At 62.9% G+C, this 57,671-nt stretch carries 53 protein-coding genes (1 of these 53 running past the window's edge); 12 read left to right on the top strand and 41 right to left on the bottom strand.

Annotation, left to right across the window (positions count from 1 at the left end):
- Positions 1-103, bottom strand: the 5' portion of a protein-coding gene (locus ACFVSI_RS06570) for a glycerol-3-phosphate dehydrogenase/oxidase (RefSeq protein WP_387821039.1). The gene continues 1,682 nt to the left of window position 1, outside the view; 103 of the gene's 1,785 nt are visible here — the first part of the coding sequence; the start codon lies at positions 101-103; the stop codon falls past the left edge of the window.
- A gap of 122 nt (positions 104-225) precedes the next feature.
- Here ACFVSI_RS06570 and ACFVSI_RS06565 point away from each other — a divergent pair, with 122 nt between their 5' ends.
- The 4 genes from ACFVSI_RS06565 to ACFVSI_RS06550 are packed head-to-tail and all read left to right on the top strand — an operon-like array spanning position 226 to position 4,137.
- Entirely contained in the window at positions 226-1,188 is a 963-nt protein-coding gene (locus ACFVSI_RS06565) for a sugar-binding transcriptional regulator (protein WP_387821036.1), read from the top strand.
- Positions 1,189-1,222: 34 nt separating this feature from the next.
- Positions 1,223-2,104 (top strand): aldo/keto reductase, encoded by an 882-nt coding sequence (locus tag ACFVSI_RS06560; RefSeq protein ID WP_387821033.1) that lies wholly within the window; start codon positions 1,223-1,225, stop codon positions 2,102-2,104.
- Between the two features lie 9 nt (positions 2,105-2,113).
- On the top strand, positions 2,114-3,058 hold the full coding sequence (locus ACFVSI_RS06555; protein WP_387821030.1) for an alpha/beta fold hydrolase: 945 nt from the start codon (positions 2,114-2,116) through the stop codon (positions 3,056-3,058).
- Positions 3,055-4,137 carry a glycosyltransferase family 4 protein gene (locus ACFVSI_RS06550; RefSeq protein WP_387821027.1) on the top strand — a complete coding sequence of 361 codons (1,083 nt, stop codon included), beginning with the start codon at positions 3,055-3,057 and terminating at the stop codon, positions 4,135-4,137. The genes ACFVSI_RS06555 and ACFVSI_RS06550 overlap by 4 nt, the downstream gene beginning before the upstream one ends.
- A gap of 11 nt (positions 4,138-4,148) precedes the next feature.
- Here ACFVSI_RS06550 and ACFVSI_RS06545 read toward each other — a convergent pair whose 3' ends face one another.
- The 13 genes from ACFVSI_RS06545 to pyrR all read right to left on the bottom strand — a co-directional run bounded on the left by ACFVSI_RS06545 (position 4,149) and on the right by pyrR (position 19,244).
- Positions 4,149-6,257: a primosomal protein N' gene (locus ACFVSI_RS06545; RefSeq protein WP_387821024.1), complete on the bottom strand. Its 2,109-nt coding sequence runs from the start codon at positions 6,255-6,257 to the stop codon at positions 4,149-4,151.
- 165 nt (positions 6,258-6,422) lie between these two features.
- The gene (metK, locus tag ACFVSI_RS06540; protein WP_172323244.1) at positions 6,423-7,652 is read right to left on the bottom strand and encodes a methionine adenosyltransferase; all 1,230 of its coding nucleotides are present in this window, start codon (positions 7,650-7,652) and stop codon (positions 6,423-6,425) included.
- Positions 7,653-7,728: 76 nt separating this feature from the next.
- The gene (coaBC, locus tag ACFVSI_RS06535) at positions 7,729-8,988 is read right to left on the bottom strand and encodes a bifunctional phosphopantothenoylcysteine decarboxylase/phosphopantothenate--cysteine ligase CoaBC (protein ID WP_387821020.1); all 1,260 of its coding nucleotides are present in this window, start codon (positions 8,986-8,988) and stop codon (positions 7,729-7,731) included.
- Positions 8,989-9,015: 27 nt separating this feature from the next.
- Positions 9,016-9,276, bottom strand: coding sequence for a DNA-directed RNA polymerase subunit omega (rpoZ, locus tag ACFVSI_RS06530; protein WP_017197559.1), 261 nt, complete (start codon positions 9,274-9,276; stop codon positions 9,016-9,018).
- Between the two features lie 38 nt (positions 9,277-9,314).
- Positions 9,315-9,887, bottom strand: a complete 573-nt coding sequence (gmk, locus tag ACFVSI_RS06525; protein WP_387821017.1) for a guanylate kinase — start codon at positions 9,885-9,887, stop codon at positions 9,315-9,317.
- 22 nt (positions 9,888-9,909) lie between these two features.
- Complete coding sequence (gene mihF / locus ACFVSI_RS06520) at positions 9,910-10,236, bottom strand: integration host factor, actinobacterial type (protein WP_387821014.1); 327 nt, start codon at positions 10,234-10,236, stop codon at positions 9,910-9,912.
- 157 nt (positions 10,237-10,393) lie between these two features.
- Complete coding sequence (pyrF, locus tag ACFVSI_RS06515; protein ID WP_387821011.1) at positions 10,394-11,263, bottom strand: orotidine-5'-phosphate decarboxylase; 870 nt, start codon at positions 11,261-11,263, stop codon at positions 10,394-10,396.
- Positions 11,256-14,564 (bottom strand): carbamoyl-phosphate synthase large subunit, encoded by a 3,309-nt coding sequence (gene carB / locus ACFVSI_RS06510; protein WP_387821008.1) that lies wholly within the window; start codon positions 14,562-14,564, stop codon positions 11,256-11,258. Before carB ends, pyrF begins: the two co-directional genes overlap by 8 nt.
- A complete protein-coding gene (carA, locus tag ACFVSI_RS06505) occupies positions 14,564-15,808 on the bottom strand; it encodes a glutamine-hydrolyzing carbamoyl-phosphate synthase small subunit (protein WP_387821004.1) in 1,245 nt (414 codons plus the stop codon). The genes carB and carA overlap by 1 nt, the downstream gene beginning before the upstream one ends.
- Positions 15,789-16,310 carry a hypothetical protein gene (locus ACFVSI_RS06500; RefSeq protein WP_387821001.1) on the bottom strand — a complete coding sequence of 174 codons (522 nt, stop codon included), beginning with the start codon at positions 16,308-16,310 and terminating at the stop codon, positions 15,789-15,791. The genes carA and ACFVSI_RS06500 overlap by 20 nt, the downstream gene beginning before the upstream one ends.
- The gene (locus ACFVSI_RS06495; RefSeq protein WP_387820998.1) at positions 16,310-17,635 is read right to left on the bottom strand and encodes a dihydroorotase; all 1,326 of its coding nucleotides are present in this window, start codon (positions 17,633-17,635) and stop codon (positions 16,310-16,312) included. Before ACFVSI_RS06495 ends, ACFVSI_RS06500 begins: the two co-directional genes overlap by 1 nt.
- A complete protein-coding gene (locus ACFVSI_RS06490) occupies positions 17,635-18,663 on the bottom strand; it encodes an aspartate carbamoyltransferase catalytic subunit (protein ID WP_387820995.1) in 1,029 nt (342 codons plus the stop codon). Before ACFVSI_RS06490 ends, ACFVSI_RS06495 begins: the two co-directional genes overlap by 1 nt.
- Positions 18,660-19,244, bottom strand: coding sequence for a bifunctional pyr operon transcriptional regulator/uracil phosphoribosyltransferase PyrR (gene pyrR / locus ACFVSI_RS06485; protein WP_144658931.1), 585 nt, complete (start codon positions 19,242-19,244; stop codon positions 18,660-18,662). The genes ACFVSI_RS06490 and pyrR overlap by 4 nt, the downstream gene beginning before the upstream one ends.
- Before the next feature lie 155 nt (positions 19,245-19,399).
- Between pyrR and ACFVSI_RS06480 the strand changes: the two genes are divergently transcribed.
- Positions 19,400-20,641 (top strand): PrsW family intramembrane metalloprotease, encoded by a 1,242-nt coding sequence (locus ACFVSI_RS06480; RefSeq protein WP_387820992.1) that lies wholly within the window; start codon positions 19,400-19,402, stop codon positions 20,639-20,641.
- Between the two features lie 70 nt (positions 20,642-20,711).
- Here ACFVSI_RS06480 and nusB read toward each other — a convergent pair whose 3' ends face one another.
- The 14 genes from nusB to ACFVSI_RS06410 all read right to left on the bottom strand — a co-directional run bounded on the left by nusB (position 20,712) and on the right by ACFVSI_RS06410 (position 34,207).
- The gene (nusB, locus tag ACFVSI_RS06475; protein ID WP_144658933.1) at positions 20,712-21,122 is read right to left on the bottom strand and encodes a transcription antitermination factor NusB; all 411 of its coding nucleotides are present in this window, start codon (positions 21,120-21,122) and stop codon (positions 20,712-20,714) included.
- Entirely contained in the window at positions 21,122-21,685 is a 564-nt protein-coding gene (gene efp / locus ACFVSI_RS06470) for an elongation factor P (protein ID WP_011774957.1), read from the bottom strand. The genes nusB and efp overlap by 1 nt, the downstream gene beginning before the upstream one ends.
- A 154-nt stretch (positions 21,686-21,839) precedes the next feature.
- Positions 21,840-22,361 carry a tetratricopeptide repeat protein gene (locus ACFVSI_RS06465; RefSeq protein ID WP_387820987.1) on the bottom strand — a complete coding sequence of 174 codons (522 nt, stop codon included), beginning with the start codon at positions 22,359-22,361 and terminating at the stop codon, positions 21,840-21,842.
- Positions 22,358-23,449: a 3-dehydroquinate synthase gene (gene aroB, locus ACFVSI_RS06460; protein ID WP_387820985.1), complete on the bottom strand. Its 1,092-nt coding sequence runs from the start codon at positions 23,447-23,449 to the stop codon at positions 22,358-22,360. Before aroB ends, ACFVSI_RS06465 begins: the two co-directional genes overlap by 4 nt.
- Entirely contained in the window at positions 23,446-24,012 is a 567-nt protein-coding gene (locus tag ACFVSI_RS06455) for a shikimate kinase (protein ID WP_387820982.1), read from the bottom strand. Before ACFVSI_RS06455 ends, aroB begins: the two co-directional genes overlap by 4 nt.
- Positions 24,012-25,211: a chorismate synthase gene (gene aroC / locus ACFVSI_RS06450; RefSeq protein ID WP_387820979.1), complete on the bottom strand. Its 1,200-nt coding sequence runs from the start codon at positions 25,209-25,211 to the stop codon at positions 24,012-24,014. Before aroC ends, ACFVSI_RS06455 begins: the two co-directional genes overlap by 1 nt.
- Before the next feature lie 26 nt (positions 25,212-25,237).
- On the bottom strand, positions 25,238-26,092 hold the full coding sequence (locus ACFVSI_RS06445; protein ID WP_387821374.1) for a shikimate dehydrogenase: 855 nt from the start codon (positions 26,090-26,092) through the stop codon (positions 25,238-25,240).
- Positions 26,089-27,801 (bottom strand): endolytic transglycosylase MltG, encoded by a 1,713-nt coding sequence (mltG, locus tag ACFVSI_RS06440; RefSeq protein WP_387820976.1) that lies wholly within the window; start codon positions 27,799-27,801, stop codon positions 26,089-26,091. The genes ACFVSI_RS06445 and mltG overlap by 4 nt, the downstream gene beginning before the upstream one ends.
- Entirely contained in the window at positions 27,798-28,388 is a 591-nt protein-coding gene (ruvX, locus tag ACFVSI_RS06435) for a Holliday junction resolvase RuvX (RefSeq protein ID WP_387820973.1), read from the bottom strand. The genes mltG and ruvX overlap by 4 nt, the downstream gene beginning before the upstream one ends.
- A 2-nt stretch (positions 28,389-28,390) precedes the next feature.
- Positions 28,391-31,069: an alanine--tRNA ligase gene (gene alaS / locus ACFVSI_RS06430; protein WP_387820970.1), complete on the bottom strand. Its 2,679-nt coding sequence runs from the start codon at positions 31,067-31,069 to the stop codon at positions 28,391-28,393.
- Positions 31,070-31,184: 115 nt separating this feature from the next.
- Complete coding sequence (locus ACFVSI_RS06425) at positions 31,185-31,415, bottom strand: hypothetical protein (protein WP_387820967.1); 231 nt, start codon at positions 31,413-31,415, stop codon at positions 31,185-31,187.
- Between the two features lie 22 nt (positions 31,416-31,437).
- On the bottom strand, positions 31,438-31,812 hold the full coding sequence (locus tag ACFVSI_RS06420) for a DUF948 domain-containing protein (RefSeq protein ID WP_017197541.1): 375 nt from the start codon (positions 31,810-31,812) through the stop codon (positions 31,438-31,440).
- Positions 31,813-31,969: 157 nt separating this feature from the next.
- The gene (rpsD, locus tag ACFVSI_RS06415; RefSeq protein ID WP_144658942.1) at positions 31,970-32,590 is read right to left on the bottom strand and encodes a 30S ribosomal protein S4; all 621 of its coding nucleotides are present in this window, start codon (positions 32,588-32,590) and stop codon (positions 31,970-31,972) included.
- A gap of 192 nt (positions 32,591-32,782) precedes the next feature.
- Positions 32,783-34,207 carry a replication-associated recombination protein A gene (locus ACFVSI_RS06410; RefSeq protein ID WP_387820963.1) on the bottom strand — a complete coding sequence of 475 codons (1,425 nt, stop codon included), beginning with the start codon at positions 34,205-34,207 and terminating at the stop codon, positions 32,783-32,785.
- 41 nt (positions 34,208-34,248) lie between these two features.
- Here ACFVSI_RS06410 and ACFVSI_RS06405 point away from each other — a divergent pair, with 41 nt between their 5' ends.
- Positions 34,249-34,848 carry a Vms1/Ankzf1 family peptidyl-tRNA hydrolase gene (locus ACFVSI_RS06405; protein WP_387820960.1) on the top strand — a complete coding sequence of 200 codons (600 nt, stop codon included), beginning with the start codon at positions 34,249-34,251 and terminating at the stop codon, positions 34,846-34,848.
- On the opposite strand, the gene ACFVSI_RS06400 is transcribed toward ACFVSI_RS06405, so the two are convergent.
- The 3 genes from ACFVSI_RS06400 to hisS form a co-directional block, all read right to left on the bottom strand.
- On the bottom strand, positions 34,845-35,636 hold the full coding sequence (locus ACFVSI_RS06400) for a GNAT family N-acetyltransferase (RefSeq protein WP_387820957.1): 792 nt from the start codon (positions 35,634-35,636) through the stop codon (positions 34,845-34,847). The two genes, ACFVSI_RS06405 and ACFVSI_RS06400, sit on opposite strands and share 4 nt — an antisense overlap.
- A gap of 66 nt (positions 35,637-35,702) precedes the next feature.
- Positions 35,703-37,496 carry an aspartate--tRNA ligase gene (aspS, locus tag ACFVSI_RS06395; RefSeq protein ID WP_387820954.1) on the bottom strand — a complete coding sequence of 598 codons (1,794 nt, stop codon included), beginning with the start codon at positions 37,494-37,496 and terminating at the stop codon, positions 35,703-35,705.
- A 110-nt stretch (positions 37,497-37,606) separates the two neighbouring features.
- Positions 37,607-38,962 (bottom strand): histidine--tRNA ligase, encoded by a 1,356-nt coding sequence (gene hisS / locus ACFVSI_RS06390; RefSeq protein ID WP_387820951.1) that lies wholly within the window; start codon positions 38,960-38,962, stop codon positions 37,607-37,609.
- A 208-nt stretch (positions 38,963-39,170) separates the two neighbouring features.
- Here hisS and ACFVSI_RS06385 point away from each other — a divergent pair, with 208 nt between their 5' ends.
- The 3 genes from ACFVSI_RS06385 (at position 39,171) to ACFVSI_RS06375 (ending at position 42,252) form a co-directional block, all read left to right on the top strand.
- Entirely contained in the window at positions 39,171-39,974 is an 804-nt protein-coding gene (locus ACFVSI_RS06385; protein WP_387820948.1) for a peptidylprolyl isomerase, read from the top strand.
- Positions 39,975-40,040: 66 nt separating this feature from the next.
- Positions 40,041-41,528 carry a DUF349 domain-containing protein gene (locus ACFVSI_RS06380; RefSeq protein WP_387820945.1) on the top strand — a complete coding sequence of 496 codons (1,488 nt, stop codon included), beginning with the start codon at positions 40,041-40,043 and terminating at the stop codon, positions 41,526-41,528.
- Between the two features lie 94 nt (positions 41,529-41,622).
- Positions 41,623-42,252, top strand: a complete 630-nt coding sequence (locus ACFVSI_RS06375) for a hypothetical protein (RefSeq protein WP_387820942.1) — start codon at positions 41,623-41,625, stop codon at positions 42,250-42,252.
- Here the strand turns inward: ACFVSI_RS06375 and ACFVSI_RS06370 are convergent.
- The 9 genes from ACFVSI_RS06370 to pdxT form a co-directional block, all read right to left on the bottom strand.
- A complete protein-coding gene (locus ACFVSI_RS06370) occupies positions 42,249-44,645 on the bottom strand; it encodes a RelA/SpoT family protein (RefSeq protein WP_387820939.1) in 2,397 nt (798 codons plus the stop codon). The two genes, ACFVSI_RS06375 and ACFVSI_RS06370, sit on opposite strands and share 4 nt — an antisense overlap.
- A 161-nt stretch (positions 44,646-44,806) precedes the next feature.
- A complete protein-coding gene (gene secF, locus ACFVSI_RS06365) occupies positions 44,807-45,796 on the bottom strand; it encodes a protein translocase subunit SecF (RefSeq protein ID WP_387820937.1) in 990 nt (329 codons plus the stop codon).
- Complete coding sequence (gene secD / locus ACFVSI_RS06360; RefSeq protein WP_387820934.1) at positions 45,796-47,547, bottom strand: protein translocase subunit SecD; 1,752 nt, start codon at positions 47,545-47,547, stop codon at positions 45,796-45,798. Before secD ends, secF begins: the two co-directional genes overlap by 1 nt.
- Before the next feature lie 114 nt (positions 47,548-47,661).
- Positions 47,662-48,045, bottom strand: coding sequence for a preprotein translocase subunit YajC (gene yajC, locus ACFVSI_RS06355; protein ID WP_262275135.1), 384 nt, complete (start codon positions 48,043-48,045; stop codon positions 47,662-47,664).
- Positions 48,046-48,190: 145 nt separating this feature from the next.
- On the bottom strand, positions 48,191-49,267 hold the full coding sequence (gene ruvB, locus ACFVSI_RS06350) for a Holliday junction branch migration DNA helicase RuvB (RefSeq protein ID WP_387820931.1): 1,077 nt from the start codon (positions 49,265-49,267) through the stop codon (positions 48,191-48,193).
- On the bottom strand, positions 49,260-49,904 hold the full coding sequence (gene ruvA, locus ACFVSI_RS06345; RefSeq protein WP_387820928.1) for a Holliday junction branch migration protein RuvA: 645 nt from the start codon (positions 49,902-49,904) through the stop codon (positions 49,260-49,262). Before ruvA ends, ruvB begins: the two co-directional genes overlap by 8 nt.
- 101 nt (positions 49,905-50,005) lie before the next feature.
- On the bottom strand, positions 50,006-50,584 hold the full coding sequence (gene ruvC, locus ACFVSI_RS06340) for a crossover junction endodeoxyribonuclease RuvC (protein WP_387820925.1): 579 nt from the start codon (positions 50,582-50,584) through the stop codon (positions 50,006-50,008).
- A 44-nt stretch (positions 50,585-50,628) separates the two neighbouring features.
- Entirely contained in the window at positions 50,629-51,384 is a 756-nt protein-coding gene (locus ACFVSI_RS06335) for a YebC/PmpR family DNA-binding transcriptional regulator (protein ID WP_144658957.1), read from the bottom strand.
- Between the two features lie 3 nt (positions 51,385-51,387).
- Entirely contained in the window at positions 51,388-52,089 is a 702-nt protein-coding gene (pdxT, locus tag ACFVSI_RS06330) for a pyridoxal 5'-phosphate synthase glutaminase subunit PdxT (RefSeq protein ID WP_387820922.1), read from the bottom strand.
- Between the two features lie 103 nt (positions 52,090-52,192).
- Between pdxT and ACFVSI_RS06325 the strand changes: the two genes are divergently transcribed.
- Together ACFVSI_RS06325 and ACFVSI_RS06320 are read left to right on the top strand one after the other, a co-directional pair.
- Positions 52,193-53,521 (top strand): MurT ligase domain-containing protein, encoded by a 1,329-nt coding sequence (locus ACFVSI_RS06325; RefSeq protein WP_387820919.1) that lies wholly within the window; start codon positions 52,193-52,195, stop codon positions 53,519-53,521.
- Positions 53,518-54,288, top strand: coding sequence for a type 1 glutamine amidotransferase (locus ACFVSI_RS06320; protein WP_387820916.1), 771 nt, complete (start codon positions 53,518-53,520; stop codon positions 54,286-54,288). Before ACFVSI_RS06325 ends, ACFVSI_RS06320 begins: the two co-directional genes overlap by 4 nt.
- Before the next feature lie 3 nt (positions 54,289-54,291).
- Here the strand turns inward: ACFVSI_RS06320 and ACFVSI_RS06315 are convergent, their stop codons facing one another.
- Positions 54,292-55,557, bottom strand: a complete 1,266-nt coding sequence (locus ACFVSI_RS06315; protein WP_387820913.1) for a CapA family protein — start codon at positions 55,555-55,557, stop codon at positions 54,292-54,294.
- Positions 55,558-55,629: 72 nt separating this feature from the next.
- Here ACFVSI_RS06315 and ACFVSI_RS06310 point away from each other — a divergent pair, with 72 nt between their 5' ends.
- On the top strand, positions 55,630-57,642 hold the full coding sequence (locus ACFVSI_RS06310) for a M3 family metallopeptidase (RefSeq protein ID WP_387820910.1): 2,013 nt from the start codon (positions 55,630-55,632) through the stop codon (positions 57,640-57,642).
- The last annotated feature ends 29 nt before the right edge of the window (positions 57,643-57,671 follow it).

The raw sequence follows: 57,671 nt of genomic DNA, 5'->3' as shown, positions 1-57,671 counted from the left end.
CGCCGATGATGAGTACCTTCGCCGTCGGCCGCTCCTGAAGTGCGACGACGGAGTCACGCTGCTGTGAGTGCTGTGAGGTACCGGAAATCCTGTTGTGTCCCAAAACTGCTCCCTTGGGCTTGGTTCGTGCGCTGCGCCACTCGCTGCTGCACCGTTCACCACTAATCTTGCGAAGGTGGAAAATGGAGTCAAGCTATTTGCACAAACGTGCAGGAAGGAAATGAGATGGCACGATCACGTCACTCGGACGCACTCCGGGCTGCACAAATGTATTACTTGCAGGACCTGACCATGGATGCGATTGCCCGGGAGCTGCGGACGTCCCGGTCCACGGTCTCCAGGCTCCTCTCCTCCGCCCGCGAAACGGGTCTTGTCCAGGTCCAGATCCGCAGCCCCTTCGATACCGGACCCGAGCTCGAAAGTCAGATCCGGAGCCAGTACGGGGTGGATGTCCACGTGGTACCGGTACTGGACACGCTCAACGAAGCCGAGACCCTGGACCGCGTCGCCATGCAAGCTGCGCGGACCATTGGGCCGCTGGTGGACTCGAACGCCATTATTGGAGTTGCCTGGGGCGCCACCCTCAGCGCCGTCAGCCGACACCTCACCCGGAAGGTGACGCACGACAGCATCGTGGTCCAGCTCAATGGCGCTGGAAACATGCAAACCACCGGCATCACGTATGCCAGCGACATCATGCGCCGTTTCGGGAGCGCCTACGGTGCACGGGTCGAACAGTTCCCCGTACCCGCATTCTTCGATCACGCCGCTACAAAGACCGCCATGTGGAATGAACGCAGCGTTCAACGGATCCTGGATCTACAAGCCCGTATGAGCATTGCCATTTTCGGTGTGGGGTCAGTCGACTCCGACTACCCGAGCCACGTGTATGCCGGCGGTTACCTTGATGAACAAGACCTCACTGTGCTGGCCGCGGACGACGTCGTGGGCGATGTCGCAACAGTCTTCTTCCGCAGCGATGGATCATCGGACGGCATCACCTTGAACGAACGCTCAACCGGACCAAGCCACGAGCAACTCCGGCAAGTCCGTCGGCGGATCTGCGTGGTTTCCGGGGCATCGAAAATCAACGGGCTTCAAGGAGCTCTGGCCGCGGGCCTGGCCACGGACCTGATTTTGGATGAGGCCTCAGCACGACGCCTCGTCAGTTTCAACGGGCACTCCTGAAGTATTCGTGCAAGGAATGGGTAGAGTCATTGCTATGAGATCCCCCAGCCCGCTTGCCTTGAACAACGGCGTCACCATGGAACGTCTGGGATTCGGCCTCTATAAAGTCCCGCCCAATAATGCCGATGGCCTGGTCTCCAACGCATTGGGCGAGGGTTACAGGCGCTTCGACACTGCGGCCATGTACGGAAACGAAGTAGGTGTGGGGCGCGCCCTGGGGGGCGCCATCGGAGACGCAGCACGCTACAACAGCGACACGGGCGGATCGGGCGAGTCCCTCCACACCCTTGCACGCGAGGACGTGTTCGTCACCACCAAGGTCTGGAACGAGGACCACGGCTACGATTCCACGCTCCGCGCTTTCGATACCTCCATCTCCAATCTTGGGCTCGACTACGTGGACCTCTACCTCATCCACTGGCCTTGCGCCGAACGGGGACTCTTTGTCGAAACGTACAAGGCAATGGAGACCCTTTACAGGGAGGGCAAGGTCCGGGCGATCGGGGTGTCCAACTTCCAGCCAGGGCATCTGGATGAACTCATGCAGAAGGCCGAAGTTGTCCCCGCAGTTAACCAGATCGAGTTGCACCCCTGGCTGCAGCAGGGCCGTTTGCGGCTCCTGCACCAGCAGCTGGGCATCGCCACGGAGGCGTGGAGTCCCCTCGGCAGGGGCCAGGTGCTGGCGGACCCGGCCATAGTCGCCCTGGCCGAAAAATACAACCGCACTCCCGCGCAAATCATCCTGCGCTGGCACCTGCAGCTGGGCAACCTGGTCATTCCCAAGGCCAGCTCGGCAGCCAGGATCAAGGAAAACCACGAAGTCTTCGACTTCGAACTCGACGCGGCTGACATGGACGGAATGGCCGGACTGGAACGCCATCATCGAACCGGGTCGCACCCGGACAACGTGAAGTAGGACAACCGTATGGACTCAGTGGACACCGGGCGCTCCCCCAAGGGCGCACAGGCCCCCGCCCAATATTTCAGCAAAGAGTTGCGTTCCCGGACGCGGGCCTCCGAAGTGGAAGTCGACGGAAGCACCGTGGCCTACTGGATCTACGAGCCTGTATCCGCAACACCGGGCACCCGCACCATCCTTGTCATCCATGGCTTCAGGGGTGACCATCACGGCTTGTTGCGGGTAGCGGACCAGCTCCCCGAGATGCGGATCATCATGCCGGACCTGCCAGCCTTCGGAAGTTCGGAGCCGTTCATTGGCGATGAACATACAGTGGAACGGTACGGGAACTTCATCACCGGTTTCATGGCCGCACTTGACCTTGGACCCAAGACCGTGTTGCTGGGCCATTCCTTCGGCTCGATCATCGCAAGCCACTTCGCCGCGGCGCATCCTGGTGCGGTGTACCCGCTGATCCTGATCAACCCCATTGCAGCACCTGCACTGGAGGGACCCAAGGGCATCATGACCAAGCTTGCTGTCTTGTACTACCAGGCATCGGCAAAGCTCCCGCGCCGCGTCGGCTTGGCGGTTCTCCGAAACCGCGCAATAGTCCGGATCATGAGTGTCACCATGGCCAAGACCAAGGACAAGGAACTTCGTCGTTTCATCCACGGTCAGCATGACGCCTATTTCAGCGCGTTTGCGGACCGTAAGAGCCTGCTCGAATCATTCAAGGCCTCCGTCTCGGGGAACGTAGCGGACGTCGCGGAGCAACTGCACCTGCCCGTGCTGCTGGTTGCCGGCGAAAAAGACGAGATAGCCACCCTCCCCAGCCAGCACAAACTTATGGAGCGCCTGCCGGATGCAACGCTGGAAGTCATTCCCGGCGTCGGGCATTTGATCCACTACGAAACTCCGGTCCCCGCAGCAGCGGCGATCCGCGCCTTCCTGGAGGAACACCCCGCGTGAAAATTGTCATCGACGCCCGCTTTACCCGAACGGACCACCACGATGGCATCAGCCGGTACGGTTCCAGCCTCATCGCCGCGGTGTCGAAAATCGCCGACGTCACGATGCTCATCAGCGACAAGCGGCAGCTCGCCCTGTTGCCGGACGTCCCTTACGTCCTGATCAACAGCCCTCTTTCTCCCTTGGAGCTGTTCGTTTCCCGAAAGGTCAATCCCCTGGGCGCCGACGTCGTGGTGTGCCCCATGCAGACCATGGGCACGTGGGGGCGCAAGTATGGACTGGTCCTCACTCTCCACGACCTCATTTACTATGAGCACCCGGCTCCCCCGGGCTTCCTGCCTGCGCCGGTACGTGTTCTCTGGCGGCTGTACCACAAGGCCTACTGGCCGCAGCGGCTGCTGTTGAACCGGGCCGACATCGTGGCCACCATCAGCCACACCACCGAAGCCCTGATGGCCAAATACAGGCTCACCAATCGGCCTGTGCGGATTGTGGGGAACGCTCCCCAACCAGGACAAACACCACGCGATGCCACGGCCGGTGCTGACAAGACGCTGCTGTACATGGGCTCGTTCATGCCCTACAAGAACGTGGAAACCATGATCCGGGGCATGGCCGGATTGCAGGATTACAGCCTGCACCTTTTGAGCCGCATCACTGCCGAGCGCAAGACAGAACTGCAGGCTTTGGTTCCGGAAGGGGCCAAGGTCATCTTCCATAACGGCGTCACGGACGCCGAGTACGACTCCCTCCTGCTCCGGGCAACCGCACTCATCAGCCTTTCCCGTGCGGAGGGCTACGGCCTGCCGCTGGTGGAGGCCATGGCGTTGGGAACTCCCGTGATTGCCAGTGACATCCCCATCTTCAGGGAAGTTGGCGGCGACGCCGTCAGTTACGTTGATCCGGGCTCGCCCACGGACTTCGCCGCTGCCGTGAACGCCCTCGGTGACGAGGCCCTGTGGCAGCAGCGCTCACGCAGCTCCGTGGAGCGTGCCGCCGCGTTTAACTGGGACGATTCGGCACGGCAGCTGCTTTCTGCAGCCGAAGAGGTCGTGGCATTGCGGCACCGCAGGGCCTGAATTACACAGCGCTAGAGGACGTCTACTCCGTCAAGGCGGAGCTGGACGGGTCCAGCGGTGCGTTTGGCCGCGCTGGCCGCCTTGACTGCACGCATGACGCGCGTCGCCTCGGCAGCGTTCGTGTAGGGAATGAAGTAGAGCATGCGGACGTCCGCATCATCCTGTCCCGGAACCGCAGACGATGGGCCGCCGAACAGCTGCACGGGCGCTGGCCCGGCCTTCCTGAGCTGCCCGGCCAAGGAGGCAGCGGCTTCGAACGCCCCGGCAAAATGCCCAACGTCGGCCCTGCTTCCCGTTACCGAGGCCACCCGAACCGCCGGAGGCAACTGAAGTTCCTTCCGCAGCACCAACTCGCGCGAGGCGTAACCCGCGGCATCCCACCGCAAGAGGGCACCCGTCGCGGCGGTATCGTCCGCCGTGATGACCACCAAGCCACCCTGGCTGGCAGGCTTCACCAAGGAGGCGGCGTTGAACCACCGACGCACAGTGTCCTCGCCGGCTCGAAGGTTTTCGCGCCGGAGCAACGAATTGCCATCCAACAACAAAGCCGCGGCATAACCCTGGGAAGCCACCGGTTCAGCCCCGACGGTCGCCACCACCAAGGCAGGAGCGTCCGGAACTGTCGCTTTGACGTGTTCGCCGGACGAGGTCACTACAGCCTTGCCTGGAAATGCCCGGCCCAGTTCTTCTGCCGTCCTCATGACGCCGGCAGCACCCCTGCGCAGCCTGGTGCCGCTGCAGTGCGTGCAACGCCACTGCGGAGCAGGCGTGGCACACCAGCGGCAGGCAGGGATCGAAGAGCTGCTGGAAACGGCCAGCGGTCCCTGGCAGCTGTTGCACCGGGCAAGCTCCCGGCACGTCTCACACGCCAACGACGGAGCGTAACCGGCGCGGGCAACCTGCACCAGTACCGGGCCACGTTCAAGCCCTTCCTTCGCGGCTCGCCATGCGGCTCCCGGCAAGCGTGCGATGCGTGCCAAGGGATCGCGTTCCTGTTCGAAACTGTCAGCGGTATTCAGGACGCGCGGCACTGTGGCTCGGACGGTGCTTCGGGGCGCTTCAACCGGCACAGCCCACTGCAGCTCCACCAGGCGCTGGACTTCCGTACTCCGGCTGTGCGAGGCCATCAGGCATGCGGCGTTCTCCTGCTCCGCACGCAAGAGCAAAACTTCGCGGGTATGGGCGTAGGGGGCTCTTTGCTCAATGTGGAGATCGTCGCCGTCATCCCAGCACACCACCAGTCCAAGATCCTTGACCGGCGCGAAAGCAGCGGAACGGGTACCTACGGCCACCCGCGCGGAACCGCTCAAGAGGCGCAGGAAGTTGCGGTACCGGGGCGTCTGGCCGTCATCGGCGGTCAGACGGGCGACGTCGGACGGCGGCAGGACCGCTGCCAGCGCCGCTTCCACGCGGTCAAGATCCCGGTAATCAGGAACCACCACGATCGCGCCGCGTCCCGAGGATCTGACATTGGCCACCGCGGCGGCCACCAAGGCCGGCCACCCATCAGGACCGAATCCTTGCAGTGCGGTCAGAACGGCTTTGGGCGAACCACCACTGGCCAGGTGCTGCAGATACGCTGTGCCATTGGTGTAGCGACCCCAGGCATGGGCATTGAAAGCCGGTATTTCTTCTCCCCCGGTTTCCGAGTCATTGCCGGGCGGCACATCCCCGCTGAGCAATTCCTTCTCCACCTTGGCAACCCGTGGCGGGATGGCCGAGCGCAGGACATCACTGAGGGTTCCGGCGTACCGCGCGGAGACATTGCCTGCCAGCGTGGCAATGGCAGGCGTGAGGACCGTCACCGGCGAAACCACCTTATGCAGGGGTGTCAACGGCGATGCTGCATCTGAAGCATCGAGTCGCTCCAGGATGTAGCCGCCCAGTTCCTGGCCGTTGAACTTCACTTTCACCCGCACGCCGGGAGCCGCTTCCTCGGCCAGTTCAGCAGGGACGCTGTAATCAAAGGGCCTGTCCAGGTGCGGCAGCGGCGACTCCAGGACCACGCGGGCCACAGGAAGGTGTCCGGCCAAGGGCGGACCCTGGACAGAGGGCCGGTCCGGGAACCCTTGCAGCAACGAGGGCTGAAGCAATGACGGCTGGGCCTCAGGGCCTGCCATAACCTTCACCTCCAGCTCGTCGCACGATACTACCGCGCGCAGGAATAACTGCCGTATCCAACAATGCAGATGCCCGCAACGCGATTGATCCGCTGCGGGCATCTCTCTGGCTAAAGCCAATCACGAACCACCGACAAAACAACATCGCGGTGATCGCGGGTGGAATCAGGCGTTGAAGTATTCCTTCAAGTCCGCCACCCGGTCCAGCCGCTCCCAGGTGAAGTCGGGCTCGTCCCGTCCGAAGTGCCCATGTGCAGCCGTCTTGGCGTAGATGGGACGCTTGAGGTCCAAGGCATCAATGATGGCGCGGGGACGGAGGTCGAAGAGCTCGTCGATCGCTTCGCTGATGCGCGCGGGGTCGACCGTCTCCGTGCCGAAGGTCTCCACGTACGTTCCCACGGGGCGTGCCTGGCCGATGGCGTAGGCGATCTGGATCTCCGCACGCTTGGCAAGGCCGGCCGCCACCACGTTCTTCGCGACCCAGCGCATGGCGTAAGCCGCGGAACGGTCAACCTTGGACGGATCCTTCCCGGAGAACGCCCCACCGCCATGGCGGGAAAACCCGCCGTAGGTGTCCACGATGATCTTGCGGCCGGTCAAACCGGCGTCGCCGACGGGCCCACCGATGACGAACGCACCTGCGGGGTTCAGGATGTTCGCCGTGCGCGAGAGGTCAAGGTTTGATGCGGCAAGCACGGGATCGATGACGTAGCTCGCGAGGTCAGCGCGGAGCTGTTCCAGGCTCGCTTCCTCTGCATGCTGGCTGGAGATGACAACCGTTTCCACTGAAACCGGCCGGTCGCCGTCGTACCCTACCGTGACCTGGGTCTTGCCGTCGGGCCGCAGGTAGGCAAGTTCACCGTTCTTGCGGACCTCGGTGAGGCGTTCCGAAAGGCGGTGCGCCAGCCAGATGGGCGTCGGCATGTAGGAAGCTGTTTCATCACTGGCATAGCCAAACATGATGCCTTGGTCGCCGGCACCCTGGAGGTCGTAATCGTCCTCCTGGCGTCCCTCGCGGGCCTCCAGAGAGTTGAAGACGCCCCCTGCGATGTCGTTGGACTGTTGGCCGATGGAGACTGACACGCCGCAGCGGGCACCGTCGAATCCGTTGGCGGACGAGTCATAGCCGATGCCCAGAATGGTCTCACGGACAATCTGCGGAATTTCGACGTAGGCATCGGTGGTGACCTCACCGGCAACGTGCACCAAACCTGTGGTGGCCATCGTTTCGACAGCCACGCGCGATTCAGGGTCCGCGGCGAGCAACGCGTCCAGAATGGAGTCGCTGATCTGGTCGCAGATCTTGTCCGGGTGCCCTTCGGTCACCGACTCTGACGTGAAGAGGCGGAGCTTGGACGGGGTGCCATGGTGTTCATGGTGCAGCGGTAAAGTCACTCGACCACCTTACTGGGTTGCGGGAAAACGGCATCGGCCGTGTGTCCCTTTGCTAAGAATTCAGGGATGGGCTCGGTCACATGGCCGGGAAGACCCGCGCGAGCTCTGCACCCACGCGATCGACCACCGCGGCAGCAACATCCGCCTTGGAACCGGCAGCGGACTGAGGTTCAGCGCCATGGCCGGAGAGGATGACGACGGAGTTCTCGTCCTGCCCGAAAACCTGACCGACTCCCACCTGGTTGACAACAAGAAGATCGCAGCCCTTGCGTTTGAGCTTGGCAGTTGCGTGCTCCAGGACATCGCCCTGGGCGTCTCCGGTTTCTGCCGCGAAACCAACGATCAATTGCTGACCACCTGCTGCGTTCCGCCGTTCCACGAGCTCATGGAGGATGTCCGGATTGCGGACCAGGCGCACGAGCGGCGCGTCCTCGCCGTCGACCTTTTTGATTTTCGTATCCGAAACTTCGGCCGGACGGAAGTCGGCGACGGCGGCAGCCATGATGACGACGTCGGAATCGGCCTGCGCTTTCAGCGCTGCCTCGCGCAGCTCCAAGGCTGACTCAACGCGGATAAGCTCGACGCCGGCGGGCGGCTCGACGTCCATGTGTGCGGCCAGGAAACGCACCGTTGCTCCGGCAGCCAGAGCAGCGGCGGCCAGAGCAACGCCCTGCTTGCCGGATGAACGATTGCCGAGGAACCGGACAGGGTCGAGGGCTTCCCTTGTTCCACCGGCCGAAATCGTGACGGTCCTGCCAGCGAGCGACGTGTGCGGGGCCGAAGGCACCGTGGTGCCTTCCGTGGTCCCGGCGGCGTCCGCCAATGCGATGGCCGCGGCAAAGATGGCTTCGGGCTCGGGCAGGCGGCCCGGACCGGAGTCGGCACCAGTAAGGCGTCCGGATGCAGGTTCGAGGACTGTCACGCCACGACTGCGCAACGTTTCCACGTTGGCTTGCGTTGCTGCATGCTGCCACATCTCAGTGTGCATCGCCGGAGCGAAAAGCACCGGGCCGTGGGCCATCAGCAAGGTGTTGGTCAGGAGGTCGTTGGCCTGACCCGTGGCTGCTCTCGCCAGAAGATCGGCAGTGGCCGGAGCAATGACGATCAGGTCAGCCTGATGCCCGAGGCGGACATGGTTAACCTTGTCGACGTCGTCAAAGACGCTGTTGCTCACCGGGTTGCCCGAGAGTGCTTCCCACGTGGCGACTCCGACAAAACGGGTAGCAGCTTCCGTGGGAATCACCGTGACCTGGTGGCCGGCTTCAGTAAAAAGCCGGAGGAGCGATGCGACCTTATAGGCTGCAATCCCTCCCCCGACTCCGAGGACTATGCGCACGTGACCTCCGTCAACAGGCAGTCTGCTTTATTCTGCGGGCTCGATCGGCGTGGAAACCAGCAGGCCTTCGTTGATCTCGCGGAGGGCGATCGAGAGCGACTTTTCGTTCAGCTTGGTGTCAACCAACGGACCGACGTACTCGAACAGGCCCTCGTGCAGCTGGGCGTAGTAAGCGTTGATCTGACGGGCGCGCTTGGCGCCGAAGATCACCAGGCCGTACTTGGAATCGGCAGCCTCAAGCAGCGAATCGATCGGCGGGTTGATGATGCCTTCAAGGTTCGTGGACACGAATTCTCCAAATTCTAGCGGGCCAACAAACAGGCGCTTTAGCGCCCGTGCGGGGTAAGCCCCATGAGTGAAACAAGCTCGTCCGCTGCCCGGCGAACGTCGTCATTGATGACGGTGTGGTCAAACTCCGGTTCAGCAGCAAGTTCCAGTTTAGCGGTTTCCAGCCGACGCTGCTGTTCTTCGGCTGTTTCCGTGCCGCGGCCAACGAGTCGACGGACCATCTCGTCCCAGCTGGGCGGGGCCAGGAAGACAAAGTTTGCATCGGGGACGGCAGCCTTGACCTGCCGTGCACCCTGAAGGTCGATCTCAAGCAGGACCGACTTTCCCTCAGCGATGGCGGCTTCAACCGTGCTGCGAAGCGTGCCGTAGCGGTTCTGGCCATGGACCACAGCCCACTCCAGCAATTGACCGTCAGCCACCAGGGAATCGAACTCTTCGGCGGACTTGAAGAAATAGTGGACCCCATCCTTCTCACCCGGACGGGCTGCCCTGGTGGTGGCCGACACCGAAAGCCAAACCTCTGGATAGTTGTCCCTGATGTAGGTGGATACGGTTCCCTTGCCAACGGCAGTGGGGCCGGCAAGGACGGTCAGTCCAGGATTCTTGCTCACGGATTCCTTCGGGGAAATGCGTTTAAACGCTTTGTTGGGTATCCATAAAATCTACCAGCGCTTTAGCCTGATGAATTCCCAACCCCCTGATGCGCCGGGATCCGGCGATTCCGATATCCGCCATGATTCCGGCGGCCCTGACTGGGCCTATGCCAGGCAATGCCTCCAGAAGCTCCACCACCCGCATGCGCGCGATCGCCTCGTCGGTGGCTCCCGAAGAGATCAACTCCGCGATGCTCACTTCGCCGCGCTTGAGCTTTTCCTTGGCCGCGGCCCGCACCGCCCGGGCCTTCGCGGCCTTTTCCAACGCATCGGCGCGTTCTTGCGGTGTCAGCTCTTTAAGGCCCACTGCTGAACCCCTGTCAGATCGAGTTAATGATGCAGGTCAGGCGACTGATCCTGAACCTACCTGCAGGGGCGCAGTTGCGCAATGAGTTGGACCAACGCGGGGTCACTTAGGGCCCGTTGAACACCTCAACATGGGCCATAAGTGACCCCGCGTTGCCTTAGGAAAGCAGCCCTGCCAGCGCCTCCTCCGCTGCGGAGCGCAACGCGGCAGCAGTGGGGCCGGCAGCGAGAATTCCCCGGCTGGAAGTGGCAAGGACAGCCGGATACGCGGAGCCAAAGGTCGCACGAAGGTCTGCCGGAGTCGCACCCTGGGCCCCGAGCCCGGGGGCAAGGATTGCACCGCGTACCGGGCCGAGATCGATGTCCAGATCCGTCAACGCGGAGCCGATGGTGGCACCCACAACCAAGCCAACTGATCCCAGGGGCCCTTCGTAGCGCGCATTCTCTGCAGTTGCTTCGGCTACGATCCGGCGCGCTACAGAGTCGGCGCCCCCTACATGCTGGACGCTCTTGCCCTCAGGGTTGGACGTCAGGGCGAGCACAAACACTCCCCTGCCGTACTTGGCCGCAAGGTCCAAAGCCGGACGCAGCGACTCAAAGCCGAGGTACGGGCTCAACGTCACGGAATCCGCAGCAAGGGCTGAACCATCGCGGAGCCAGGCATCGGCGTAGGCCGCCATCGTGGAACCGATGTCGCCACGCTTTGCGTCCGCGATACTGAGCACTCCGGCTTCCGTTGAGGCGGCAAGGGTCCGCTCCAGCACAGCCATACCGGCAGAGCCATGGCGCTCATACAGGGCCACCTGCGGCTTGACCGCGGCAGCGAGGGAAGCCACAGCCTCCACGACGGTGAGCGAAAAGCGCTCCAGCCCGGCGACGTCGTCGTTCAATCCCCAATCCGCCAGCAACTGGGGGTGGGGGTCGATTCCGACGCACAACGGACCACGGTCAACCATGGCCGCAGCCAGCCGGGAGCCGAATGACTCCCGGACCGGCTGCGATTCCTGCGTTACGGCAGACTCAGGCATTGGCCGCTTCCGTCGCCGATGCCAGGTTGGCAGCGTGCTCCTGCAGGCTGGTCACCGACCACTCGTAAGTGCGGAGTGCTTCGATGGCCTGGACCGCAGCGTTGAACTCCGCCACGGTGGTGATGCAGGGAATGCCGATCGACGTTGCCGCCGCACGGAGTTCGTATCCGTCGCTGCGCGCCTCGCCACCGGAAGGGGTGTTGAACACCATGTCGATCTCGCCGGCGACGACGAGGTCGGCGATGGTGCCTTCGCCTTCGGCGCTGCTGCCTTCGGCGACCTTGCGGACAGGGGTGGCCTGGATGCCGTTGCGGCGCAGGACGTCAGCCGTTCCACCTGTGGAGACGATCTCGAAGCCGAGGTCGGACAGACGCTTGACACCCATAATCACCGAACGCTTGTCACGGTTGGCCACGGAAACGAAGATCTTGCCTCCGGTGGGCAGCGCGTTGTTGGCGCCGGACTGGCTCTTGGCGAAGGCGGTGTCGAAGTGCTTATCGATGCCCATGACTTCGCCTGTCGAGCGCATTTCAGGGCCCAGGAGGGAGTCAACGACCTTGCCCTCCGGAGTGCGGAAGCGGCTGAACGGCAGCACGGCTTCCTTCACCGCAACCGGTGCGTCCAGCGGAAGGGTGGAACCGTCGCCGGTCTCGGGCAGCATCTTGTAGGCGCTGCGGAGCTGGTTGATGGTCACGCCCGTACCGATGAGCGCTGCGGCCTTGGCCATCTGCACGCCGGTTGCCTTGGAGACGAACGGAACAGTCCGGGAGGCACGCGGATTGGCTTCCAGCACATACAGGACGTCCGACGCCAGAGCGAACTGGATGTTGATCAAGCCGCGCACTCCAACGCCTTCGGCGATCGCGCGGGTTGCTTCACGAACACGCTCGATCACGTTGTTGCCGAGGGTGATCGGGGGCAGGACACAGGCAGAGTCACCGGAGTGGATACCGGCTTCTTCGATGTGTTCCATGATGCCGCCGAGGTACATGTCCGTGCCGTCGAAGAGGGCGTCGACGTCGATTTCGACGGCGTCCTCCAGGAAGCGGTCAATCAGCACCGGGTGATCCGGGGTGATTTCCGTGGCATTGGCGATGTAGCGCGAGAGGTTGGCTTCGTCGTAGACGATCTCCATACCGCGGCCACCCAGGACGTAGGACGGGCGGACCAGGACCGGGTAGCCGATTTCGTCGGCGATCTTCTTGGCGTCCTCGAAGGAAACGGCGGTGCCGTTCTTCGGGGAGGTCAGCCCGGCTTCATCCAGGACCCGGGCAAAGGCGCCACGGTGCTCGGCAAGGTCGATTGCTTCCGGCGACGTACCCAGGATAGGGACACCGGCGTCGGCGAGCTGCTGTGCCAGCTTGAGCGGAGTCTGGCCACCGAGCTGAACGAAGACGCCCATGACGCCACCGGTGCGCTCTTCAGCGGCGATGACCTCGAGGACGTCCTCAAGTGTCAGCGGCTCGAAGTAGAGGCGGGTGGAGACGTCATAGTCGGTGGAGACAGTTTCCGGGTTGCAGTTGACCATGACGGTCTCGTAACCGGCCTTGCGCAGCGCCATGGAGGCGTGAACGCAGGAGTAGTCGAACTCGATGCCCTGGCCGATGCGGTTGGGGCCTGAGCCAAGGATGATCACGGACGGCTTGGAGTGCAGGCCGACTTCGTCTTCCTCGTCATAAGCCGAGTAGTGGTACGGGGTGTAAGCCGCAAACTCGGCTGCACACGTATCCACCGTCTTGTAGACAGGGCGGATGCCAAGGGCCTGCCGGACACCACGGACAACAGCTTCGGAGTTGTGCGTCAGGGCACCGATCTGCTCATCCGAGAAACCGTGGCGCTTGGCATTGCGCAGCATGTCCTCGGTGAGGACGCCGGCTTTGCGGATCTCCTGCGCAGTCTCATTGAGCAACTGCAGCTGGTCCAGGAACCAAGGATCGATCTTGGTCGCAGCGAAGAGGTCTTCCACGCTTGCGCCGCCGAGGAGCGCGCGCTGCACCTGGTGCAGGCGGTCGGTGGTGGGTCGCTTGGCCTTCTCGATGAGTTCGGCAACTTCGTACTCGGGCACGGAGCTGAAGTCCAGCTGAGAGCCCTTCTGCTCGAGTGAGCGCAAGGCCTTCTGCAGGGCTTCGGTGAAGTTGCGGCCCATGGCCATCGCTTCGCCCACAGACTTCATGGTGGTGGTGAGCGTGTTGTCGGCCGCCGGGAACTTCTCGAACGCAAAGCGCGGAACCTTGACCACGACGTAGTCCAGGGTCGGCTCGAAGGAAGCCGGGGTCTTCTGGGTGATGTCGTTGGGGATCTCGTCCAGGGTGTAGCCCAGGGAGAGCTTGGTGGCGATCTTGGCGATGGCGAAGCCTGTGGCCTTCGATGCCAGCGCCGAAGAGCGCGAAACACGGGGGTTCATCTCGATGACCACCACGCGGCCCGTAGCGGGGTCGATCGCGAACTGGATGTTGCATCCACCGGTGTCCACGCCAACTTCACGGATGACGGCGATGGCGACGTCACGCAGTTTCTGGTACTCGCGGTCCGTGAGGGTCAGCGCAGGCGCAACCGTGATGGAGTCACCGGTGTGGACGCCAACGGGATCGAAGTTCTCGATGGAGCAGACCACAACGACGTTGTCGTTCTTGTCGCGCATCATCTCGAGCTCGTATTCCTTCCAGCCAAGGATGCTCTCTTCGAGCAGAACCTCGGTGGTGGGGCTGTACTGAAGACCCTGGCCCACAATGCGGCGGAGATCGTCCTCGTTGTAAGCGAGGCCGGAACCGAGGCCACCCATGGTGAAGGACGGGCGCACAACCATCGGGTAGCCCAGGTCCTCGGCAGCTTTGAAGGCCTCATCCATGGTGTGGATGATGTGGCTGCGGGCAGACTCGGCGCCGCAGCGCTCCACGACGCCCTTGAACTTCTCACGGTCTTCGCCAAGTTCGATGGCCGCGATGTTGGCACCGATGAGTTCGACGTTGTACTTCTCCAGGACGCCGTTCTTGTCGAGGGCAATCGCTGTGTTCAGTGCAGTCTGGCCGCCAAGTGTGGGCAGCACGGCATCCGGACGCTCCTTGGCGATGATCTTCTCGACCACCTCGGGCGTGATTGGCTCCACGTACGTGGCATCGGCGAACTCGGGGTCCGTCATGATGGTGGCCGGGTTGGAGTTGACCAGGATGACCCGAAGGCCCTCCTCCTTCAGGACCCGGAGTGCCTGGGTACCGGAGTAGTCGAACTCAGCCGCCTGGCCGATAACGATGGGACCGGAACCGATGACAAGGACGCTCTTGAGATCTGTACGCTTGGGCATTACTTCTTGTCCTCAGTCTTGGAGTCGGTGGTGGTGGCGGGGCCGGCGGCTTTGGCATCAGCCATCAGGTCGATGAAGCGGTCGAAGAGATACGCGGCGTCGTGCGGGCCGGCAGCAGCCTCCGGGTGGTACTGGACCGAGAAGGCCGGGATGTCGAGGCAGGCGAGGCCCTCAACGACGTCGTCGTTCAGGGAGACATGGCTGACCTCCACGCGGCCGTAGCGCTCCTCAGGAGCAACGGTGGAGCCGTTCAGCGGTGCGTCCACGGCGAAGCCGTGGTTCTGGGAGGTGATTTCAACTTTGCCGGTCCGGCGGTCCATCACCGGCTGGTTGATGCCGCGGTGGCCGTAGCGGAGCTTGTAGGTGCCAAAGCCCAGGGCACGGCCCAGGATCTGGTTGCCGAAGCAGATACCGAAGTACGGCAGCTTCTCGTCAAGCACCGAACGCAACAGGGAAACCTGGTGGTCGGCGGTGGCGGGGTCGCCAGGTCCGTTGGACATGAAGAAACCGTCGGGGTTGACGGCGTTGACGTCCTCGAGGGTGGACGTGGCGGGCAGGACGTGCACGCGCACGCCCCGCTCGGCGAATCGCACGGGAGTCATGGCCTTGATGCCAAGGTCCACTGCGGCAATGGAGAAGCGCGGCTCACCTTCCCAACCGTGATCCTTGGGATCCACAACGTAGGCCTCGTCGATGGAGACTTCCTCTGCCAGTGCCGAGCCTTCCATGGGGGCACTGGCCAGAACGATGTCGAGCAGTTCCTTATCCGATGCCTGTGCGGCCTCGCCGGAGAAAATGCCTGCGCGCATGGTCTTGTGCTCGCGGAGGTGGCGGGTGATGGCACGGGTGTCCACGCCCTGGATTCCGACGATTCCCTGCTCCACCAATTCCTCGTCCAGGCTGCGCTCGGAGCGCCAGTTGGAGGGGCGGCGGGCGGCGTCCCGCACGATGTACCCTGCCACCCAGATGCGGCGGGATTCAGCGTCTTCGCTGTTGACGCCGGTATTGCCGATGTGCGGCGCGGTCTGGACAACCAGCTGGCGGGCGTAGGAGGGGTCGGTGATGGTCTCCTGGTAGCCGGTCATACCGGTGGCGAAGACGGCCTCACCGAGCGCGGTGCCCTGGGCGCCGTAGCTGCGGCCGCGGAACATGCGGCCGTCTTCGAGCACCAGCACTGCTGCTGTGGGGGTGGTTTTGGTGGCTGAGTTACTTTCCGTCACTTTATTACTTTCCACTATCGGCATCTGCCTGAGGGGCTGCGGAGATCAATTCTTTGAGTGCTTCGAGGAGGAGCGTCTTGTCGGCTGAGTGCCTGGACCGGAAACCGGTGTCGAGTTCCCGGTCGCCAAGTCTCCAGCTGATGACCAGGAGTCCGTCCTTTTCGACGAACTTCCCGGCCATGCCGTTGGCTTCACGGGTTTCCACCAGGGCTCGACGAGGGATGAAGACCGGGGCGGCGCCGTTGCGGTCGAACAATACGCCTTCATCGTGGATGCTCAGTTCCGCGTTGGTCCGGATGCCCAAGCCCTGGACTGCAATCCGGTCCAGCCAGTCCCCCGCCGTCGTGGTGGTCACGTACTGGCCATCGGCGACGACGCTGGCGGGAGTCAGCTCCTCCGGCACCCCGGGGAGGCGTTCGACGTCGGCTTGTCGCCTCAGCCGGTTCCGCCACCCCAGCCAGATCATCGCCAGGACGACGACGATCAGCGGCACCGTGATGAGCACGGTCAGTGTCTGGTTGTTCATCAGCTGCTGCTGACTGCCGGGTGCTGGTACGGCGTGTTGAGGCGGCCTTCGAGGACCGTCGGGTGCCCCTTGTAGAAGGTCGCCACCACGGACCCGGGCAGCTCCTTGCCCTTGAACGGTGAATTGCGGCCCATGGTTGCCATTTTATGGGGGTCGACGGTCCAACGCGCAGCCGGGTCCACCAGGATGACGTTGGCGGGCTCTCCTGCCTCAAGCGGGCGGCCCTGATCGGCGACCCGGCCGATGACGGCGGGAGTGAACGAGGTAACCCTCGCGAAGTCCGCCCACGTCATAAGTCCGGTTTCGATCATGGTTACCTGGACAACAGACAATGCCGTTTCCAGGCCCGTCATGCCCATGGCCGCCTGCGCCCACTCGCATTCCTTGTGCTCGCTGGGGTGCGGCGCGTGGTCGGTGCCGACGACGTCGATGGTGCCGTCTGCCAGTCCTTCGCGCAGGGCCTGGACATCAGCATCGGTTCGCAACGGCGGGTTGACCTTGTACACGGGGTCGTAGCTGCGGACCAGCTCGTCCGTCAGGAGGAGGTGGTGAGGTGTTACCTCGGCGGTGACGTTGATGCTGCGGGCTTTCGCCCAGCGCACGATTTCAACGGAACCGGCCGTGGAGACGTGGCATACGTGCAACCGGGAACCAACGTGCTGGGCAAGCAGGACATCGCGGGCAATGATGCTTTCCTCGGCCACGGCCGGCCAGCCGGTCAGACCCAGGACCGCGGAAACCGTTCCTTCGTTCATCTGGGCCCCGGCGGTAAGGCGCGGTTCCTGCGCGTGCTGGGCCACCACGCCGTCGAACGCTTTGACGTATTCCAGCGCACGGCGCATCAGGACGGGATCATGAACGCAGATGCCGTCGTCGGAGAACATCCGGACCTGGGCGCGGGAGTCGGCCATGGCACCGAGCTCTGCGAGCTGCTCGCCGGCAAGCCCCACGGTGACCGCGCCTACCGGACGTACGTCAACCCAGCCGGACGCACGGCCCAGGCTGTGGACCTGCTCGACGACGCCGGCGGTGTCGGCTACGGGGTTGCTGTTTGCCATGGCGTGGACGGCGGTGAAGCCACCCAAGGCAGCGGCGCGGGTGCCGGTCTCGACCGTCTCGGCATCCTCCCGGCCCGGTTCACGAAGGTGGGTGTGGACATCCACCATGCCCGGCAGGGCGATGAGACCCTTGCCGTCGATGACGGTAGCGCCGTCCTCGGAGAGGTCGGTACCTACTGCGGCGATAACGCCGTCGCGGATAAGCAGGTCCTGGGCGTCGCCGCCGAGGATCGCGGCTCCGCGGATGAGGTAAGTGTTCTCGGCCATCAGTTGCTCTCCTTGCTCGACGGGCTCGCGAAAGCCGGTATGGCGGTGGTTATCGGGGCTGCCTCACGGGAGTCCCCGGAGAGCAGCAAGTACAGGGCAGCCATGCGCACGGAAACACCGTTCCGCACCTGGTCCAGAACCGTGGAACGTGGTGAGTCCGCAGCGGCGGAAGAGATCTCCAGGCCGCGGTTCATCGGACCCGGGTGCATGATGATGGTGTCTTTCATGCCCAGCTCGTCCAAGGTCCGCAAGCGGGCGTCGTCGAAGCCCCAGCGCCGCGAATATTCACGCGTGGACGGGAAGAACGAGGCATTCATCCGCTCGCCTTGGACCCGCAGCATCATCATCGAGTCGATGCCGCCTTCCAGCGTTTCGTCGAGGTTGTAGCTGACCTTGCACGGCCAGTGCTCGACGCCGATGGGCAGCAAGGTTGGCGGCGCCACCAAAGTAACCTCGGCACCAAGGGTCTTCAGGAGCCAAACGTTGGAGCGGGCGACACGCGAGTGCAGCACGTCACCGGCAATGGCCACGCGCATCCCCTTGAGGTCTGCACCCGTGGAATCCCCACCGTTGAGCTTGGACCAGTGCCTGCGCATGGTGAACGCGTCCAGGAGCGCTTGGGTGGGGTGTTCGTGCGTGCCGTCTCCTGCGTTGATGACGGCTGCATCAATCCAATCGGTGGCAGCGAGCCGGTGGGGCGCGCCCGAGGCCCAGTGCCGGATGACGACGGCGTCCGCGCCCATGGCAGCGAGTGTTTGGGCGGTGTCCTTGAGGGATTCGCCCTTGGATACGGAAGATCCCTTGGCCGCGAAGTTGATGACATCGGCGGACAGTCGTTTGGCAGCGGCTTCAAAGGAAATTCGCGTGCGCGTGGAGTCCTCGAAGAACAGGTTCACTACAGTGCGGCCGCGAAGTGCCGGCAACTTTTTGACCTCGCGCTCCCCCACTGCGGACATTTCCTCCGCCGTGTCCAGGATGCGGATCGCATCTGCTGCGACAAGGTTTTCCGTGGAAAGAAGATGCTTCACTTGCCCGCCTCAATTACTACCTCGTTGACGGGAAGGCCATCTACGGAGTCGGTTTCTTCCAGGTGCACACGGACTTTTTCGGCCGAGGACGTAGGAAGGTTCTTGCCCACGTGGTCGGCGCGGATGGGGAGCTCGCGGTGGCCCCTGTCCACCAGGACCGCGAGACGGACAATACGGGGGCGGCCAAGGTCAACCAAGGCGTCCAGAGCGGCGCGGATGGTGCGTCCGGAATACAGGACGTCGTCAATCAGCACGACCACCTTGTTGTCGATACCTGACAAGGGAAGCCGGGTGTGGTGCGGTGGCCGCGTGGGCTGGTGTGAGAGGTCGTCACGGAACATGGTGACATCCAATTGCCCGACGATTGCTGCGGCGTTTACCGTGGGGTCGGCTGCTGCGATCTTGTTGGCGAGCCGAACAGCCAGTGGGTAGCCGCGGCTGGGAATGCCCAAAAGAACCAGGTCCTGCGAACCTTTGTTGGCTTCGAGGATCTCGTGGGCGATACGAGTCAGCGCACGATCTATATCCGCTTGGTTGAGGACAACCCGCGACGGCAGGTGCGCAGAAGTGACTTCAGTCATCGCTCGTCTCCCCTTTCCCCGCCTCACGGGACGGAATTAAAAAAGGAATATTTGCTCCTCAAAGCTATCACAGCGAGCCTGCGCCCACCGATCGAGTCGCAGTCAGGAGAGTGAGTTTAAGCTCACACTTCGCCCCGTGGAATAGGCTCGTTTCCATGAGCATGAATCACTCAGGCCAGTACGGCGGACAGCCCCACCCGGGCCCCTATCTGGAGCCGGGGGCGAACCCTACGTGGATCGGCCACGTGCAGCCCGGGAATTACCAGCCGGCACCGGGCAACCGGGCTCCGCTTCCGCAGCAGACCTGGGCCATGCCGCCGGTACGGCGCAGCTGGGGTACGCTGCCCCTGCTGATCGTTGGCGCGGTCCTGGCCCTGGGGAGTCTTTTGCTGGTGGTTCCGTTCCTGCTGGGCAACACCGGCGTTACTGGATTCGTCATCGGTTTCCTGGTGTCCCTGATTCCGTTGTCCATCGTCCTTTTGACCGTGCGCCTCATTGATCGCTGGGAGCCGGAACCACCCCGCCTTCTCTGGTTCGCCTTTACGTGGGGCGCCGCAGTGTCCATCGCCGGCACCCTGTTAATCCAGCCGATCTTCGCATTGGCTGCCCCCACCTCAAGCGAAGAAGCCTTCGCCTATTTCATGGCCACGGTACAAGCACCGATTGTGGAGGAGTTCACCAAGTCATTGGGTCTTCTGGTCCTGATCCTCGCGGCCCGGAAGTACTTCGACGGCCCCGTCGATGGAGTGGTTTTTGCCTTCACCATCGCCGCCGGCTTTGCCTTCACGGAGAACATCCTCTACTTCGGTCGTGAAATAGCCTCCTCCAACGACCCCGGCACCGACCTGGTACGCATCTTCATCCTGCGGGGGGTCATGTCACCCTTTGCCCATGCTGTCTTCACCGGCACAACCGGGTTGATCATGGGCTTTGCCGCCCGCAAGTGGCACCCCGGATACGCGGTCCTGGCCTTCTTCATCGGCCTGCTGCCTGCGATGTTCCTCCACAACCGCTGGAACAGCATGGGCCAGAACTTCCTGGCGGAGTACTTCGTTGTCCAGGTGCCTATCTTCCTGACGGCAGCCGTGGGCATCATCCTGCTTCGGCTCGCCGAGGGAAAGCTGACCCGGCAGCGACTTCTTGAATACGCCCGCGCGGGCTGGTTCACGCCCGCGGAGGTGGAAATGCTGGCCACAACAAGGGGAAGGCGCCAAGCACTTCGCTGGGCGGCATCACGGGGACGTGGGCCCCAGATGAAAGCCTTCATCAAGGGAGCAACAGCCTTGGCTTTTACCCGCCAACGGATCCTGAGCGGCCGCGACGTCCACACGCACCAACGCGACGAACTCGAACACCTTCATGCCGTCCCGGCATTGCGGGCTGCGGTCCTCCAGTAGACCATATTTAGAAAAATGGACCCTCCCCGGTTTCCCTGGGAGGGTCCATTCATAATTGCCGCCTGGCCGGCTACGCCAGCAGGGACGGCTTGAGCTTCTGGAGACGGCCAAGCAATCCGTTGATGAAGGCCGGCGACTCGTCAGTGGACATCGTCTTGGCCAGGGCCACGGCTTCGCTCACCGCCACTCCGTCGGGAACTTCGTCATTGTAGAGAAGTTCCCACGCTCCGATGCGGAGAATGATGAGGTCCACCGAGGGCATACGCTCAAGGGTCCAGCCTTGGGCATAGGTCTCAAGGAACTCGTCGATGGTTGCCTGCATGGACACCACGCCTTCCACGATCTCCACCGTGTAGGGATTGATGACCAGGTCTGTCTTCTCCCGACGCGCAGTCAAAGCGTCAAAAGCCGAAACTGAGCGCTGCTCCGCTTCGAAAAGTACTTCCAAGGCCCTGCTACGGGCTTTACCGCGGGCGCTCACTAGTCGTTGACCCGACCCAGGTAGCTGCCATCGCGGGTGTCGACCTTGACCTTGGTGCCCTGCTCCACGAACAGCGGAACCTGGATCTCGTAGCCGGTTTCAACTGTGGCCGGCTTGGTCCCGGCCGAAGAGCGGTCGCCCTGCAGGCCCGGCTCAGTGTAGGTGATTTCGAGCACAACGCTCGGGGGCAGCTCGATGTACAGCGGCGTGCCTTCGTGGATGGCAATGTTGACCATCTGGTTTTCGAGCATGAAGTTGGTGGCGTCGCCAACCGTTGCACCGGACACGGTGATCTGGTCGTAGTCCTGGGTGTCCATGAAGACGAAGTCTTCGCCATCCTGGTACAGGTACTGGTAGTCGCGACGGTCGACTGTCGCGGTTTCAATCTTCAGGCCGGCGTTGAAGGTCTTGTCGACCACCTTGCCGGACATGACGTTGCGCATCTTGGTGCGGACAAAGGCGCCACCCTTGCCGGGCTTGACGTGCTGGAACTCGATGATATTCCAGAGCTGGCCCTCGAGCTTCAGTACGGTCCCGTTCTTGATGTCGTTTGTGGTTGCCACTCGTATCCTCTGGTTAATCGCACTGGTTCCAGCTGCCAGCTATCTATGCCAAGCAGGCGTGCCAATCGGCGCGCCAGCGCGTATTTATCAAAAATCCAAAAACCATTCTACCGTCAAATGCGGAGCTGCCTTGCAGACAGTGTTTCAGGCAGCCTCAGGACGCCAGTTCCATGACGTCCCGGGCCCGCTGCAAGGCTACGGCCGAGGAGTAGATCAGCGCGGCATCGGCAGCCATGGCCACCCTCAGGTCCAACGCCTTGGCGAACTCCTCGGATGCTGCCAAGGCGTTGCCGCTCACGAAGTAGGCGCGGCCGAGGTATTGGCGCACTACTGCTTCCTTGGAGCTGCCCTGGACCTCTTGCAACAGATGACGGAACAACTGGACAGCCCGGTCAAGACGGTTGGTTGCACGGTGGACTTCCGCCTCGAAGATCCTCAGCCGGAAGGACTCGGGGTCCTTATACCGCGCCTCAGCCAACAGCTCAGCCGCTTCCTTTGGCTGGTTCTCCAACAGAAGGGCCATGATCCTGTCAGCGGGGTCCTCCGACGCCGCAAGCGCCGTCTCCATGACTTCCTCGTTGACCACCACGGGCAAGAGCGTGTCAGGGTTCATCCGGACACCAGGGAATCCGGCAGTAGGCCAGTCACTGACTCCTTCGCGCAGGGCGATGGTCATGATGCGATCTCCTGGTACGCGGCAAAGAGAAGTGAGGTGTCGGGGACGTCCAGGATCCCGGGCTTGGCCACTCCGTCAAGGACGACAAAGCGGAGCAGGTCTCCACGGGACTTCTTATCCCGGCGCATGCCATCCAGCAGACCCTGCCACCGGTCCCGGCGGTAGGTAATGGGCAGGCCAAGGCTTTCCAAAATGGTGCGGTGCCGGTCAGCGTCGGCATCGGACAAGCGGCCAACGCTGCGGGACAACTCTGCTGCGAACATCATTCCCACGGCCACGGCAGCACCGTGGCGCCACGAGTACCGTTCCACCAGCTCGATGGCGTGACCGAGCGTGTGGCCATAGTTCAGGATTTCGCGCAGACCGGATTCCTTGAGGTCCTGGGAAACGACGTCGGCCTTGACCGCGATGGCGCGTTCAATCAGTTCCCGGACTACCTCAGATCCCGGGTCCATTACGGCGTCCGTGTTCTTCTCGATCAGCTCGAGGATCACGGGATCGGCGATGAATCCACACTTGATGACCTCGGCCATGCCTGAGATGAGCTCGTTCCTCGGCAGGGTCTGGAGCGTGTCGAGATCGGCCAGGACGGCTGCCGGCGGGTGGAACGAACCGACGAGGTTCTTCCCTTCGGCTGTGTTGATGCCGGTTTTGCCGCCGACGGACGCGTCCACCATGCCCAGGAGGCTCGTGGGCATGTGGATGACTTTGACGCCGCGAAGCCACGTGGCTGCGACAAAGCCGGCAAGATCGGTGACCGCACCGCCGCCGACTGCAACGATCGCATCCGAGCGGGTGAAATCGTTCTGGCCCAGGACCTGCCAGCAGAAAGCAGCAACCTGGATGTGTTTGCCTTCTTCCGCGTCCGGGATTTCAGCAGTGAGCGCAGTGAATCCAGCGCTCTCCAGTTCGTCGCGGACGGTATCACCGGTCAGGCGGAGGGCTCGGGGGTGGATGACGAGTACCCGCCGGACGCGCTCCCCGAGTTTTGCCGGAAGGCCCTCCAACAGACCGCGCCCCACCACGACGTCATAATTTTCGTTGACTGACTGGCCGGTCACCTTGATGACAGTTGCTTCGTTACTCACTTTTCAACTTCCTCTTTCAAGGCTGCATGCTGGCGCAGCCGTTCCTCCAGCTGGAGGCCGATGTCCACCACGGTTCCTGTACGGACGTCCATGACGATGTCCGCAAGCCGTTCGTAGACAGGACGCCTGGTGGCAAAAAGTGCTTCCCAGCGCGTCATCGCGTCACCCTGAAGCAAGGGCCTACCGGTGTTCCGCGCAATACGGTCCGCCACCGTTTCGGCGTCGCACTCCAGGTAGACCACAGTGCACTCCCCCAGCAGCTGCTGGGTCCCGGAGTCAAGCACTGCTCCCCCGCCGAGGGAGATGATCGCCGGCTGCTCCTTGGCAGACTCGATCGATTTCGCCACAGCCCTGGCCTCGATTTCGCGGAAGGCGTGTTCGCCCCGACCGGCGAAGATGTCAGCGATGCTGCCGTGGGCAGCGACGACTACAGCATCGGTGTCCACGAACGGGAGACCAAGCTGCTGGGCAAGCTGCTGGCCTATGGCCGACTTGCCAACAGCCATAGGGCCCACCAAAACAACGGGACGGCCCGCGGAGCCATCCAGGACAGAGCGGATCACTACCGGCCGACCGTGTCCAGGGTTGCCGGGATGTTGTCCAGGTAGCTCTGCAGGTTGCGTGCGGTTTCGGCGACGGAGTCGCCGCCGAACTTCTCGGTGATGGCCTCGGCCAAGACCAGGGCCACCATGGCTTCGGCGACAACACCTGCTGCCGGAACGGCACAGACGTCTGAACGCTGGTGGTGGGCCTTTGCGGGCTCGCCCGTGCTCACGTCAATGGTGCGCAACGCGCGCGGGACCGTGGCGATCGGCTTCATGGCGGCACGGACACGCAGGACCTCGCCGATGCTCATACCGCCTTCGATGCCGCCGGCACGGTTGGTCTGGCGGACGATCCTGCCATCCTCATCCTTGACGATTTCATCGTGGGCGGCAGATCCGCGGCGGGAAGCGGTCAGGAAGCCATCGCCCACCTCGACACCCTTGATCGCCTGGATGCCCATGAGGGCTGCTGCCAGGCGCGAGTCGAGGCGGCGGTCCCAGTGGACGTAGCTGCCAAGTCCCGGGGGAAGCCCGTACGCGAGGACCTCAACCACACCGCCAAGGGTTTCGCCTTCCTTGTGCGCAGCATCTACCTCGGCAACCATGGCGTTGGAAGTCTCGCGGTCGAAGCAACGCAGGGGGTCGGCGTCAAGCGCGATCACGTCGCCGGGCACTGGCAAGGGACGACCCTCGGGAACAGCGACGCTGGCAATGGAGACAGTGTGGCTGACGAGTTCGATGCCCAGCTGCTTCAGGAACTGCGCTGCGACGGTACCGAGCGCAACGCGGGTGGCAGTCTCCCGTGCACTGGCACGTTCCAGTACCGGACGGGCTTCGTCGAAGCCGTACTTCTGCATGCCGGTGAAATCAGCGTGTCCGGGGCGCGGCCGCGTCAACGGAGCGTTCCGGGCCTGGTCGGCGAGCAGCTCGGCGTCAACGGGATCAGCAGACATGATCTGCTCCCACTTGGGCCACTCGGTGTTTCCCACCTGGATGGCCACAGGACCGCCTTGGGTGATCCCATGCCGGACGCCGCCCATGATGGTGACCTCGTCCTGCTCAAACTTCATGCGGGCACCCCGGCCGTAGCCCAGGCGGCGACGCGCCAGGGCGTCACGAATTTGCCCGCTGGTGAGTTCAACACCGGCGGGCACGCCTTCAACAATTCCGATCAGAGCCGGACCGTGGGATTCACCGGCAGTCAACCAACGCAACATATAACCAATCCTGCCATGTAAGGTCTCTAGAACACCCGTCGGGGAAGCCCGACTGAGTCGCACATCACATCTATGACGGCGGCATCAACATCACGTCCACTAAAGAGCCGTATCTGCTCCGCCGCCTGGTACATCAGCATCTCCAGCCCCGGGACTACCGCTCCCCCATGGCCGCTCCACACTTCGGCAATGCGGCTGGGCCAAGGATCGTAGGCAACATCCAGCAGGACACCGGCACCGGTTCCCGGCAAAGACGCCAATTCTTCGGCGAGGCCATCGGCGGCCCGCGGGGGAAAAGTGGAGATGACAAGCTCAGCTGCCGCCACAGCGGTGGCAGCTTCCGTCAACGGCCGCACCGTGAGGGAGATTCCGACGGCGGCCGCCGCGGCCTCTGCGTCCGACGCGCGTGAAGCGTCCCGGACGAAGACGTCCACATGGCCGGCACCCAACTCATGAACCGCAGCCACTGCCGCTGCGGAGGTACCGCCACCACCGAGGATGGCAGCATGGGGGGCCGAAGCCACCCCGGCGTGCCGGACCGACTCGACGATTCCCGCGACGTCGGTGTTGTATCCAGCGCGCCGCACCGTTCCGCCGTCGTGCTCGAAAACCACGGTGTTGATGACACCCAACTGGGCCCCGGCACCCCGAACTTCATCGACTTCCCGGATCATTGCCGTCTTGAGCGGCATGGTCACCGACAAGCCGCACCAGGACTCGTCTCCCCGAAGCGACTCCATGAAGGCCGGAAGGCCATCCACCGTGACGTCAATCGCCGAGTAATCAATGTCCAAACCCAGCTTGGCGTAGGCGGCCAAGTGGAGCGCCGGGGACTTCGAGTGGGAGATCGGATGACCCAGGACCGCGGCCCGAAGCGTCACACGCACCGTCCCGCGTTGGCCTGGCACCAGGCGTTGTATTGCTCAACGTAGGTGTTGTGCTCAGCCAGCGTTTTGGAGAACTTGGTCTCCTTGGTGTCCAGGTTGATCGTCACCCAGTACATGTAGTCATTGGGTGTCGGCTTGGCAGCGGCGTCGATCGCAGTCTTTCCGGGTGAACCGATCGGTCCTACAGGCAAGCCGACGTTCGCGTAGGTGTTGTACGGATTCGACTTGTCGGCCTTTTCCTCTTCCGTAACGTGGAAGGATTTCCTGCCAAGCCCGTACGTGACCGTCGCATCGGATTGTATGAGTCCGCTGGTTTCGACGTTGTTGGGCTTGAGCCGGTTGTAGATGGCGCCTGCCACGTTTCCATAGTCCGCCTGTCCGCCCTCCGCCTGCACAATGCTGGCGATGGTGACGACGTCGTACTGTTTGGCCGGATCGGTGATGCCTTGTGACTTGAGCTCATCCAGGGTGGTGGTGACCAGCTTCTGGATGATGTCCTTGGCGGAAGTTCCGAGATCGAAACGGTACTCTCCCGGTGCCAGGAAGCCTTCGAGGTTCTTCGCCTTCGCGGGAAGTCCGAACTGTCCAGGAGCCTGGTTGAGGGCATTGAGCTGCTCCAGCGGGATGCCGGAGCCCTTCGCAATGGCGTCCAGGGATTCGTTGATCCGCAGCCCGGCGCTCAGGGCGAAGTACATGACCTTGGAGGAGTCTTTGTTGACCAGGACGGCCACGGCGTCCGAATTCTTCATTTCAGTCTTGAATGTAAATTCACCCGGGGACAATTCACCGCCCTGGCTGACGAACTCCTTAACGAAGGCGTCAGCATCGGCAACGACGTGCTTTTGCACGAGATCGCTTGCTACCGCCTTGGGCCCGGCGCCCTGGGGAACGGTCACGCTGACGGACCCGGTCCCTGGACCCGGGTAGTCCGTGACCTTGTCCATGCCAAGCAGGGGCTTCAAGAACTGCGCTCCGACAGCGACTGCGGTGACGAAAACAGCCAGCGTCAACAGGAGAGCAAGGACACGACGGCGGCGGCGCGCCTTTTTCGCAGCAGCTTTGGAGGCGGGGGTTGCTACCGGTGCGAGGAGTTCGTGGGCATGGTCATCATGGTGGACCTCATCGTGAAGAAGTTCGTCATGGTGGAGGTCTTCATGGTGCAGTTCGTCATGGAATCCGGCATGCGCGTCCGTGCCGTGGTGCGCGTCATGCTCGGCGTATTCGTAGGCTTCCAACGGTGTGCCCCCGGGCTCGGCGAAAACCAGTTCGCCGTCACCGTGGGTATGACCGGATTCCTCGGGCTCTGTCTGCGCGGCCTGCTCAAGGTGTTCTGCGCCGGCTGCCTGGTCATCATTCGAGGGAGCCGGTGCGGCTGGTTCCTCCGCGGTATGCGGTGCCTCGACTTCAGGCTTATCCACTGCAGCAGGAGGAGCCACTGGAACAGGAGGAGCCACTGGAACGGGAGGAGCTGCAGGAACACGAGGGGCTGCAGGGGCCTGCGCAGCCGGAACCGCAGGAACGGGGCGGGGAAGTTCTGCCTCAGTTTCGGCTGCCGGGGAATCTTCCCCCGGCGTCGCTTCGGGAACGGGTACGACGTTGTGGTTCTGCGTGGCGAGGAATCTCTCCCGCGCCCGCAGCTCTTTGCGGGTCAGCGGCATGCCGCCGCCGGTACCGCTGGAGGGGTCGTTGTTGACCGGGCTCACAGTTGCAGTCCCCTCGTAGAAGAATCAGGTTCGTTGCCGGAGGCAGCCTGCAGCGTTGGGGCACTGCTGGGCTTTTCGGGTTCCGCCGGTGCCTGCACTCGGCGGCCGACGTCCGTTCCTCTGGCTTTTTGCATGTCGATCGCGTGCTGGAGTATTCCAGCAGCAGCAACCTGATCAACCACTTTACGGTGATTCCTGCTGCTCATGCCAGCTTCGTGCAGGTTGCGGTGTGCCGTCACGCTGGAAAGCCGCTCATCAACGAGGTTTACCGGGATGTCCAAACCGGCGTGGGCAAGCTCCCTGACCAGCAACAGAGCATATTCTGCGGCCATGGCGGCGGAGCCCCGTTCTTCGCCCTTCATGGTGCGCGGAAGGCCGACAAAAATCTGCACCGCAGGCAGCTCCGCGGCGTGCTTGACCACCAAACGGACATCAGAGTTCTTCTTGGCGTCCCGCCCTACCGTCTTGAACGGCGTGGCCAGGATTCCATCGGGATCGCACTGGGCAAGGCCCACCCGGACGGTACCGACGTCTACCCCCAGCTTGATGCCCCGGGGGTAGACGTCATCGTTAGTACGTGTGGACACTGTCAGCGCTTGGCTATCGCGTCCACCACGGCCGTGAGGGCCTCGGAGACCTTCGCAGCGTCGGTGCCGCCGCCCTGTGCGACGTCGTCCTTGCCGCCACCGCCGCCGCCGAGGATGCCAGCGGCCAGACGCACGAGCGCTCCAGCCTTGACCCCGGCACCACGCGCAGCTTCATTGGTGGCAATCAGGATGACCGGGCGGTCGTTGCTGACTCCCGCGACCGCCACCGTTGCGGCCTCCGAGCCGAGACGGTTACGGAGGTCGAGGGCAAGGTTCCGAAGGTCATCCGCTCCGCCCACCTGTCCGGCGTCGTGGGCGACAACCCGCACCCCGCCAGCGTCCTTCGCCGTCCCCACGAGGTTGGCGGCCGCTGCGGCGAGCTGTTCTTTGCGGAGTCGGTCGAGTTCCTTCTCCGTCGCCTTGAGCTTGTTCAGCGTGCTGGAAATCCTGTCGGCGAGCTGTCCGGAAGGAACCTTCAACAGCTCTGTCAGTTCAGTCACCAGCGCGCGCTCGGCAGCAAGATGGCGGAAGGCATCAAGGCCCACGAAGGCCTCGACGCGGCGGTTTCCGGATCCAACGGACTGTTCACCGAGCAGCGACAGGCTGCCAATGAGGGACGTGTTGGACACGTGCGTGCCACCACAGAGTTCACGCGACCACGCGCCGTCGATCTCCACGACCCGGACTTCGCTGCCGTAGTTCTCGCCGAACAGGGCCATGGCACCGAGTGCCTTGGCTTCTGCGAGGCCCATCACTTTGGTGTCCACGCGGTAGTTGTTCCGGATGGCGATGTTGGATACTTCTTCGATCTCGGACCGCGTTGCCGGGCTCAGCCCTTCCCCCCAGGCGAAGTCGAAGCGCAGGTATCCAGCCTTGTTGAAGGAACCACGCTGGGTGGCCTCCGGGCCAAGGATCTGGTGCAGGGCGGCGTGGACGATGTGCGTTCCCGTGTGTGCCTGCTCGGCTGCATGCCGGCGTTCACGGTCGACGGCGGCGCGCACCAACGCGTCGGAGGCGATCTCACCTTCGCGGACAATCGCTTTGTGCACGCTCAGGCCCTTGATGGGACGCTGGACGTCAAGGACCTCCACCACGAAGCCATCTCCGGTGATGAGGCCTGTGTCGGCGGACTGGCCACCGGCTTCGGCGTAGAAGGGGGTTTCGTTCAGGACGAGTTCGATTTCGTCGCCGGTGGAGGCATGCGAAACTGCCCGGCCGCCGGTGACGATTCCGCGGACCTTCGATTCGCCCTCAAGCTCGTCGTAGCCGGTAAACACAGTCTCGCCCTTGCCCAGGAGCTCCTGATAGGCGGTGAGGTCTGCGTGGCCACCCTTTTTGCCCTTGGCATCGGCCTGGGCGCGCTGACGCTGCTCGAGCATGAGCGCACGGAAACCTGCCTCGTCGACCTTCAGGCCTGCCTCTTCTGCCATCTCCAAAGTCAGGTCGATGGGGAAGCCATAGGTGTCGTGCAGGGTAAAGGCGTCAGCGCCTGAGAGCGGGACTCCCGCGGCCTTGGATTCGGCCACAGCGTCCTCCAGGCGCGCAGTGCCCGAAGCGATGGTGCGGAGGAATGCCTTTTCTTCAGCGTAGGCAATGCGGCTGATGCGGGCGAAGTCGGTCTCCACCACGGGGTAGACCCCCTTCATGGCGTCGCGGGACGCGGGAAGAAGGTCAGGCAGGCAGGCCTTCTCGACGCCCAGCAGGCGCATGGCGCGCACTGCACGGCGGATCAGGCGGCGCAGCACATAGCCACGGCCTTCGTTGGACGGTGCCACACCATCGGCGATGAGCATCAAAGCGGACCTGATGTGGTCAGCGACCACGCGCATACGGACATCATCGGTGTGGTGCGGATCGTCGGACGTTTCCGCCGAGGTGTATTCACGGCCGGACAGTTCGGCAGCTTTGTCGATGACCGGGCGGACCTGGTCCGTTTCGTACATGTTCTCGACGCCCTGAAGGATCATCGCCAGGCGCTCCATGCCCAGGCCGGTGTCGATGTTCTTTTTTGGCAGCTCGCCAACGATGTCGAAGTCGACCTTGGAACGGACGTTCTCGATCTGGTACTGCATGAAAACGAGGTTCCAGATTTCGATGTACCGGGTTTCGTCAGCCAGCGGGCCACCCTCGATGCCGTAAGCCGGGCCGCGGTCATAGTAGATTTCCGAGCAGGGGCCTGCCGGGCCGGGCTGTCCAGTGGACCAGTAGTTGTCGGCCTTGCCCATCCGCTGGATACGTTCAGCCGGAATACCGGTGTTCTTCAGCCACAGTTCCTTGGCTTCGTCGTCCTCTTCGTAGACCGTCACCCAGAGTCGCTCGGCGGGAAGTCCGTAACCGCCGTCGTCAACGCTCTTGGTGAGCAGCTCGAAAGCGAACTTGATCGCATCTTCCTTGAAGTAGTCGCCGAAGGAGAAATTGCCGCACATCTGGAAGAAGGTGCCGTGCCGGGCAGTCTTGCCCACTTCCTCAATGTCACCGGTGCGGATGCACTTCTGGACGCTCGTGGCACGGCTGTAGGGCGGTTCTTCGCGGGCGGTCAGGTAGGGAATGAACGGCACCATTCCTGCCACAGTGAAGAGAAGTGACGGGTCGCTGGAAACGAGCGACGCGGAGGGAACGGCGGTGTGGCCCTTGCTGACAAAAAAGTCCACCCAGCGCTTGGTGATCTCCTGCGACTTCATTAGCTGATTACTTACCCTTCTCAATTCACTGCACACGATGTGCGCGGAGCCGGCTGGTGCCGTTCCGCAGCTTTCCATTCTGCCCTGTTGAGGGCTTCGGAGCGAACCGCTCCTGCTACTGTCGGCCTGCTGTGCCGTCGTCGATCCCCAGCGCGGCCCGGAGATCCTCTTCGCGCTGCTGCATGCCTGAGCGCACGGCATCGGCGAAGTCGAACAGTCCGTCGGCCATCCGGCCGACAGCCCGGTTCAGACCCTCAGGGCCCAGGTTGGCTTGTGCCTCCGTGATCTTACGGAACGCGATGACGCCGATTGCGACGCCGATGCCCATCCAAACAATTCTTTTCATCGGTTTGTGGTCTCCCGTTGGTTCAGCGGCTGCGTCGGCCGGAGGAAGGGGTGCGACGTCCGGCGAAAGCCGAGCGGACGCCGTAGCTGAAAGCAGCCACCTTAATCAGGGGCGAACCAACCGTCGCCGCTACGAGCGAGGACAGCGCAGAGATGTTGGCGGAGGCATCCGAAACGTTCGAGGCGATGCCATCGACCTTCTTCAGCTGCTGGTTCGTGGTGGTGACCGTTGCTGTCACTTCGTCCATCAGGGGCGTGGCGCCGTCGCTGATGGAACGGATGGAGGTGCGTACCTCGTCAAAAACGCCGCCCAACTTCAGAATGGGCACAGCCAACAGCAGAACCAGGAGCGCGAAGACTCCTGCTGCGATGAGACCGGCAATGTCGCCACCAGACATAGAACACTTCTCCTAGGATCGTTGCGCTGCCTTGCACCTGCCGCATTGCGGCTTTGGCCAAGGCCTCCCCCAGTACCTTACCTAAGTGGCCCGGCACCTTATACACAAAGAAGCCCGCGGCGGTTGCCACGGGCTTCTTTGTCTGCGCTGCTTGAATTTAGCGTGCGTAGAATTCGACGACGAGCTGCTCTTCACAGATCACGGGGACCTCGGAGCGCTTCGGGCGACGAACCAGGCGTGCCTGCAGGGCGTCAATCTTGACGTCCAGGTACGGCGGCACGTTGTTCAGGACGTGCGCACCGGCAGCGGCGACCTGGAACGGAGCCATAACCTCGGAGCGGCTGTGTACGTGGATGAGCTGGCCTTCGCCAACGCGGAAGGACGGGCGGTCAACGCGAACGCCGTCAACCAGGATGTGGCGGTGCACAACCAGCTGGCGGGCCTGTGCGATGGTGCGGGCGAAGCCTGCACGGAGCACGAGGGCGTCCAGACGCATTTCCAGCAGCTCAACCAGGTTCTCACCGGTCAGGCCCTTGGTGCGGCGTGCTTCTTCGAAGGCGCGGGTCATCTGGGCTTCGCGGATGCCGTACTGGGCGCGCAGACGCTGCTTTTCGCGCAGACGTACGGCGTAGTCGGAGTCCTGCTTCTTGCGGGCACGGCCGTGCTCACCGGGGCCGTACGGACGGCGCTCCATGTACTTGGCGGCCTTGGGGGTCAGAGCAATGCCGAGTGCACGCGAGAGGCGTGCGGTACGGCGAGCACGAGTGTTGTTAGCCACTTGTGTCCTTCCAAATTACTGCGGTGCATCAGTGTTACTGGCCTCCATCAGGGAGAGCATCGGCCAACCGCTGCCTCTTGCTACTGGCCCGGGCGCGCAGCACCGTTGAAGGAAAATCTTCAAGGGATGTGGCGTCGGGTCATGCCAGACAAGGATTTATCCTACCACGGGCACTGAATCCTCCCGCCCGCGCTACTCGCCGCGGACGATCTTCCTGAGCCTCTCCAGCCTGGCCGCGATATCGCGCTCCGCGCCGTTGTTGGTGGGCTCGTAGTAATTCCTGCCCACAAGATCGTCCGGCGGGTACTGCTGGGTGGCGATTCCGTGGGGCTCGTCGTGGGCGTATTTGTAGCTCTGGCCATGACCCAGTTGCTTGGCCCCGGGATAATGGGCGTCGCGAAGGTGCATCGGAATGCCGCCACCATAGCCGGCCCGCACATCTGCCACGGCCTTGTTCAAGCCCATGTAGGCGGCATTGGACTTCGGTGCGGTGGCCAAGTGCACCACGGCTTCGGCCAACACGATCCGGCCCTCCGGCATGCCGATCAGCTGCACGGCCTGGGCCGCGGCGACAGCGGTCTGCAACGCTGTGGGATCGGCCATGCCGATGTCTTCGGCAGCGGAGATGACGATTCTGCGGGCCACGAAGCGGGGGTCCTCCCCTGCTTCCAGCATCCGCGCAAGGTAGTGCAAGGCTGCGTCGACGTCGGATCCCCGGATGGACTTGATGAAGGCGCTGGCGACGTCGTAATGCTGGTCTCCGGCACGGTCGTAGCGGACCGCGGCGGCATCCAGCGCGCGCTCTGTGTGGCGCAGTTCCACCAACACCGGCGCGTCAGACTCACCGTCCTCGACGGCGGTGGCGTCACCGAACGCTACCCCGGCGGCAGCCTCCAGTGCCGTGAGGGCACGCCGGGCGTCACCGCCGGACAAGCGCACGAGGTGCTCAAGGGCCTCGGGGGCCAGCTCGACACGTCCGGCAAGGCCGCGCGCATCGGTCACGGCCTTTTGCAGCAAACCGGAGATATCGTCATCGGTCAGCGGTTTCAGGGTAAGCAACAGGGATCGTGACAAGAGCGGCGACACCACGGAGAAGGACGGGTTTTCGGTGGTTGCCGCCACCAGCACTACCCAGCGGTTCTCGACGCCGGGCAGAAGCGCATCTTGCTGCGCCTTGTTGAAGCGGTGGATCTCGTCCAGGAACAACACCGTGGTCTTTTTGTAGAGGTCCCGGGCGGTCAGGGCTTCGTCCATGACCCGGCGCACGTCCTTGACGCCGGCAGTGATGGCGGAGAGTTCAACGAACTTCCGGCCGGGTCCGCGTGCGATCACATGGGCCAAGGTGGTCTTGCCTGTGCCCGGAGGCCCCCAGAGGATCACCGAGCTGGGTCCTGCCGGGCCCGCGGCCTCTGCACCGGCGGCAAGTTGCCGCAATGGGGAGCCGTGGCCCAGCAAATGCTGCTGACCCACAACATCGTCCAAGGTCCGTGGGCGCATCCGCACAGCGAGGGGGCTGCGCTGGGATGCCATCCAGTTGGCGTCAGAGGGTCCTCCGGCGGCAGGCAGCTCCTCCGACTCGTCGTCGTTCACTGCCCCGGCACCAAAGAGATCTTCCACATGGATAGGCTACTCATAGTTCCAGCAAAGGAGACATCGACGTGCAGCGCCCAACATCCGCCCCGCGCAGCCCAGGCGGAAGCCGGACAGCCCTGGTGCCTGCAGAACGGTTGGACGGATGGGTGGCGCGGTTCACAGCCAGTCATGGAACAATCGCGCAAGACCTCGACGACGGCGGCCTTCTGCTGCGGGCTGCCGACGGAGCCAAAGCGCTTCTGCGGGCACCCTGGCCGGCCGACGGGAGGCCTGGCAGAGGCTCGACGGAACTTGAGCGATTGGCATCGCTGGCGAACCAGGAGCGCGCACTCGGCGTGCTGTTGATCCGCAAGGGTGGCTACGCCCTGGCTGCTGCCACCGGCCCAACCGTGCTGGCGACGAAAAGCGGTTCACGCTTCATCGACGCCAAGACCACAGCCGAACACGCAGCGCGGATCTTCGCCAACCACAGGATCGAATACCTTGTGACCGGGGGCGACCGCGCTTTGGTGGACCAGGTACTTGCCCAGCCCTCGCTCAAAGCCGTGTCGGGGAGGACAAGACTGCCTTTCCTGGACGTACAAGACCCAAAGTCCGCGGCCCTCCACAAAGCTGCCACCGACGCCTGCTCCATCCGGATCAGCGTCACCGACGCACCGTATTAGCAACCGCCCGGGGCACGTTTCAGCGGAGCCTGACGGTACAGATAACTTCCGTAATCCGTGAAGCCGGCCTTCGAGTAAAGAGCCCGGGCTCCCTGGTTGGCCGCGGTAACGAGCAGCCAAAAACCGCCAAGGTTGCGTTCCCTACCGGCCTGCAGCAACGCTTCCAGTACTTGGGTACCGCATCCCCGCCTGCGGTGTGCCTCCGACGTCGCCATGCTGTAAATACCGCCCCAGCCGTTCACCAAGGCGAGACGCCCGACGGCGGCGGGGACGCCGTCGTCGTCCCTCACCAGAGCGTAGAGCGAGGGACAAGCGGTCAGGATCCTGCGCGCAACAGACAATTCCGCGTCTCCGCCGCGGCCATCCACCGACCACCACAGGTCCAGCCATTCCTGTGAGGGTTCTTCGCTGACTTCCACGCCAGCTGCGGGCGCTTTCCCGGGAACGTCAATGGCGTCCCGGACCATGATCCTCGTCTCGGACTGCCTGGTAAAGCGCTGGCCGTCAAGAACAGCGTTGAGTGCAGCGCTACGTGGATCGTCGAAGACCTGGAAGATCAGGGGCAGCCTGCGCGAGCGGTACCACTGCGCGGCGGACTGAACAGAGTGGGCGATGCCCTCCTGCCCCGCTTGGGCCGGAACCCTGGGCCAGACCGAGTTCGCCCGCTGCGTCACCCCCTCCGAGGCGCGAAGCACCCACTGCCCCGCTTCCTCGCGCTCCAGCGCCGGCCAGGCCTTGTCCATCAGCTCTTCAAGGGCGGTTTGCTCCACGGTAGCGTCGCCTCTCATGCTCGGGAATCATTGGGCAGAAAACACCGGAGGGCTCCCCCTAAGGGGAGCCCTCCGATTGTGGTCTTACTCGGACGTGGTGTCCGCCTTGGCGGCCGGCTTGGCCTCAGGCTTGAAGTCGACCCCGGCTTCCTTGCGCTGCTGGGGCGTAATCGGAGCAGGCGCGGCAGTCAGGGGGTCGAAGCCGTTGCCCGTCTTCGGGAAGGCGATGACATCGCGGATCGATTCCACGCCGGCCAGCAGCGCTACTACGCGGTCCCAGCCGAAGGCAATGCCGCCGTGCGGAGGCGCACCGTACTTGAAGCCCTCCAGCAGGAAGCCGAACTTGGTTTCAGCGTCTTCCTTGTCCAATCCCATGAGCTGGAAGACCCTCTCCTGGACCTCGCGCTCATGGATACGGATGGAACCGCCGCCGATTTCATTGCCGTTGCACACGATGTCGTAGGCGTAGGACAGTGCCGACTCGGGATCCTTGTCGAAGGTATCCAGGAATTCCGGCTTGGGCGAGGTGAAGGCGTGGTGGACCGCGGTCCACTGGCCTGCGCCCACTGCCACGTCACCGGAAGCGACGGCGGCTGCAGCCGGCTCGAACATCGGAGCGTCCACGATCCATACGAAAGCCCAGTCATTGGGATCGATCAGGCCCGTGCGGTGGCCGATTTCGACGCGGGCAGCGCCCAGCAGCGACCGGGAAGGGCTCTTCTCGCCGGCGGCGAAGAAGATGCAGTCACCGGGCTTGGCGCCGACGGCGTCAGCAAGTCCGGCACGTTCCTGCTCTGTGAGGTTCTTGGCGACGGGCCCTGCAAGCTCCCCGTCCTCCTTGTACAGGACGTAGGCCAGTCCCTTTGCGCCGCGCTGCTTGGCCCATTCCTGCCAAGCATCGAGGGCCCGCCGGGCCTGGGAAGCACCACCGGGCATGACCACTGCGCCGACATAGGGTGCCTTGAACACGCCGAAGTTGGTGTCCTTGAAGAACTCTGTCAGCTCGGTCAGCTCAAGGCCGAAGCGAAGGTCCGGCTTGTCGGAGCCGTACTTGGCCATGGCGTCCAAGTAGGTCATGCGACGGATGGGAGTGGGAACTTCGATGTCGATCAGCTGCCACAGCGACTTCACAATGGCTTCGCCCAAGGCAATGATGTCGTCCTGGTCAACGAAGCTGGCTTCGATATCCAGCTGCGTGAACTCTGGCTGACGGTCGGCGCGGAAGTCTTCATCGCGGTAGCAGCGGGCGATCTGGTAGTACTTCTCGAACCCACCCACCTGGAGGAGCTGCTTGAACAACTGCGGGGACTGCGGCAGGGCGTACCAGGAGCCGGGAGCCAAGCGTGCCGGGACGACGAAGTCGCGTGCGCCTTCGGGCGTGGAACGCGTCAGGGTGGGCGTTTCGATTTCTACGTAACCCTGTTCGTGCAGGATTCCGCGGGCCACGCGGTTCGCCTCGGAACGCAAACGGAGGTTGCGTGCCGGGCCGGGACGGCGCAGGTCCAGGTAACGGTGCTTCAGCCGGGCCTCTTCGCCGACCTCGACGTGTTCGTCGATCTGGAACGGGAGGGGGTCGGAGGTGTTGAGGATGACAACCTTGTCCGCGATAACCTCAATCTCCCCTGTTGCCAGGGCCGGGTTCTCGTTGCCTTCAGGACGCTTGTTGACCGTACCGGTGACCTGAAGGACGTACTCGTTCCGGAGGCCGTGGAAGACCTCCTCCTCACGGACAACCACCTGGGCCACGCCGGACGCGTCGCGGAGGTCAACGAATGCAACGCCACCGTGATCGCGGCGGCGGCCCACCCAGCCGGCCAGGGTAACGGTTTGTCCAATGTGCTCGGAGCGAAGGGATCCGAGGTCATGTGTGCGCAGCACAGCATTCCTTTCAGCATGAAATGTAGAGGGACCGCCGCAAAGCGGTCCCGTCCGAGTTTACCCGCCCCGGCCGCGGCTGCCGCCAAGAGGCGGAACTAACGTTGTTGTGCTCAGGCCGTGGTCACGCGGACGTGGAGGTCTTCTTCCGGAGGAGTCCAGCTCGCGGGGTCTGCATCCACCTGCAAGCCCGAGCGGATGTCCTTGACCTGGTGCTTGCCGTCGTCGTCGGTGAACCAGACAAAGGGGATGCCACGCCGGTCAGCAAACTTGATCTGCTTTCCGAACTTTTCGGCCTTAGCGGCCACTTCGGTGGCAATGCCGCGGCCCCGCAGCTGCGCGGCGATGTCCTGGGCGGCGGACCAACTGTCGTCGGTGTTAAGGGCAACCAAGACAGCGGTCGGAACAGCGCGGGACGCCGCTGCCAGTTCCTGGCTGAGGATGCGCGATACAAGGCGGGTCACGCCAATGGAAAGCCCGACGCCGGGGAACTTGCGGTTGCCCTTGCTGGCCAAGGCGTCGTAGCGTCCGCCGGAACAGATCGAACCCAGCTGCTCATGCCCCACCAGGACGGTCTCGACGACAGTGCCTGTGTAGTAGTCAAGCCCACGGGCGATGCTCAGGTCCGCGACGACCTTCCCGGGTACGCGCTGCACGGCGGCTTCGATGACCTGCTGCAGCTCACTCAGACCCTCTTCAAGGAGGTCATCCTTCACACCGAGTGCGCGGACCTGCTCCACGAACGAGGTGTCCTCCGTGCGGATGGTGGCCAACTGCAGGGCCAGGGCCGCTTGCTCATCCGTGGCGCCGAGCTCGGATCTGAGCAGCCCGGCCACCTTGTCGGCGCCGATCTTCTCCAGTTTGTCGATGCTCCGCAATACACCGGCTGTATCCGTCAGGCCGATCCCCCGGTAGAAGCCTTCTGCCAGCTTCCGGTTGTTGATCCGCAGCCGGAAGTCCGGAATCGGCAGGGCGCTGAGGGCTTCGGCGATGACCAGCGCAATTTCGACATCGTAACGGAACGGCAGTTCGCCATCGCCCACGACGTCGATATCCGCCTGCGTGAATTCGCGCGCCCGCCCCTCCTGGGGACGCTCCCCGCGCCACACTTTCTGGATCTGGTAACGCCGGAACGGAAATGCCAGGTAGCCGGCGTTCTCCACCACGTAGCGGGCAAACGGAACCGTCAGATCGAAGTGCAGGGCCAGGGCGTTGGGATCCGTTTTATCGGATCCGTTCGGCTTTGCGGCGTCGTCTTCGTCGTCCTGGAGCCGGCTCAGTCCATAGACCTCTTTGTCGATTTCGCCCTTGCGGAGCAGCTGGCCCACTGTTTCCACAGCGCGGGTCTCGATGGAGGAAAAGCCATGCAGTTCGAATGTTTTCCGGAGCGTGTCCAGAACGTGGAGCTCCACCAACCGCTCCTGGGGAAGCCACTCGGGGAATCCGGACAGGGAGGCGGTACGTGCCATGGTGGAATTGTCTCCTTGAAGAAAGCTGACGCAGGCCTCGGCGCCGCAGCTTTAAACGCCCGTTCGGCGTTTACAGGGCGGGCGTCCAGCCGGTCATGCATAAACTATGTGCGGCAGCCAGTTTATGCTTTCCGCGCGTGCACATCTAATGCAGCATGTCCGGGTTCCTGTCGGCAGCCATCCGAAGCTGACTTATTCAGGAGGACTCTTGGCAACAAGGTCGCGGGATGACCGCGAAGCGAAACGTCGCATCAGGCAGATGGAAGCCAAGCGCGCCCTGCGGCAGGAACAGGCAAAGCGCCGGAAACGCGACAACACCATCGCCATTGGCGCCGGAGCTGCAGCGGTCATCCTGGCCGTCGTCCTGCAGCTGACCGTCTTCAGCTCCAACCCCACAGAAGCCGAGTTTGCCGCTGCCGAAGCCGGACTCAGTTCCCCCTCGGCATCGCCCTCTGCCGCTCCTTCCCAAAACAGTGCAGACGTTCCAAGCGCGGACATAGCCGCTGGCAAGACATTCGCAGGCCAGCTCTCCCTGAACGGCGGGGCCGTTGGGGTTGAATTGAACGGCACTGCCGCTCCCCAGGCCGCCGCGGTCCTGAAGTCGCTCGCGGATGCCGGTTACTACAACGGGGCAAACTGCCACCGGTTGACCACGTCGGAGACGTTTGGCCTCTTGCAGTGCGGGGCCAAGTCCGAGGACGGCGCCGACGATCCCAATTATCGTTGGGGTCCCTTGGAGAACACCCCTGCGGACAACAAGTACCCCGCAGGAACCATCGCCATTGCCCGCACGGGCAATAACGCCTATGGCAACGGTCACCAGTTCTTCATTGTCTACAAGGACACCACCATCCCGGCCGATACCGCGGGCGGGTACACCGTTGTGGGCAAGGTGACCAGCGGGCTGGATGTAGTGACCAACATTGCCGCCGCAGGCCTCAAACCCGGCCAAAACACCAACGACGGCGCCCCTGTGGCACCTGTCACGATAGACTCGTTCTCTCTGAAGTAACCAGCTCCGGACCCAGGCCCGGCGTGCATTGCCTTAGCAGTCCCTCCAAGCGAAAGACTTTTAGCGGTGACAGACAGTCAGAAATCCGACGAAACAGCAGCAGTGGCCAACGACGAGGCAGCCGAGGTGATCGAAACAACCGAAGCCGAGGACTCGTCCCAGGCCGTTGCAGCTTCGACCGCCAGCGAACCTCCGGCTCCCCGCCCGGCGCCGTCCGCGGCTCCGTCGCCGGCAGCATTTGCGGCCCGCCCGAAGGCGCCGGCCCCTGTTGTTCCCGCGGCTCCGGCAGTATCTGCTGCGTCGCTCGCCGAAGCGGCCAAGTGGGGGCGCGCAGAGGGAGACGGCCACGTCTTCCTGACGCTCGATGGTGAGGAAATCGCCGTCGGACAGTACCCGGGAGTCAGCCCCGATGAAGCCCTGGGCTACTTTGCCCGGAAGTTCGACGACGTCATCGCCCAGGTCATACTGCTTGAACACCGCGTCGAGTCCAAGGCTCCGGCAACGGACATGCAAAAAACCGTCACACATCTGCGTGAGCAACTTGGCGAACGCAACATGGTCGGTGACATCCGCTCCGCCGAGGCCCGACTGGATACCCTGTCGACGCAAATTGTCGAACTGGAGAAGTCGGAGAAGGCAGCCCATGATGCCCTGCGTGCCAGCGAACTCGCGGCCCGTGAAGCCATCGTGGCTGAAGCCGAGTCCATTGCGGGGCAGGACCCGGCCCAGATCCAGTGGAAAACCTCCAGCGCACGCATGAACGAGCTCTTCGAATCCTGGAAGGCCGCCCAAAAGAGCGGCGTCCGCCTGGGCCGGAGCAACGAAGATGCACTGTGGAAGAGGTTCCGTTCGGCCCGCACGGTGTTCGACCGCCACCGCCGCGCCTACTTCTCGCAGTTGGACAGCAACAACTCTGCCGCAAAAACCGCGAAGGAGGCCTTGATCGCTGAGGCCGAGGCACTTTCCTCCTCCACCGACTGGGGATACGCCGCCGGTGAATACCGACGGCTCATGGATCAGTGGAAGGCAACTCCCCGCGCGAGCCGCAAGGACGACGACGCGTTGTGGGGCCGTTTCCGTGCCGCGCAGGACGTCTTCTTCAGCAACCGCCAAGCCGCCAATGACCAGATCGACCAGGAATACACAGCGAATCTGGCCGTCAAGGAGCAGCTGGTCATAGAGGCCCAGGCATTGCTGCCCATCAAGGACCTCAATGCCGCCAAGAAGTCCCTCCAGACCATCCGGGACCGTTGGGAAGAGGCCGGCAAGGTGCCGCGCGCTGACATGGGCAGGATCGAAGCAGGCCTCCGGAAGGTCGAAGACGCCGTTCGTGAAGCCGAGGAAGAGAAGTGGCGCCGGACCAACCCCGAAACGAAGGCACGTACCAACAGCGCCCTGACACAGCTCGAAGCCGCAATCGCAGGCCTCAAGGACGATCTCGACAAGGCCGAGAAGGCAGGCGACCAGCGCCGCATCAAGGCTGCCCGTGAAGCCCTGGAAGCACGCCAAGCCTGGCTCGACCAGATCCAGCGTTCAGCCAGCGACCTCGCATAGTCGCCACTGACGTTGACACAGGCTCCGTACCGGTTATCCACATAGCCGGTACGGAGCCTGTACTCGTTGGGCCGCTCAACGGAATGATCGAGTGATGGTCCCTCCTGTCACCGCCCCGCAACTGCTGGAGCCGGTCATCCCCGAGCTCTACTCTGCCGGCCGCATCTTCACTTGGAACGAGCTCCAGGGAATGGCCGTCGACGGCGTTCTGCTGCCTCTGTACGGGAAAAACTACGCTTCACCCGGCGTAGCCATCACCCAGCGCATCCGGGCCCGCGCAGCAGCCCTGACGGTGCCGGAGCGGATTCGCACCAAGTTAGTCGCGGGCAGGCTCACCGCTGCCTGGATTTACGGGTGCGCAAGACCACCTGGAAAGTTATCGCTTCTGGTGGACGCGAAACACCGCATCTCCAGCCTTCGAGGCACCCTGGCGTGCAGTCTCCACGAAGTCCGGCTTGGGCAGCTGGATGTGGTGAGCCTCGGAGGGATGCTCGTGACCAGCCCGCTACGTACCGCGGCAGACATCGCGCTCCATGTTGAGACCGACCGCGCCTTGCCCGTACTGAGGCGCCTCCTGGACCGACCGGAGCTCGGTATCAAGTTGCGGCTGCTGGTCCTGGCGGTGGAAGCAGCACCACGGGTGCCCCACAAGAAGCGCGCGTTGGCCACATTGGCCAAACTCGCGCCGGAGCCAGCGCCAGACTCCGGGAAGGAGTCCGACTAGCTCCTGCGGCTGTTCCCGGTGGTGCGGTAGACGTCAAAGACGCCATCGATGCGCCGGACCGCGTTCAAGACGTGGTGCAGATACTTGGGGTCTCCCATTTCGAACGCGAACTTGGAGATTGCAACCCTGTCGCTTGAGGTGTGGACGGACGCAGCCAGGATATTGACGTGGTTCTCAGAAAGAATGCGCGTCACGTCGGACAGGAGCGACTTGCGGTCCAGTGCTTCAACCTGGATCTCCACCAGGAAGACGCTCGACTGCGTTGGCGCCCATTCGACGTCGACAATCCTGTCGGGCTGGTCACGCAGGCCGGAGACGTTCGTACAGTCTGTCCGGTGAACAGAGACACCCGAGCCGCGTGTCACGAAGCCCAGGATGGGATCCGGGGGCACAGGTGTGCAACACCGCGCCAGCTTGACCCACACGTCGCCCACGCCCCTGACGATGACGCCCGAATCCGAGAACTTCGATTTGGCCACCTGGGTGGGAATGCTGACCTCGTCGAGGTCCTCATCCGGCGTCTCATGTCCGCCCAGGTGCTCCATGAGCTTTTCCATGACGGACTGGGCCGAAGTGTGCCCATCGCCGACGCCTGCGTAGAGGCCGGAGATGTCCACGTAATGGAAATCCTCGGCGACGGCGGACAAAGCATCGTGGGTCATGAGCCTCTGCAGCGGGAGGTTCTGCTTCCGCATGGCACGGGTGAGCATGTCCTTGCCACGGTCGATCGCTTCCTCGCGACGCTCCTTGGTGAACCATTGCCGGATCTTGTTCCGTGCCCGTGCCGACTTGACGAAGTGCTGCCAGTCCTGGCTTGGCCCGGCCCCTTCGGCCTTGGAAGTGAAGATTTCCACCCAGTCGCCGTGGTTCAGTTCGCTGTTCAGCGGGACCAGCTTGCCGTTGACACGTGCGCCAATGGTTCGGTGGCCGACTTCGGTGTGCACAGCGTAGGCAAAGTCGACGGGGGTCGAGCCGGCGGGAAGGGCCATGACTTCACCCTTGGGCGTAAAGACAAAGACTTCCCGGGCGTTGATCTCGTATCGCAGTGAATCCAGGAATTCTCCGGGATCCGACGTTTCCTGCTGCCAGTCCACCAAGGACCGCAGCCAGCCCATGTCGCCATCGCGCGGGCTGCCGGGGCCTTGCGCCGTCCGGTTTGGCTGGTCCTTGTACTTCCAGTGGGCAGCCACGCCGTACTCTGCCCGTCGGTGCATCTCATGCGTGCGGATCTGGATCTCGACAGGTTTGCCGCCCGGGCCGATCACGGTGGTATGCAGAGACTGGTACATATTGAACTTGGGCATCGCGATGTAGTCCTTGAACCTGCCCGGCAGGGGGTTCCATCGTGAGTGCAGTGTGCCAAGGGCGGCATAACAATCACGAACGGAGTCCACCAGGACCCGCACGCCCATGAGGTCGTTGATGTCGTCGAAGTCCTTGTCCCGGACGATCATCTTTTGGTAGATCGAGTAGTAATGCTTGGGGCGGCCTGTAATGGTGGCCTTGATCCTGGCAGTCCGGAGATCGTCCGCTATTTGGTTGCGGATAACACTCAGGCTCTTTTCGCGCTCTGGAGTCCGGTCCCCCACCATGCGGACAATTTCCTCGTACACCTTGGGATAGAGGGCTGCGAAGGACAGGTCCTCAAGCTCCCATTTGATGGTATTCATGCCCAGGCGGTGGGCCAAGGGCGCAAAAATCTCCAGCGTTTCGCGGGCCTTGCGCGAAGACGATTCTGCGGACACGAAACGCCAGGTCCGTGCGTTGTGCAAACGGTCGGCCAGTTTGATCATGAGGACGCGAATGTCCTTGGCCATGGCGACTACCATCTTGCGGACGGTTTCCGACTGGGCCGCCTCGCCGAAGCTGACCTTGTCCAGCTTGGTGACGCCATCGACCAACATGGCAACCTCCGGCCCGAAATCCCGGGTCAGGTCAGCCAGGGTGTATGGAGTGTCCTCCACGGTGTCGTGCAACAGCGCTGCGGCCAAGGTGGTGCCCGTCATGCCGAGCTCAGCCAGAATCGTGGCAACCGCCACCGGGTGGGTGATGTATGGATCGCCGCTCTTGCGCTTTTGGCCCTGGTGGCTCCGCTCAGCGACAGCGAACGCGCGCTGAATCAGATCAAAATCCTCTTTGGGATTGTTGGCCCTTACGGTCCTCAGCAACGGCTCAAGAATCGGCGAGTAGGGTGCTACACCCCGACCAGTCAGCCGCGCCAGCCGGGAACGGGTGCGTTCCCGGCGACCGGGGAACGTGGGACGGGCTCCGGGCATGTCAACCGGTACGGCGGCGCCTGCAGCCCGGGCGGACACACTTGTTGCAGGGACCGCAGCTGCGTTGCGGTCCTCTTCCCCGCCCGCCAGTGGTGCCGACGTCGCTCGTTCTTCCACAGAAGTACCCCTCACAACCGATTTAATTCTCCCAGTCTATTCCCGCAAGTGAATGCTTCTGCAACTGGACAGCACATGACGAACGGCCCGGCAAGTCAAAGAGCCGGCCACCGCAGTATCGCGGGGACCGGCTCTTCGGAGATTTGCAGCAGCGTGAAGCCCTAAACGGTAGCTTCCGCCCTGCGGTGGGCTACCTTTTTGGCCTGCTTGACCAGCTCTGGTTCGCCTTGGCGCAGCCAGGCGTAGAGCGGGGCCGCGATGAAGATCGTGGCCGCGGTGCCGATCAGGATACCCACAAACAAGGCGAGCGAAAGGTCACGCAAAGTACCGGCGCCGAGCAGGCCCGCACCGATGAACAGGATGGCCGCCACGGGTAGGACAGCCACCATCATGGTATTGATGGAACGGACCAACGTTTGGTTGACTGCCAGGTTGACCTCTTCGCCAAAGGTACGTCGAGTGGACGTGGAGATGTCCGAGGTATTTTCGCGAATCTTGTCGAAGACCACCACTGTGTCGTACAGCGAGTAGCTCAAGACTGTCAGGAAGCCGATGATCGCCGACGGCGTGACTTCGAAATCGCTCAAAGCGTACACACCCGCGGTGGTGAACATCGTGACCAGCATTCCAACGAGCGCTGACAAGGACATCTTCCACGTCCTGAAATACAGCGCCATGAGGACTGCAGCCAAGCCAACGAAGACCACCAGGCCGATGAGGGCCTGCCGGGTAACGTCCTGGCCCCAGGTCGGTCCTACGAAGTTGGAGGTGACCTCGTTCTCAGTGACGCCGTAGGCGCTGGTGAGGCCGTCCTTGATGCGGTTGGTCTCGTCGTCGGTCAGCTGATCGGTCTGGATCCGCATGGTGTTTCCCGCCACGTTCGCAACGCGCGGAACAGCGTTCGGGACAACGTCATGCACAGCCCGCTCACCAAGCGCTGCATCGGTGGTGCTCACGTTGGAGACAGTGAACTCCGAGCCGCCGCGGAACTCGATGCCGAGGTTGAAGCCGCCCTTAAAAACCGGGATCAGGATGGACAGCGCCACGGCGACAGCCGCGATGGTGAACCAGATCTTCTTGGAATTGACGAAATTGTACGAGCGTTTGCCCGTGTAGAGCTCATGGCCGAAGGTTGCGAAGCTCGTAGTCATTACTTCTCCTCCTTGCTGCCGTTGGAAGTGCCGGTCAATTGGCCCTTCGCGGCAAGGCGCCGTTCGGCTATGGTCATGCGTCGTTCGGCTTCAGCGGCCGCTCCGGCGTTGCGGGAGCGGACCGGCGTCGGCTTTTCCTCCGGAGTCCGGAGCCGGCCGGCTCCGCGGTACAGCGGGACGGCACCCAGGCGGTCAGGTGACAATCCGGAGAAGCGGTGTCCTTCGCCGAAGAACTTGGTCCGGGCGAGGACCTGCAGCATCGGATGGGTGAACATAAACACCACAAGGAGGTCCGCAAGGGCAGTCAAGCCCAAAGTGAACGCGAAGCCACGAACGTTTCCGACTGCAACGAAGTACAGGACCAATGCGGCCAACAGGTTGACGGCCTTGGAAGCCAGGACGGTGCGCTTGGCACGCTTCCAGCCGTTTTCGACGGCGGACACCAGGCCACGTCCATCGCGCAGTTCGTCACGGATGCGTTCGAAGTAGACGATGAAGGAGTCCGCAGTCTGGCCAATGGCCACGATCAAACCTGCCACACCTGCCAGCGACAACCTGTAGTTTTCTGTCCAGCCAAGGATTGCAATGGCAAGGTAGGTCAGCAGTCCGGCCACCACCAGGGAGGCGATGGTGACGAATCCCAGAGCCCGGTACTGGAAGAGCGAGTACACCACAACGAGCAACAGGCCAATCATGCCGGCCAGCAGACCGAGTCGCAGCTGGTCGCCACCAAGGGTTGCCGAGATCTGCTCTTGCGACTGGATCTCGAAGCTGATCGGCAGGGCGCCATAGCGCAGCTGATCGGACAACGCCTTGGCGCTGGCCTGGGTGAAGTTGCCGGTAATCTGCGGCTTTCCGTCGGTAATGACGGCAAGGGCACGCGGCGCGGAAATCACTTTGTCATCCAGGACGATTGCGAACTGTGCCTTCGGGTCCTGAGTACCCTGAGCCTGCGCTGCAACGTAGAACTGGTTGAGGCGTTCGGTGACTGCCTTGAACTTTGCGGTGGCATCGCCGTTGAAGACGATGTTCACGCCCCAGGAGTTAGTGACAGAACCCTGCGCGCCCTGGACCTGGGAGAACGTGGAATCGCTGATGTCCTGGCCCTTGACCTCTACCGGCCCAAGAATGTACTTGGTTGCGGGAGTCTTGTCAGTGGCGGGCTCACAAGCAACCAGCGGCTTGGCGGGATCTGAGCGGTCCCGCTTCTCGTTGGAAGGGTTGACGCAATCCAGCGCCTCGAATTCCTTTTGGACATCCGGGGTGACCCAGTTGATGTCGCTGGCGTTCGTCGGCTCGGCAGTGGGCTTGTTCAACTGGTCGTCCGGAGTCCGCTGCTCGGCAGGGATGGCGGCGGGATCTCCAGCGGCGATAACAGGCCGGAAGTTCATATCAGCCGAGGCCTGGATGAGGTCGCGTGTTTCCTTCGAAGGGGTACCCGGCAGGCTGACAACCACGTTCCGGCCCGACTGGGTACTGATTTCGGCCTCGGCGACGCCGGAACCGTCAACACGTTGGCGGATAATCGCCACGGCCTGGTTGAGTTGCTCCTCGTTGATGTCGGTAGCACCCTCCACCCGGGGTGCCAGGATCATCTGGGTTCCGCCTTCGAGATCCAGTGCAAGCTTGGGCGCCCAGCTCGCATGGCCGGTCATCACACCGCCAGCCAGGACGACGGTGAGTACAACGAATATTGCTCCAAGCCATGTCAGCACCCTGCGGGCTGAATTTTTGGGGCCGGTCCTTGCCATTTTCAATCTTCCTGTTATCGCCGGACAGCCGCCGGCGGACGCTGGTGAGCGTCTGCCGGCGGCTTTCCGCTGCCGTAGAAGTTGCCTTGCGCGGTGGTGCCGCGACTGACGGTGCTAGTTGTCCTTCTTGTCCTCTTTGTTGAGGCGCGCAATGGTCTCTTCCGGCGTCTCGCCGGCCGCCGGGGTTTCAGTACCCGTTGCGGTCAAGGAAGAAGCGTCGTCCGGAACCACAGGGGCTTCCTCGGGAGTCGCCTCAACAACCTTGGTGACAGCCTGACGGTGAACCGTGGCCTCGTTGCCCGGGGAGAGCTCGATAACGACCTTGTTCTCCGCTTCGTCGATGGACACGATCCGGCCAAAGAGTCCGAAGCTGGTCATGACGTCGACTCCGGGAGCAAACTTGGACTGCATCTCAGCCTGCTGCTGCTGGGTCTTCTTGTTGCGGCGGAACATCATGAAGACAAAGAGTCCAAGCATGACGAACAGCAATATGGTCATTGGATCCACAGGGAAGTTCCGTTCTGTACTTACGTTTTGGTTCACGGCAACGTCCCTGGCAGATCCGCGAGGCTGGCGCATGGATCAAGGACTCGAACGTGCCGAGCGTCATACCAGTCTAGAGGGAAAAGCTGAACGCAGCGTGTTAACCCGCAGTATCTACGCTTTCGGCGTGGTTTTCGTCCTCGTCAAACAGCGCAAGGGTCTCTTGTCCGAACACACCGGACGGCACGGCGTAGCCCAGATGGGTCCAGGCGGACGCCATTGCGATCCGGCCGCGGGGCGTCCGGCCCAGAAGGCCCTCCCGCACCAGGAAAGGCTCCGCTACCGTCTCGACGGTTTCAGCCTCTTCCCCCACGGCAATCGCCAGCGTGGACAGCCCCACCGGACCGCCGTTGAACTTGGTAATAAGCGCTTCGAGGACAGAACGGTCCAGCCGGTCAAGGCCGCGTTGGTCCACTTCGTACATATCCAAGGCAGCCGACGCTGACCGGGCGTCGATTTGGTCAATGCCGTGAACCAGCGCCCAGTCGCGGACGCGCCGAAGCAACCGGTTGGCGATACGCGGTGTTCCGCGTGAGCGGCCGGCAATCTCCGTGAACCCGGCCGAGTTGACCTTCAGGTCCAGCAGCCCTGCCGAACGGCGCAACACAAGTTCGAGTTCGGCCACTGAATAGAACTCAAGATGACCGGTGAAACCGAAGCGGTCCCGCAGCGGACCAGGAAGCAATCCGGCCCGGGTCGTGGCTCCTACCAGCGTGAAGGGAGGCAGCTCCAGAGGTATTGCCGTAGCACCGGCCCCTTTACCCACCACGATATCCACCCGGAAGTCTTCCATGGCCATGTAGAGCATTTCTTCCGCCGGCCGGGACATGCGGTGGATCTCGTCCAGGAACAGGACCTCACCCTCGGAGAGGGAGGACAGTATCGCCGCCAGATCCCCGGCGTGCTGGATGGCCGGACCACTGCTGATCCGCAGCGGAGCATTCATCTCCGCGGCGATGATCATGGCCAGGGTGGTCTTGCCGAGCCCGGGCGGACCGGACATGAGCACGTGGTCGGCGCTGCGGCCGCGCATTTTTGACGCCTCGAGTACCAAGGCAAGCTGCTTGCGGACCCGGTGCTGGCCCACAAAATCATGGAGGTTCTTGGGACGAAGAGCCGCCTCGATAACCCGCTCTTCCGGCTCCTCTCCCCCGCTGACCAGTGACTGCTCAGCCACGGCTGCCTACGCGGTTCCCGGCGCGTGCGCCATCCTGGCCAAGCCACCGCAGCGTGGCCCGAAGAATCTGTGCGACGTTGCCCGCATCCACCAACTCGGGTGAGTCGGCCATGGCTTTGTCGATGCTTCCGTTGGCGTCCTTCTCCGACCAACCAAGGCTGGTCATGGCGGCGACCACCTGCGGCTTCCATTCAGCCTTGACAGAGGTTGCGGTTGCGGCTGCGGTGCCAGTGCCATGCGGGACCAATTTGCCCGCAAGCTCAAGGACGATCCGGCCGGCAACCTTTGGACCGATACCGGGAACTTTCGTGAAGGCCTTGCCGTCGCCGGTATGCGCTGCAACGCGGATGGCTTCCGGTTCATGCACGGCGAGTACGGCCAAGGCAAGCCGCGGTCCGACGCCGCTGACGCTGAGCAGGACATCGAAAACTTCCCGCTCGTCATCGTCAGCAAAGCCAAAGAGGGTCAGGGAGTCCTCACGGACGATCATCGAGGTAAAGAGCTTGGCGTCAGCGCCTATTTTCAGATGACTCAGGGTCTGCGGAGTTGCGAACACGCTCATGCCCACACCGTTGAGGTCGATGACGGCGCTGGACAAACCAACGTGGGCTACGGTTCCACGAAGAAAACTGATCAAGACCCGGCTCCTGAAATACTGTCTGCCCATCCGCTGGGAACTGCGGCCATGGCTGACTATCCGAACATATCTACGAATACCCTAGCAAGGACGCCAGGGTATCAGCGTGCACGGCGCGCTTTGGCTTCGGCATCCGCCCACGCTTTCTGGGCCGGCGTCAGTGTGCCGCCGCCTGCCGTGCCGCCCGCTGTTCCCATCCCGCTTCCTGCACGCCAGGCGTGCGTCAAGGCAAGGGCGAGGGCATCAGCGGCATCAGCTGGCTTGGGTGGTGCATCCAGGCGCAGGATCTTGGTGACGAGCTTCGTGACAGCGTCCTTGTTCGCCGAGCCACTGCCGGTAACCGCGGCCTTTACTTCCGACGGCGTGTGGAGGGCCACCGGGATGCCGCGGCGCGCCGCGGCGGCAATCACGACGCCCGAGGCTTGGGCGACGCCCATGACAGTGCTCACGTTCATCTGCGAGAAGACACGTTCGACGGCGACGACGTCCGGATTATGCAGGTCAAGCCACTCATCGATGGCTTGGGCTATGACCAGCAAACGCTTGTCCAAGGTCAGTTCCGCCGAGGTTCCCACGACACCGACGGCAACCATGGTTGCACGGCGGTTCCGCTCAATGTCCACTACACCGATGCCGCAACGGGTAAGGCCCGGATCGACTCCCAATACGCGAAGAGTCAAGTCCGGGCCTTCCTGTTTGTCATCAATACTTGGTGCTGCCGTGCCTACTCGGCGTCGAGGGCAGCCTGCACTTCCTCGCTGAAGTCCGCGTTGCTGTAGACATTCTGGACGTCGTCCAGGTCCTCAAGCGCGTCGACGAGCTTCATGAACTTCTTGGCGCCATCGATGTCCAGGTCAACCTGCATCGACGGGACAAACTCTGCTTCATCGGTTTCGTAGTCGATCCCGGCTTCCTTGAGGGCATCCCGGATGGCCTGCAGATCCGACGGCTCGGAGTGGATTTCCCAGTTGTCGCCACTGTCCTTGACTTCCTCCGCGCCGGCGTCCAGGACAGCCATGAGGATGTCGTCTTCGCTGAGGCCGTTCTTCGGCAGAACCACAACGCCCTTGCGGGCAAACAAGTAGCTGACGGATCCGGGATCGGCAATGGTACCGCCGTTACGGGAGATGGCCAGGCGTACCTCGGAGGCCGCCCGGTTCTTGTTATCCGTAAGGCACTCGATCAGCAAAGCCGAGCCCTGCGGACCGCGGGCTTCGTACATGATCTCGGTGTAGTCAACCACTTCACCGGTGAGGCCTGCGCCGCGCTTGATGGCACGGTCGATGTTGTCGTTGGGGACAGAAGTCTTCTTTGCCTTGGTGACGGCGAGTTCCAGGCCCGGGTTGCCGGCCAGGTCCGGTCCACCCATGCGGGCAGCGACTTCGATGTTCTTGATCAGTTTTGCGAACGACTTTGCACGCCTGCTGTCAATGATGGCTTTTTTGTGCTTGGTGGTCGCCCATTTGGAGTGGCCTGACATGCTTTACGCTTCTCCTCTGATCATTCGAATAAAGAGTTCATGCACGCGCTTCTCCCCTGTCACTTCCGGATGGAAGGAGGTGGCCAGCAAACGGCCGGAGCGCACTGCAACAATTCTAGCCACTCCATGCAAAGCGGAGGTGTGGCTGGCGTGGTCCGGATCGACTTGGGCCAGAACCTCTACACCCTCACCGACGCGCTCGACCCAGGGTCCGCGGATGAACACAGCATGAACGGGGTCCACCCCGTCCTGTCCGGCACTGAAGTCGAGCCCCTTGAAGTCGAGGTCCGTTTCGAAGGACTCGCGCTGGCGGCCGAAGGCGTTCCGGCGAACAGTGATGTCAAGCCCACCGAAGGTCTGCTGCGGGTTTCCCTTGAGGTCGGTGGCGGGGTCCGCGATCTCTTTGGCCAGGAGAATCATTCCCGCGCACGAACCGTACACCGGAAGACCCTCCGCGATCCGCTGTTGAATCGGTTCGCGGACTTCGAAGATCCGCGACAGTTTGTCAATGGTGGTGGATTCGCCACCGGGGATGATCAGGCCGTCAATGTCGTCCAGCTCTGAGGGCCGGCGGATGCCCACGCCTGTAGCTCCCGCGGACTCCACGGCGTGGATGTGCTCACGGAAATCGCCCTGGAGTGCCAGTACACCGATCCGGAGGCCTGTACCCACGCGTGATGAAGCGTCGGAAAGGGGGTTGGTCATTGGTCCATCATAGTGGTCCCCAGGCTCCGGGATGCGTCGGGGAGCAGCCCGCCACCCACGGGCGACCCGGGTTCCATGCCCCGACTGGGATATATTACAGAGCATGCTTTCCTACAGCGTCCCCCTCGGTAAGCTGGTCCGCACACTGTCCCGGCTTCGGGGCGGAGGCTCAGCGTTCCCCGGCCTGGTGGTCGAGAAAATCGATCCCCGTTTCATGCAGCGAACGCTTGCGTCGTTGCCCCACGGCGTAGCTGTTGTCAGCGGCACCAACGGCAAGACCACCACGACCAAAATGGTGGTGGAACTCCTGGAAAGCCAGGGCCTGAAGGTCTTCACCAACCGCACTGGCAGCAACTTCACCCGCGGCGTGGCAGCATCCCTGCTGGGCGAAGTCGACTGGCGGGGCAGGCTTGATGCTGACATTGCAGTCCTGGAACTGGACGAAGCGCATGCCGTTCATTTCGTCAACAAGGTGCCTCCCCGCTTCAGCCTCCTGCTCAATGTCCTCCGGGACCAGTTGGACCGCTTCGGCGAAATCGACAAGACCGCCCGCCTCCTTGAGCACATCGCTTCCAGGACGACAGACACCGTGGTCCTGAACCGCGAGGACCCGCGCGTTGCACGAATTGCCAACGCCATTAACAGCCTCGACGCCGTTTATCACCCCAGCGTCCGCTACTTCGGCCTTGACGAATCGCTTCGCAGCACGTTCCCGAACGACGACGAGATGCGGTCAGGAAGCGGCCCTTCGCCTTCTGGAACGTCGGTGGCCGCAGCGCCCGGCGAGGCAGTCGATTTGCCGGATGCCGACGTCGTACTCCGCCGGGTAGGCGCCCAGGACGCCGACTTCGACTTCGACGGCAAGACCGTCACCACCACTATGAAGCTTCGCGGGGTTTACAACATCTTCAACGCCGCCGCGGCTTTGTCGCTGACTCGTGCGGTACTGGGAACCGGCCCCGTTGACACCCCGAAACTCGTCAAAGCATTGGGCAACGTGGCACCGGCCTTCGGACGCGGTGAAAGCCTGACAGTGGACGGCCAACCGCTTGAGCTGGTGCTGGTGAAAAACCCCAGCGGTTTCCGGCTGGGCCTGAAGTCCTTCCCCGCTGGCGGCTACGCAACCATGATCGCCATCAACGACAACTACGCCGATGGCCGGGACATGTCGTGGCTGTGGGACGTCGAATTCGAGTCGCTCCGCGAAGGCGGTGTCGAAGTCCTCACCGGCGTCCGCGCTTACGACATGGCGCTGCGCCTCCAGTACGACGACGTTCCGTTCGGCACGGTTGAACCCGACATCACAGCCGCCTTGCGTATCTTCATCGACGGTTCGCGGGGCAAGCCCAAGCGCATCTTCTGCACCTACACGTCAATGCTTGCCATTCGCCGCGAACTTGCCAAAATCACCATAGTTGAGGTGGTCTCATGACCTCGGAAACCCAGCCCCAGGCCGCACTTGGCCAGGCTTCGCAGCCCAGCAAGGGCACCATCCGCGTGCTCCAGCTGTACCCACGGGAAATGAATATCTATGGCGACTGGGGCAACGCCCTGGTCCTCAAGCAGCGCATCAAGTGGCACGGCTACACGCCGGAGCTGCTCGAGTACAACGTGGGCGATGAATTCCCGGAGGACGTTGACATCATCGTAGGTGGCGGCGGGCAGGACAGCGGCCAACTTGTCATCCAGGATGATCTGCAGGCGCGTGCGGAGCAATTGCGGGAGCTTGCCGACAACGGCGCGCCCATGCTGGTGATCTGCGGCCTCTATCAACTCTTTGGCAAGTTCTTCAAGACCAGCTCGGGACCCACCATCCCCGGCATTGGAATCCTGGATGTTGAAACCCAGGGCACTGACGAACGCCTGATCGGCAACGTGATCATGAAATCGGCCGAGTTCGGCGACATCATGGGCTACGAGAACCACAGCGGACAGACCACCTTGGGTCCCGGCGTCGAGCCTCTGGGGACCGTTACGAAAGGCGCCGGCAATAACAGCAAGGATGGCCACGAGGGCGCCCGGTACAACAATGTTGTGGCCAGCTACCTTCACGGCTCGCTGCTGCCGAAGAACCCCGCTATCGCGGACTTCCTGATCCGCACGGCAGCAGAACGCAAGTTTGGAACCTTCGTGCCGGGAACGCCCGACGACGACTTTGCCCGCCTCGCGCGCGAACACGCCGCGCGCCGCCCGCGGTAAGCGTTACTTTTCTTTCGTGATCAGCAGTTCGTGGGCACCCGCATTCGCCGCGCCCAAGGATTCAACCACGGTTTTGGTTCTTTGGCGGGTTTCGGCGTCCGCCGCGGGCGTGGCACACACGCCTTGCGGCGCATCGCTGGCCACTGAGCACCACCGATAGGGATCACGGACAATCACTGAGGGCGCCCATGCCAGATCCGAGGCAGTCCAGGTACCGGCGGCATTTTGGCTGAATTGCGCCCTGACCAGCAGTCCTTCATTGTTGACCACGTACCACGGTGACAACTCGGTGATGCCATTACCCAGTCCGTAGACAATCCACGTGCCTTTATAGTTCTCAATGGGCAGGACCGAGTGGGTGTGGTGCCCGTAGATCATGGTGAATTGTCCGCTGTCCACGAGTGCGTGGGCGACCTCCTGCTGCTGGGCATTGGGTTCACTGGCGTATTCGTCTCCCGCGTGCATCACTCCCAGCACGATGTCCGCACCGAGTGACCTGGCTTGGGTCGCCTTGGCGATCATGGTCGCGGGGTCCAGTTCATCCACCAGCCAGGGGTACTCCGGGATCTGGCCGTTGTGCCCGTAGGTCCCTTCGATGACCGCTACCTTGGCGGCGTCTGTTTGCAGCATCAGGATTTCCTTTGATGCTGCTTCCGTCCGGTAGGAACCAGTGTGCTTCAAGCCTGCCGCGTCCAAGGCATCCAAGGTTCGGAGCAGCCCCTCGGTGCCACGGTCAATGGTGTGGTTGCTGGCGGTGGTGCAGGCCTGGTAGCCGAGATCCTTGGAGGCCGTGACGATTTGTGGTGGCACGTTGAAGGAAGGGTAGGCGGAGAAAGGCCCTTCGGGCGTGGCCACGGGAGTCTCCTGATGGCAGATGGCGAGGTCGCTGTTCCTGATGTAGCGCCGCTGTCCTTCCAAGAGCGGCACAAAGGTGTAGCCCGGCTGGCCAGCGGCAGCGGCGTCGGCTCTTGCCTGCTGCCACAGCTGGGTGTGGACCAGCATGTCGCCGGTCACGGTGATCGAAGTGCAACGGAGTTCCGCGCAGGCGGGCCCCTTACCCGGGGTCGGGTTGGGGGCGGGGGTGCGTGTTGGTGAAGGTGACTCACCTGCCGGAGCCGACGCCGCGGTGCTTGGTCTGGGGTCGTTGTTCTCGGCGATGACGCCGCAGGCACCCAGGGCCATGGCAAGGACCAGTGCGAGTGTCGGCAGCGCTGCCCGGTGTGATCTTTGCCACCCGGCACCAGATGTGATCTTCCCCATGCTTTTCATCCTACGGTGAACACGCGCGGAACCAGGCGCGCCGCCCTTGAGGACACGATCCCTACGTGAAAGAGTCACTTCATGACGAACCCCCTGCTTAGCGCCAGTCCCCTGCCGTACGGGCTCCCACCGTTTGCCGGTATATCAGTCGTTCACTACGCCGAGGCAGTCCACGCCGGACTGGCAGAGCATCTGGAGGAAATCAACGTCATCGTGGCCAACCCGGACCCCGCCACGTTCGAGAACACGGCCGTAGCCATGGAGCGATCAGGTCTGCTCCTGAACAGGGCAGCTGCCGCCTTCTTCACGATGGTGTCGGCCCACGCGGACGACGACATCAAAGCGCTGGAGACCGAGCTGTCCCCGAAGTTCTCGGCGCACCAGGATGCGGTGTTCATGAACCGGGGCCTCTATGAACGCTTCTCAGCCGTCGATGTGACGGGCCTCGACGCCGAAGCAGCCCGCCTGGTGGAGGAATATCTCAAGGAATTCCGGCAGTCGGGGATCCAACTCGACCATGCCGGGCAGGACCGCCTGCGTCAGGTTAACGCCGAGCTCTCACGGTTGGGAACCGACTTTGGCCAGCGGGTCAAAGAGGCCATGAAATCCTCAGCGCTGCTTCTTGACGACATAGATGAGCTCGCCGGTCTGCCGGAGGAGGACATCGCAGGCGCCGCCGAAGCAGCCAGCTCTGCGGGGCATGCCGGCAAATACCTGCTCACGTTGATTCAGCCCAGTAACCAGCCTGCCCTCGCCTTCCTCGAAAATCCGGGCATCCGCCGTCGCTTGTACGAAGCCTCCCTTGCTCGGGGCACCGATGGCGGGTCGCTGGACGTCCGTCAATTGGTGTTGGACACCGTCCGTTTAAGGGCAGAGAAGGCTAAGTTGCTGGGCTTTGCGAACTTTGCCGAGCTGGTGGTGGATCAGCAGACCGCACCTGGTTTTGACGAAGTCCACGCAATGCTGCAGAGGTTGGCACCTGCAGCCGTCCGCAACGCCGAGGCCGAGGCCGAGGCGCTGGCCGAGGCAGCGGGCAGGAACCTGGATCCGTGGGACTGGCCGTACTACTCGGCCCGGGTCCGCAAGGACAAGTTCGAAGTGGACGAACAAGCCCTGCGTCCCTACTTTTCCCTGGACAGGGTGCTCCACGACGGCGTCTTCCATGCCGCGACCCAGCTCTACGGGATCACGTTCCATGAACGTACGGACCTGGACGGCTATCATCCCGATGTCCGGGTGTGGGAAGTCCGCGACGAAGACGGGAAGGGACTGGGCCTCTTCCTTGGCGACTACTACACCAGGGCGACCAAACGTGGCGGCGCGTGGATGAACTCGCTCGTGGAGCAGTCCACTCTTCTTGGCACGCAACCGGTGGTCATCAACAACCTGAACATCACCAAGCCGGCGCCCGGCGAGCCCACGCTCCTGACCCTGGACGAAGTCCGGACTGTGTTCCATGAATTCGGCCACGCTTTGCACGGCCTGTTTTCACAAGTCACGTACCCGCGGTTCTCCGGTACTTCGGTGCCACGCGATTTCGTGGAATACCCTTCGCAGGTCAACGAAATGTGGATCATGTGGCCGGAAGTACTGGCTAACTACGCGCGGCATCACATCACCGGTGAGGCGCTTCCCCAAAACGTCGTGGACAAGCTCAATGACTCCTTGTTGTGGGGCGAAGGTTTTGCCACTACGGAGTATTTGGGCGCTGCGTTGCTGGATCTTGCGTGGCACGTGCTATCCGAGGCTGACGTACCAAAGGACGTCCTTGCCTTCGAAGCCAACGCACTGTCCCAGGCATGCATTGCCCACCCCCTGATTCCGCCGCGCTACCGTAGTGGTTACTTCCAGCACATCTTCGCCGGCGCGGGTTATGCCGCCGGCTACTACTCCTACATTTGGAGTGAAGTACTGGACGCTGACACGGTGGAGTGGTTCAAGGACAACGGCGGGCTGAACCGTGCGAACGGCAACCTGTTCCGATCGAAGCTGCTGTCACGGGGCAACAGCCGTGACCCCTTGGAGTCTTTCCGTGCGTTCCGGGGCCGCGACGCCCAGCTTGAACCCTTGCTGAAGCGCCGCGGACTCGAGTAGAACGACGCCGGGCCGGTCACCTTGGAAGG

The sequence above is a fragment of the Paenarthrobacter sp. NPDC057981 genome, from assembly GCF_042886835.1.
Taxonomy (GTDB): domain Bacteria; phylum Actinomycetota; class Actinomycetes; order Actinomycetales; family Micrococcaceae; genus Arthrobacter.
The sequence above is the reverse complement of the archived record's forward strand: the minus strand, read 5'-3'. Positions and strand labels throughout refer to the sequence as shown.

Bases quoted from the DNA above. Each gene is read 5' to 3' on its own strand.
- carA (WP_387821004.1), bottom strand. From the start codon at position 15,808: ATGCCGATAGTGGAAAGTAATAAAGTGACGGAAAGTAACTCAGCCACC.
- secF (WP_387820937.1), bottom strand. From the start codon at position 45,796: ATGACTACGAGCTTCGCAACCTTCGGCCATGAGCTCTACACGGGCAAA.
- pyrF (WP_387821011.1), bottom strand. From the start codon at position 11,263: ATGCCTGAGTCTGCCGTAACGCAGGAATCGCAGCCGGTCCGGGAGTCA.
- ACFVSI_RS06500 (WP_387821001.1), bottom strand. From the start codon at position 16,310: ATGAACAACCAGACACTGACCGTGCTCATCACGGTGCCGCTGATCGTC.
- pdxT (WP_387820922.1), bottom strand. From the start codon at position 52,089: ATGACCAACCCCCTTTCCGACGCTTCATCACGCGTGGGTACAGGCCTC.
- ACFVSI_RS06310 (WP_387820910.1), top strand. From the start codon at position 55,630: ATGACGAACCCCCTGCTTAGCGCCAGTCCCCTGCCGTACGGGCTCCCA.
- ACFVSI_RS06315 (WP_387820913.1), bottom strand. From the start codon at position 55,557: ATGAAAAGCATGGGGAAGATCACATCTGGTGCCGGGTGGCAAAGATCA.
- ACFVSI_RS06555 (WP_387821030.1), top strand. From the start codon at position 2,114: ATGGACTCAGTGGACACCGGGCGCTCCCCCAAGGGCGCACAGGCCCCC.
- ACFVSI_RS06565 (WP_387821036.1), top strand. From the start codon at position 226: ATGGCACGATCACGTCACTCGGACGCACTCCGGGCTGCACAAATGTAT.
- ACFVSI_RS06425 (WP_387820967.1), bottom strand. From the start codon at position 31,415: ATGAAAAGAATTGTTTGGATGGGCATCGGCGTCGCAATCGGCGTCATC.
- pyrR (WP_144658931.1), bottom strand. From the start codon at position 19,244: ATGACTGAAGTCACTTCTGCGCACCTGCCGTCGCGGGTTGTCCTCAAC.
- yajC (WP_262275135.1), bottom strand. From the start codon at position 48,045: ATGACCATATTGCTGTTCGTCATGCTTGGACTCTTTGTCTTCATGATG.
- secD (WP_387820934.1), bottom strand. From the start codon at position 47,547: ATGGCAAGGACCGGCCCCAAAAATTCAGCCCGCAGGGTGCTGACATGG.
- ACFVSI_RS06320 (WP_387820916.1), top strand. From the start codon at position 53,518: ATGACCTCGGAAACCCAGCCCCAGGCCGCACTTGGCCAGGCTTCGCAG.
- ACFVSI_RS06420 (WP_017197541.1), bottom strand. From the start codon at position 31,812: ATGTCTGGTGGCGACATTGCCGGTCTCATCGCAGCAGGAGTCTTCGCG.
- ACFVSI_RS06480 (WP_387820992.1), top strand. From the start codon at position 19,400: ATGAGCATGAATCACTCAGGCCAGTACGGCGGACAGCCCCACCCGGGC.
- ACFVSI_RS06495 (WP_387820998.1), bottom strand. From the start codon at position 17,635: ATGGCCGAGAACACTTACCTCATCCGCGGAGCCGCGATCCTCGGCGGC.
- ACFVSI_RS06400 (WP_387820957.1), bottom strand. From the start codon at position 35,636: ATGAGAGGCGACGCTACCGTGGAGCAAACCGCCCTTGAAGAGCTGATG.
- ACFVSI_RS06335 (WP_144658957.1), bottom strand. From the start codon at position 51,384: ATGTCAGGCCACTCCAAATGGGCGACCACCAAGCACAAAAAAGCCATC.
- hisS (WP_387820951.1), bottom strand. From the start codon at position 38,962: ATGGCACGTACCGCCTCCCTGTCCGGATTCCCCGAGTGGCTTCCCCAG.
- ACFVSI_RS06560 (WP_387821033.1), top strand. From the start codon at position 1,223: ATGAGATCCCCCAGCCCGCTTGCCTTGAACAACGGCGTCACCATGGAA.
- ACFVSI_RS06545 (WP_387821024.1), bottom strand. From the start codon at position 6,257: ATGGCAGGCCCTGAGGCCCAGCCGTCATTGCTTCAGCCCTCGTTGCTG.
- aroC (WP_387820979.1), bottom strand. From the start codon at position 25,211: ATGTTGCGTTGGTTGACTGCCGGTGAATCCCACGGTCCGGCTCTGATC.
- carB (WP_387821008.1), bottom strand. From the start codon at position 14,564: ATGCCCAAGCGTACAGATCTCAAGAGCGTCCTTGTCATCGGTTCCGGT.
- ACFVSI_RS06325 (WP_387820919.1), top strand. From the start codon at position 52,193: ATGCTTTCCTACAGCGTCCCCCTCGGTAAGCTGGTCCGCACACTGTCC.
- ACFVSI_RS06465 (WP_387820987.1), bottom strand. From the start codon at position 22,361: ATGACCATCGCCCTGCGCGAAGGAGTCAGTGACTGGCCTACTGCCGGA.
- ACFVSI_RS06375 (WP_387820942.1), top strand. From the start codon at position 41,623: ATGGTCCCTCCTGTCACCGCCCCGCAACTGCTGGAGCCGGTCATCCCC.
- alaS (WP_387820970.1), bottom strand. From the start codon at position 31,069: ATGAAGTCGCAGGAGATCACCAAGCGCTGGGTGGACTTTTTTGTCAGC.